This is a genomic window from Pseudomonas poae (genome assembly GCF_001439785.1).
In the GTDB taxonomy this organism is placed as follows: domain Bacteria; phylum Pseudomonadota; class Gammaproteobacteria; order Pseudomonadales; family Pseudomonadaceae; genus Aquipseudomonas; species Aquipseudomonas poae.
Genome location: NZ_JYLI01000013.1, coordinates 113,059 through 169,982, shown reverse-complemented (window position 1 = coordinate 169,982; position 56,924 = coordinate 113,059). Strand labels below are relative to the sequence as shown.

Sequence of the window (56,924 nt, the reverse complement as noted above, 5' to 3'; positions counted from 1 at the left end):
CGGCGGCGGCGGCACGTGGATGCACGCGCCGAAATACGGCACCAGCAAGAACTCGGTGGTGCGGCCTTCTTCGCTGACTTCCAGCGGCACGATATAGCCCGGCAGGCGAATGTGCTTGCCGTCCAGGCTCTGCACTACCGGCGCGTTGGGCAGGTCCTGTTTGGCGGCGGGCGCGGCCTCGACGGACAGGGCATCGGCCATGTTCGACAGGTCGTGCAGCGGTTTCATATTGGGGATTTCCGGCGGCGCGTCCGGCGGGATCATCTCCTGCCAGGACAGATCCCTGGGCTGATCTTGCGCCCAGGCGGGCACGATTATCAGCAGCAGGAACGCAAACAGGGCACGACGCATGGAGACTCCTCAGTGAATAGCTACTAGCCGCAAGCTACACGTAAAAGCCGACTCGCTTGCAGCTTAACGCTTGAAACTTGCAGCTGCGGTTCTACAGCCGTATGGACAGACCATCGGCCAAGGATTGTCGGTAGGCGCGCCAGGCCGGCACGCTGCCCATCAACAACGCTGCGGCGAGAATACCCGCCAGCAGTGTCCATTCATATTCGCTTGGCCATGACATCGGCAGATCCAGGCCATAGTTGGCCTGCAAATAACCGCGCGATGCGGCGATGCACACGTACAACAAGCCTACGCCGGCCACCACGCCGGCGAGCGCCAGGGCGAACGCTTCGAAAATCAGCAGGCTTGCGATATGCCACGGTCGTGCTCCCACCGAACGCAGAATTGCCATTTCGCGGCGGCGCTCGTTGAGACTGGTGAGAATCGCCGTGAGCATGCCGATCAAACCGGTCAGCACCACGAACAGCGAGATCACGAACAGCGCCTTCTCGGCGGTGCCCATCATGCTCCACAGCTCTTGCAGCGCCACGCCGGGCAGGATCGCCAGCATCGGCTCGCCACGGAACTCGTTGATTTCCCGCTGCAGGGCGAAAGTGGAAATCTTGTTGTTCAGGCCCAGCATGAACGCGGTGATCGCCTGCGGGGTGAGGTCCATATTGCGCGCCTGATCGGCGCTGATGCGGCCTTTGCCCTGGGCCGGCACGCCGTTGTGCCAGTCGATGTGGATCGCTTCCATGCCGCCCAGGCTGATGTGCAGCGTGCGGTCGACGGGCGTGGCGGTGCGCTTGAGAATGCCGACTACGGTGAACGGTTTGTCGTCGTGCTTGACCAGGCTGACCACTGCCACGCCGTGGGCCAGCACCAGTTTGTCGCCCAGCTTGTAATGCAGTGCGTCAGCCACTTCAGCGCCCAGCACCACTTCGAAAGGGTCAGTGGCGAAGGCGCGGCCGCTGGCCAGTTCGAGGTTTTGCTTGCGCCCGTACTGGTAGTGCTCGAAATAGGACTGGTTGGTGCCCATCACGCGGTAGCCACGATGGGAGTCGCCGAGGGAAATCGGGATCGCCCATTTCACCTGCGGGCTGGCGGCGAAGTGCTCGAAGCTGTCCCAGCGGATGTTGTTGGTGGCGTTGCCGATGCGAAACACCGAATACAGCAACAGGTTCACCGAACCCGAGCGGGCGCCGACGATCAGGTCGGTGCCACTGATGGTGCTGGCGAAGCTGTTGCGCGCCTCGACCCGCACGCGCTCCACGGCCAGCAGCAGGCACACGGAAAGCGCGATGGCGAAGGCGGTGAGCGTCGCGGTGAAGCGGCGGTTAGCCAGGCTGGCCATGGCTAGACGGAACAGATACATCTCAAACCTCTGCGGGCGTGGCGGCGCGATTGAGTTCGGCCAGCGACAGGTTGCGGTCGAACAGCGCTGCCAGGCTCTGGTCGTGGCTGACGAACAGCAGGCTGGCGCCGGCGTCGCGGCATTCGGCGAACAACAGCTGAAGGAAAGCCTCGCGGGCGTCGTAGTCCAGGGCCGAGGTGGGTTCGTCGGCGATCACCAGCTCCGGCTGGCCGATCAGCGCCCGGGCGGCGGCCACCCGTTGCTGCTGGCCGATGGACAGCGCGTCGGCGCGGCGTTCCAGCAGGTCTTTATCCTTGAGGCCCAGGTGCGCGAGCAGGGCGGCGGCGGCTTTGTCCACACTGCCGTGGCGCTGCCTGGCCCGCTGCGCGCGCACGTTGGAAAAGTGGCAGGGCAGTTCGACGTTTTCGCGCACCGACAAAAACGGCAGCAGGTTGAATTGCTGGAATATGTAGCCGGTGTGATCAACGCGAAAGCGGTCGCGGGCGCCGGCCGAGAGTTCGGTGAGTTCCTGGCCGAGCAGGCGAATGCTGCCCCGGCTGGGCTTGTGCACACCGCCCAGCAGCCCCAGTAGGGTGGTCTTGCCACTGCCGCTGGGGCCTTTGAGAAACAGGGTTTCGCCGCGTTCCAGACGGAACGCGGGAATGTCCAGCAACTGCGGGTGACCGGGCCAGTTGAAGCCCAGGTCAGACAGTTCGATCAAGGCTTGGGTCATGGGCAATCAGAACTTCAGGGTGGCAGCTGTGGCCGTTGCGTCGACACCTTGCTGGCCGCTCGGGCCAATCAGTTGTACCTGAATTTTCTTGGTGGCGGGGAAGGTCTTGAACACCTGGGTCAGGTCCAGGTTGCTCAGCGCAGTCGGCGTGGCGCAGGTGAACTGGTAATGCGCGTGGATTTCGCTGTGGTCGTGATGATGTTCGTGGGCCGCTGCGCCCTTGCCGTCGGTGGCATGGTCGTCAGCATCATCGTCATCGTCGTGATCGGCTTCAGGCTTGTCGCCAAACAACGGGCTGTTGAGTTCCTGGGTGCTCACCACGCAGCCGGCCGCCTTGGGCAGGTTGAACAGGGCCAATGGGTTTTCCAGTTGCTTGCGCGCGGCGGCGACCTTGGCCTTGTCAGCGGCGGTGGTGGCCAGGTGTTCGAAACCCACCAGGTTCATGGCCGGGCTTTCCAGCTCAAGCTCCAGGGTCTGACCATCGAGCACGGCGTTGAGGCGGCCTACGCCATGTTCGTGGGCTCCGAGGCTGCCGTGTTCGTGGTCGTGATCTTCATGGGCATGGGCCACAGCCAGTGGCAGCAGGGCAAACGGCAAAGCGAGCAGCAGACGGCGCATGGGAAGGCTCCAGAACATGAAAGGTTTGTTATGTGATCTTATAACAATAATGGCGAGAGTTTGACCGCGCGCTTGGCGTTGCGCAAGCCGCATGGGAGCATGCCCGTCAGAAAAAATGCAGGAGAAAAGACGATGTTGCGAATTCGTGGAACCGTCGGCGACCTGCCGGTGGACTTGACCCTGGAGCTGGACGACGGCGACTGGGCCAAGCTGGGCGCGCAGTTGCAGGCTGCTCCGGCGCCGAGTACACCAGCTGCTGCGCCGGTTAGGCAGGATGACGACCTGTGGCAGAACGCCCAGGCGCTGTTGCGCAACGCCGGGCAGTTAAGCGGCCTGGAGTTGCTTGATCAGTTGGAAGGGGTGGCCGGTGATGCGGCGACGGGCAAGCGCCTGCTGGTGCGCCTGCGCCATAGCGCCAAGGTCAAGGTGAGCAGCGGCGGGGATACGCCGCTGTACAGTTGGGTCGGCGATTAATACAACGCGGCGAACAACTTGCGGCGGTACACGGTCACCAGCGGGTGTTCATTGCCCAGCAACTCGAACACCTGCAGCAGGGTCTTGTGCGGCAGACCTTCGCTGTAGCTGCGGTTGCGGATGAACAGCTTGAGCAGGCCTTCGAGCGCCGCGTCGTATTGCTGGCGCGCCAGTTGCTGAATGCTCAACTGGTAGGCTGCTTCGTCGTCCTGCGGGTTCTGCGCCAGACGGCTTTTCAGGTCGGCGGCGTCCGGCAGGTCGGCGGCCTGGCGCAGGAAGGTGATCTGCGCCTTGGCGCCGGCGAGGGCGGCTTTGTGAGCGTCGCCGCTGACCGCGTCCAGCACGGCCTGGGCTTCGCCCAATTCACCGCGTTCGGCCAGGCAGCGCGCATACAGGATCAGCGCGGCGGCGTTGGTATTGTCTTCACCGAGCAGCGTCACCAGCAGCGCCTCGGCATCGCTGATTCGACCTTCGGCAAACAGCGTCTGGGCCTGCTCCAGCGGGTCGGCCGCCGCCGGTGGCGGCATCTGCACGTGGGGCTCGAGCATCGCGCGCACCGCCGATTCCGGCTGCGCGCCGGCAAATCCGTCCACCGGCTGGCCATCCTTGAACAGCACCACCGTCGGCAGGCTTTGAATGCCGAAACGCGCGACGATGTCCGATTCCGCTTCGCAGTCGACCTTGGCCAGCAACAACTCACCCTGATAACTCTCGGCAATTTGCGCCAGCATCGGCATCAACGCCTTGCACGGCGCACACCACTCGGCCCAGAAATCCACCAGCACGGGTTTTTCGAAAGAGTTCTGAATCACCGCCTGTTCGAAGTTGGCGGTGGTGACGTCGAAGATGTACGGCGTGGGTTCACTCATGGGGCGTCTCTAATAGAGCGGGAATGGGGGCAACTATAAGGGCTGGCGCCATTGGCTGAAAGCGCAGTGCAGGCAAGATCGCTATCGCAGGCAAGCCAGCTCCCACAAAAAAAACGCGGCCACATGTGGGCGCGGGCTTGCCCGCGATGCCCTCAAGCGCGCCGCGCATGGTACAGGCTCGCTTTGCGAAACTCCCAAGGCTCGGCCAGGTCCGGCAGCGTCAAGCCATCAAGGATCTCCAGGCGTCGATAATCGGCGTGCTGAAAATCCCGCACCCGCGAATCCGCCACCAATGCCTCGCGGCCTCGGGTGAGGAAGTGGTCCAGCAGCGGCAGGTTGGCGCGGTCGTACAGCACATCGGCGACGAGGATCAGATCGAAACGGTCGGCTTCGGCAAAAAAATCCGCCGAATAGCCCAACTGCACGCCATTGAGTTCGGCATTTGCCCGGCAGGCCGCCAGTGCCAGCGGGTCCAGGTCGCACGCCACCACTTCCAGCGCGCCTGCTTTGGCCGCCGCAATTGCGGCCACGCCGGAACCGGCGCCAAAGTCCAGCACCCGCTTGCCGGCCACCCACTGCGGGTTCGCCGCCAGATAGCGCGCTAGCGCCAGGCCGCTGGCCCAGCAGAAACTCCAATACGGCGGCTCATGGAGGATGCGCCGGGTTTCTTCCTGGCTGAATGCACGGTTCATGTTGTCGGCGTTCAGCAGCCACAGCGAAAGCGCAGTGCCCGGCAGCGCGCAAGGCAGCAATTGCGCGTCGCCGATCAGTTGGCTCAAGGCGCGTTGCAGGTCCAGCGGTGGCGTCATGGCGCCTTGACGAGCTGCAGGGGGCCGGTGGTTTGTGTGATCGCCTGGGTGATGCGCACGGCGGGCAGGTGCAGGATCAACTGGCCGGACTGGCTGGCGCGGCCACGCAATTCAACCCGTGCACCAGCCGGGAAGGCCTCGGGGTTGAAGCGCAGGCGAAACGCCAGGGGCTTGCCGTTGCCGGTCAGCACGCTGCTGGCGAGCAGTTGTTGTGGGCGCGAGCGTTCGTCGATCACCAACAGGGCCATCTCGACTTCGGCACCGGCCGGTACGTTGGTCAGGTTGCCGCTGATTTCACGCTGATAGGCGGGCAGGGGGCCGACCTCTTCAATGCCCGGCACTTTTTTCTCCTGCGCGGGGGCAGGCACCGGTGCGGCGGGCTTGGGGGCTTCGCTGCTGCAGGCGACCAGAAAACCGAGCAGAGTGAGCAAAACAAGTGGTCGTAACTGCATGTACAGCTCCAGGAAGGACTAAATCCGTGAAGTGAAAGGTAACAAACATATAAGCCTGCCTATATACCGTAAAGGCTATGGCTTGTCTTGCCACGGGGATGCGCTACCATGGCCCTCCCATTTTTTGTTGCCTGCCCACCATGCACTGTCCCTTCTGCGGTGCCAACGACACCAAGGTCATTGATTCGCGTCTGGTCGCCGAGGGCGATCAAGTGCGTCGTCGGCGCGAATGCCTGGCGTCTGGCTGCGGTGAACGTTTCACCACCTTCGAAACCGCCGAACTGGTATTGCCCCGTCTGATCAAGTCCGACGGCAGCCGCCAGCCTTTCGACGAAGACAAACTGCGCGCCGGTATGCAGCGCGCCCTGGAAAAACGCCCGGTGAGTGTCGAGCGCCTGGAAGCGGCGCTGGTGCACATCAAGCACAAGCTGCGCGCGACCGGCGAGCGCGAGGTCAAAAGCCTGGTGGTGGGCGAGCTGGTGATGGGCGAGCTGCAAAAGCTCGACGAAGTCGCCTATATCCGTTTCGCTTCCGTGTATCGACGCTTCCAGGACCTCAACGAGTTCCGCGAAGAGATCGACCGCCTGGCGCGTGAGCCGTCCAAGCAATGAGCCCTGAACAGGCGGTACTCGACGCCCACTACATGGCCCGCGCCCTGGAACTGGCGCGCAAGGGCCTGTACACCACCCATCCCAACCCGCGCGTGGGCTGCGTGATCGTGCGTGACGGGCAAATTGTCGGCGAAGGCTGGCATGAGCGCACCGGCGAACCCCATGCCGAGCCCAACGCCCTGCGCGCTGCAGGTAGCAAGGCGCGCGGCGCCACGGTGTACGTGACCCTCGAACCCTGCAGCCACCATGGCCGCACGCCGCCCTGCGCCGATGCGCTGGTGACGGCCGGTGTCGCGCGGGTGGTGGCCGGCATGCAGGATCCCAACCCGGAAGTGGCCGGGCGCGGTATGCAACGCCTGGCCCAGGCCGGTATCGAGGTGCGCAGCGGCGTGCTGGAAACCGAAGCGCGGGCGCTTAACCCCGGCTTTCTCAAGCGCATGGAACATGGCCTGCCGTTCGTGCGGGTCAAGTTGGCGATGAGCCTGGACGGGCGCACCGCGATGGCCAGCGGCGAAAGCCAATGGATCACCGGCCCCGCCGCCCGCGCCGCCGTGCAGCGCCTGCGTGCTCAAGCCAGCGTGGTATTGACTGGCGCCGACACCGTGCTGGCCGACGGTGCGCGCCTGACCGTGCGCGCCGCCGAACTCGGTCTCGATCCCGAAACCACCGCCCTGGCCATGTCGCGCCCGCCGCTGCGCGTGCTGATCGACGGCCGTCTGCGCGTGCCGCTCAACGCGCCATTTTTCAAGGCCGGTCCGGCGCTGGTGATCACCTGCGTCACCGCGCAAAACCAGTTCCCCCGTGGCCCCGAATGCCTGGTGGTGCCAGGCGTTGAGGGTCAGGTTGACCTGCGCGCGGCGCTGGTGGCGCTGGCAGCGCGTGGCGTCAACGAGGTGCTGGTGGAAGCCGGCCCGAGCCTGGCCGGTGCATTTGCCCAGCAGGGCCTGGTGGACGAATACGTGATTTTCGTCGCCGGCAAGTTTCTGGGCTCCGCCGCCCGGCCGTTGCTGGACTGGCCGCTTGAGAAGCTGGCCGATGCCCCCCAACTCAAGATCACTGACCTGCGCGCTGTGGGCGACGACTGGCGAGTCACTGCCATCCCTGTGCCAGCAGCGAGCGTATAATTCTGACCGGGCTCAGGCGCCCGTCCCCCGTTTTCAGGAGAACGACATGTTCACCGGCATCATCGAATCCATCGGCAGCATCCGGGCAATGACCCCCAAAGGCGGTGATATCCGCCTGCTGGTTGAAACCGGCAAGCTCGATCTGGGCGACGTCAAACTGGGCGACAGCATTGCGGTGAGTGGCGTATGCCTCACCGTCGTTGAATTACCGGGCAACGGTTTTGCCGCCGATGTGAGCCGCGAAACCCTGGACTGCACCGCGATGAGCGACCTCAAGGCCGGCAGTCCGGTCAACCTGGAAAAAGCCCTCACGCCGACCACGCGCCTGGGCGGCCACCTGGTCAGCGGCCACGTCGACGGTGTCGGCGAAGTGGTCGCGCGCAGCGAAAACGCCCGGGCCGTGGAGTTTCGCATCCGCGCACCCAAAGAGCTGGCCAAGTACATCGCCCACAAAGGTTCGGTCACCGTGGACGGCACCAGCCTGACCGTGAACGCCGTGAATGGCGCCGAATTCGAGCTGACCATCATTCCCCACACCCTCAGCGAAACCATCATGGCGTCCTACCAGCCGGGTCGCCGTGTGAATCTGGAAGTGGACTTGCTGGCCCGTTACCTGGAGCGCCTGTTGATGGGCGATAAGGCCGCAGAGCCAACATCCGGGAACATCACCGAAAGTTTTTTGGCCGCCAACGGCTACCTTAAATCCTGACCAAGGGGGTGCCGCGTGGCGCTCAACAGCATCGAAGAACTGGTTGAAGACATCCGCCAAGGCAAGATGGTCATCCTCATGGATGACGAAGACCGCGAGAACGAAGGCGACATCATCATGGCCGCCGAGGCCTGCAAGGCCGAGCACATCAACTTCATGGCCAAGCACGCCCGCGGGCTGATATGCATGCCCATGAGCCGCGAGCGCTGCGAACTGCTCAAGTTGCCGTTGATGGCGCCGCGCAACGGTTCGGGGTTCGGCACCAAGTTCACCGTGTCCATCGAAGCCTCCACCGGCGTCACCACCGGCATCTCCGCCGCTGACCGCGCGCGCACCGTGCAGGCTGCTGCCGCGCGTGATGCCAAGGCCGAAGACATCGTCAGCCCCGGCCATATCTTCCCGCTGATGGCCCAACCGGGCGGCACCCTGGCGCGTGCCGGCCACACCGAGGCAGCCTGCGACCTGGCGCGCATGGCCGGGTTCGAGCCCAGCGGCGTAATCTGCGAAGTGATGAACGACGACGGCACCATGGCCCGTCGCAGTGAACTCGAGACCTTTGCGGCCGAACACAACCTCAAGATCGGCACCATCGCCGACCTGATCCACTACCGCATGATCCACGAACGTACCGTTCAGCGGATTGCCGAGCAGCCGCTGGACAGCGAACTGGGCCAGTTCAATCTGGTGACCTACCGCGATTCGGTGGAAGGCGATGTGCACATGGCCCTCACCCTGGGCAGCATCAGCGCCGACGAACCGACCCTGGTGCGGGTGCACAACATGGATCCGCTGCGCGACCTGCTGATGGTCAAGCAACCGGGTCGCTGGAGCCTGCGCGCCGCCATGGCGGCGGTGTCCGAGGCCGGCAGCGGCGTGGTGCTGTTGCTCGGCAACCCGGTGGATGGTGATGTTCTGCTTGCGCATATTCGTGAAACCGCCGAGCACTCGCAGATCAAGACGCCGACCACCTACAGCATCGTTGGTGCCGGTTCGCAGATCCTGCGCGACCTGGGCGTGCGCAAAATGCGCCTGATGAGCGCGCCGATGAAATTTAATGCGATATCCGGATTCGACCTGGAAGTTGTAGAATACGTGCCCTCCGAATAAAGCCCGGCGATTTTTGCCCCTTGTTCGCGGTTAACACATCACTGAGGGACGCATTTTTCGCGTCCCTGCTCTTTAAGAGATTTGTCGAATGACCCTGAAGACCATCGAAGGTACCTTCATCGCCCCCAAAGGCCGCTACGCCCTGGTGGTTGGCCGCTTCAACAGCTTCGTGGTTGAAAGCCTGGTGAGCGGTGCCGTGGACGCCCTGGTTCGCCACGGTGTGAGCGAAAGCGATATCACCCTGATCCGTGCCCCTGGCGCCTTCGAAATTCCACTGGTTGCGCAAAAAGTTGCTCAGCAAGGTGAATACGCGGCGATCATCGCCCTGGGCGCTGTGATTCGTGGCGGTACTCCGCACTTCGAATACGTTGCCGGTGAATGCACCAAGGGCCTGGCCCAGGTGTCCATGGAGTTCGGCGTGCCCGTCGCGTTCGGCGTGCTGACCGTGGATTCCATCGAGCAGGCCATCGAGCGTTCCGGCACCAAAGCCGGTAACAAAGGCGCAGAAGCCGCCTTGTCCGCCCTGGAAATGGTCAGCCTGCTGTCGCAGTTGGAGGCCAAGTGATTTCCGACGACGGCGACAACTTCAACCCACGCGACCCGCGCCCCGCGGACGCCGGCAAGCCCTCGAAAAACGAAAAGCGCCGTGCTGCGCGCCAGCTGGCCACCCAGGCGCTGTACCAGCGTCAGATGGCAGGCACCTCGTTGACCGAAATCGAAGCGCAGTTTCGCGTCGATAACGACTTCACGTTCGCGGACCTGCCGTACTTCCACGACATTCTGCACGGTGTGCACGCCAACCTGAGCGAGATCGACGCGGCCCTGGCCCCGTGCCTGGACCTGACCATCGAAGAGCTCGATCCGGTTGAGCTGTGCGTCATGCGCCTGTCCGCCTGGGAACTGCTCAAGCGCGTCGACGTACCGTACCGTGTGGTGATCAACGAAGGCATCGAACTGGCGAAAGTCTATGGTTCGACCGACGGCCACAAGTTCGTCAACGGCGTGCTCGACAAGCTGGCCCCGCGCCTGCGTGAAGCCGAAGTAAAGGCCTACAAGCGCTGATGTGCGCTTGAGTCCGGCATGGGCGAGTTCGAGCTGATCCGCAATTACTTCGCCGCCGCGCCCTGTGCGCAGGGCGGCGAAGGCATCGCTCTTGGGATCGGCGATGACTGCGCCTTGCTGGCGTTGCCTCCCGGCGAACAACTGGCGGTTTCCACCGATACGCTGGTGGCCGGTGTACATTTTGCCGACCCCTGTGACCCGTTTCTGCTCGGCCAGCGCTCGTTGGCCGTGGCGGTGAGCGACCTGGCTGCCATGGGCGCCAATCCCCTTGCATTCACCCTTGCCCTGACTACTCCGACCGTCGATGCCAATTGGCTGCAACGCTATGCCCAGGGTTTGAACGCCATGGCGCAACGCTGCGGCGTAGGGTTAGTGGGAGGCGACACCACGCGCGGCCCGCTGAGCCTGACCCTGACTGTATTTGGTCGTGTACCGGCCGGCCAGGCGTTGACCCGCAGCGGCGCGCAGCCGGGTGATCTGCTCTGTGTGGGTGGCGAGCTGGGCAATGCCGCCGGCGCCTTGCCGTTGGTGTTGGGCCAGCGCACGGCGGATGCGACCATTGCCGAACCCTTGCTGGCCCATTACTGGTCGCCGCAACCGCAACTGGCCCTGGGGGTGGCGCTGCGCGGCAAGGCGACCTCGGCCATGGACATCTCCGACGGCCTGCTGGCCGACTGCGGGCATATCGCCAGAGCATCGGCGGTCAGCCTGCTGATCGAGCGACAGGCGCTGCCGTTGTCTGCAGCCTTGCTGGCGTTTGTCGGCGACAACGAGGCCCGCGTGGCCGCGTTGAGTGGCGGCGATGACTATGTGCTGGTGTTCACATTGCCGGCAGCCACGCTGGCGCCGTTGCTGGCCGGTGGCTGGCCGATCCATGTGATCGGCCGGGTCGCGGCGGGGCAGGGCGTGACGCTGCACGATGCCCATGGGCGCGACGTTACGCCGGTGGTTCGTGGCTATCAGCATTTTCACGACGCGCCCTAGTCCGGCGTCCTGCGCTACCCTTTAACCGATTATTACCCTGCGGGAGACCGTCACCATGGATGTGCGCCCCTGGCTGTTGATCCTCCTGTGCGTTGTCGCGTCCTGGGTGCAGGCGCACGAACCGCCAGTGCCGGGCAAGATCATGCTGGCCAGTGAGGAGTGGGACAACTACACCAACCGCGATGGCAGCGGTCTTGGCTGGGAAGTGTTGCGCCAGGTGTTCGAGCCCGCCGGCATCGCCCTGCAAACCCGCAGCGTGCCGTATACCCGTGCGGTCGGCCTGACCCGGCGTGGCGAAGTGGACGGTTGGGTCGGCTCCTATCGCGACGAGACCGAAGGCGTGTTGTACCCGGATTTGCCCTTTGACGCCGATCACGTCTACGCCCTGGGGCTTTCGACGACGCCTGCGCCAACCCCAGCAACGTTGGGGCATTACCGCCTGGCCTGGGTGCGCGGCTATAAATACGAGGATTACCTGACCAATGTGCACCGCTTCAACCAGATTCAGCGGCGCGACGGGATCCTGCCGATGCTGGAGCATGGTCGCGCCGACTTCTACATCGACTCGCTCAACGAAGCCCGATACGTCCTCGGCCAGGCGGCCGACCCCGGGAAATTCAGGCTCACCCCCATCATCGAATTGCCGCTCTACGTGGGCTTTGCCGATAACGAGCGGGGGCGTGCATTGATGGCGGTGTACGACCAGCGCATGGCTGCGCTGGTCAAAAGCGGGGAGCTGAAGCCGATCTTCCAGCGCTGGAAGCTGCCCTATCCGTTCTGACGTGCATAGAACCGCGGCGAAGGCCAATCGAACCGATTGATCTTGATCAGCGCTCATTGAGCTTAAGCGTCTACCGGAACCTGCTGTACAATGCCCGCCTCTGTGAAATCTGAAATCAGGAGCACACGGTGCCCGTCGTTTTCGTCGCCGCTTCCAAGCTGCCTACCCCTTTTGCCACGTTCACCATGAACGGCTTTCTTGAAGAAGCCACCGGGCGCGAGCACGTTGTGCTGAGCCTGGGCGATATCGCTGATGGCGAGCCGGTATTGGGCCGTGTGCATTCCGAGTGCCTTACCGGCGATGCCTTGTTCAGCCAGCGTTGCGACTGCGGTTCGCAACTGGAAGCGGCGCTGCAGGCCATCGCCCGCGAAGGCCGTGGCGTGTTGCTGTATCTGCGCCAGGAGGGCCGTGGTATTGGCCTGATGAACAAGATCCGCGCCTATGAGCTGCAAGATGGCGGCGCCGATACCGTTGAGGCCAACGAACGGCTGGGCTTTGCCGCCGACCAGCGTGACTATGGGATCTGCCTGCCGATGCTGGAGCACCTGGGCGTGAAATCCCTGCGCTTGATGACCAACAACCCGCGCAAGGTCAAGGCCCTCACCGAGATGGGCATCACCGTCGCCGAGCGCGTGCCGCTGCACACCGGGCACAATCCTCACAACAAGCTTTACCTGGCCACCAAGGCCAGCAAGCTCGACCACATGATGGGCAACGAGCACCAGGGCGAGGTCGACCGCGCGTGACTCGCGGCCAGGTGAAACGGCGACTGTCCGTCAACTGGTGGCAGTACCTGGCCCTGGCGTTGCTGCCTTTGTTCGTGATCAACCTGGTGTTCGGTCGCGCCCAATCCCTGCTTCCGATGCTGGCCATGCCGTTCTTCATTGCCGGCGTGGCCTCGATGTTTCTCAGCCTGCGCTATTTCAATGGCTATAAACACGCGCTGATCGCCACCTCCAAAGCCCTTGATACCCCCGAAGAACCCGCCGCCTGGATCACCCTCGCGGCTCGCCGCCGCACTGCTTTGATGGTGGCGGCGTTGCCTGCCTGGATCGGCGCATTGGCGGTATTCGTCGGCCTGGAGGCGGTGCCGTTGTTCCTGCTGGCGCTGTCGACGACGGTATTGTTCTATCTCTACCGCATCCCGCGTCAATTGGGATGAAACGCTATTGGCTGGCGCTGCTGCTGGCGTTCAGTGCCCAGGTATTGGCCGCCGAGCGGGTCGTCAGCCTGGCACCGTCACTCTCTGAAATCATGCTGGAAGTGGGCGCTGCTGATTTACTGGTGGGCTTGCTCGATGGCGGTGAGCGTCCGCCGGCGTTGGTGAACGTGCCCTCGGTCGGGCGTTACGGACAGCTGGACATGGAGCGCCTGCTGAGCCTGCAACCCGACCTGATCCTGCTGTGGCCCGGCAGCGTCGGCCCGGCCCAGCGTGAACAGCTGCAACGCCTGAAAATCCCCGTGTACGTCGCTGAACCCCACAGCCTTGAGCAACTGGCCAGTCAGGTGCAGGCCATTGCCGAGCAGGTGGGCCGGGCCGATGCAGGTCGTCAGCTCGCCACCCGGCTGCGCCAGCGCTTGCTTGAATTGCGCCAGCGCTACCAGCGCGCCGAACCGGTGCGGGTGTTTTATCAGGTGTGGAATCAGCCGCTGTATACCGTGGGCGGTGGGCAGATCATCAGTGACGCGCTGGCGGTATGCGGGGCCCGCAACGTGTTCGACGACCTCACGCTGCCGGCGCCGCAGGTCAGCGTCGAGTCGGTGCTGCAGCGCAACCCCGAGGTGATCCTGGCGGGAGATGAGCGTCAACTGGACGCCTGGAAGGCCTGGCCGCAGATCGCCGCAGTGGCGCAAGGGCGCTTGCTGCGGGTGCCCGACAAAGGCCTGGAGCGGCCCAGCGGGCAAATGGTCGACGCGGTGGCCAAACTCTGCGAGTTGATTGGGCAGCAACGTGAGCCGGCGCGGTAAACCTTTTCCTACCTCCTGTTGAGATTTGTCGGTCGGGTGATTTCGGCGGCGCGACGCTAGGCTGCTGCTGCGCGCGATGCGTACTGCATGGCGATTGTTCACTAACAGGAGGTGACCATGCGACGTTTGATCATGGGGAGTTGCGCTGCCGTTTTACTGGCCGGGTGCAGCACATTCGAAGGTATTTCTACGATCATGAATTTCAACGACCACGCTATTCCCACGAGGATCTACGCAGGGGGGGCCACGAAGCAGGACATGCTTGCGATCCAGCAGCCCAAGCGCGTTATCGCGGCGCGCACGGGTCTTTTAGAGTGCCTTGACTACCAATTGGAAAACAACGGCAAGAAACAGGACTTTTACGTCGGCATTACCGACGCGGGCCGGGTTGGTGCATATGGCTTCATAGGCTGTGAGCAGGCAATCAAGGAAGGTTACCTGGATGTCAGCAAGGCGTCTGTCCGGTAGCGGTTGCCGGGTCGCTACAGCTGAGGTGTCCAGCTCAGGCCCAGCCTCCAGGTGCGGCCTTCTTCGCGGTAGTCCTGATTATTGGAGAAGTCTGCCGCGTTGAAGCTGTAGCGGGCACGGGCGTATTGGCGGTCCAGCAGGTTGTCGACGTTGAGCGAAACACTGACTTCCCGCGTGACCGCCCACCTGCTGCGCAACCCGAGCAGCGCATAGCCGCCCAGGCGGTTCTGATTGTCTTGAGCGTCGTAGCTGTTGCTGATCGCCTGCCAACTGGCGCCCAAGCCCAATGTGTCAAATTGCCGGTCCAGATCCAGGCTCAACGTGCGGCGCGCACGTCGGGCCAGGGTGTGGCCGGTATCGCGATCACGCGGGTCGATGATTGAGACGCCCAGGTTGCCCTGCCAACCGAACAATTCCTGCTTGAGCGTCGCTTCAACGCCATTGATGCGGGCCGAAGCGACATTTTGCGGCTTGCTGGTGCTGTCCAGAATGATTGCATCGCTCAAGTCCGTGCGGTACAGCGACGCTTCCAGACGGGTCTGGTCAGTCAGTTGGCTGCGCCATTGCAGCTCGTAGCTCTTTGAGGTTTCGGGCAGCAGGTTGGGGTTGCTGTACTGCGTGTCTGGGTAGTAGAGGTCGTTGAAGGTCGGCGCGCGGAAGCCTTCGCTGTAGCTCAAGAGCAGCTCGTTGTCGGGATTGATCGGTAGGCTGAGGGTCCCGCTCCAGCTGTTCTGGCTGCCGAACTGCTGGTTCCGGTCGCGGCGCAGGCCCAGCTCGGTGGAAAACCACTCGCCGTGAAAACGATGCTGCACAAAGGCCGCGCGGTTCCAGCGGCTGTTTTCGCTGAAGGTGGTGGAGCCGTGGAAGCGGTCTTCGTACCAGTCGCCGCCGAGGATCAGGCTGTTGCGGTCGTCCAGCGTCAGGTCGTTCTGCCAGTTGACCGAGTCGCGGTAGGTGTTGAACACGCTGAAGTCATCACTGAGCGTATCGCGCTTGGTGTCGCGGTTTTCGCTGTGGCCCAGCTCCAGGCGTGATTGCCAGCCCTCGCTGAGCCTGGCATCCACGTAGCCGCTGGCGCTGCTCACGGTGTAATCGGTGTAGGGCTTTTGCCCGACGCTCTGGCTGGTGGCGACGTCATAGCGGCCGAAGCTGTTGTCGTATTCCGACTTGCCACGGTTGTCCAACAGGTTGAAACCCGCCGCCCATTCATCGCTGAACGAATGGCTTAGGTTCAGGCTGATGGACTGGTTGCGGTAGGCGTCGCGGTCGCCGTCGCTGGGGAACGACGCGTGAGTTGAGTCGATGCCGGCGGTGTCATCCAGGCTCGCGCCGAGGTTGAAGCGCGTACGCTCATCGCCACCGGACAGGCCGAGGCTGCGCTCCCAGGTCTGATGGCTGCCAACGCCCAGCGTCAGGCGCGGTTGCAACCCTTGTTCGGCATTACGCCGGGTAAACACCTGGATAACCCCACCCATCGCATCGCTGCCGTAGATCACCGAGCGTGAGCCGCGCAGCACTTCCACCCGTTCAATCTGGTCGACGTTCAGGTACTGCAGGCCACTGTCGCCCGACGTGGCGTTGGCAATGCGCTGACCGTCCACCAGCACCAGGCTTTGCGCGGACGTCGTGCCACGCAGATAGACCCCCGGCAAACTGCCACGGCCTCCAGTGGGAGCGATTTGCACGCCCGGAACGCGCTTGAGCAGATCGGTGAGACTGGTGGGTTGCAGGCGGTCGATGTCGTCGCGGGTGAATACGGTGTTGGCGGCGCTGCTGTCGTTGCGGGCCTGCACTTGGCGGTTGGCGCTGATCACCACGTCGGGAAGATTGAGGGCATCGTCATGGCTGGCGGCGAGCAGGTCCGAGGCAGGCAGCAGCAGCAGGGCAAGGCGAAGATGTTTCATGGCTGTCCGTAGCATTGAAAGTTGACCCAAAACCAATGTGGGAGGGGGCTTGCTCCCGATTGCGGTGGGTCAGTTACAGATACTGAGACTGACACACTGCAATCGGGGGCAAGCCCCCTCCCACATTTTTGATCCCTGTTTTTACAGGGAGAGCAGCGCCATGCGCGCGCGAACCGATGTCTCGATGCCAGCCTCATCCAGCCCGCATTCCGCCAGCATCTGCGCCGGCTTGGCATGTTCCACGTACACATCAGGCAAGCCCAGGTGCAGCACCGACTTGAGAATATTCTCCCGCGCCAGGAACTCGCTCACCGCCGCACCGGCACCGCCCATGATGGCGTTTTCTTCGACGGTCACCAGCAGCTCATGGCTGCCGGCAATCTCGCGCACCAAGGCTTCATCCAGGGGTTTGACGAAACGCATGTCGACCACGGTGGCGTCGATCTTCTCTGCCACTTTGAGCGCTTCGGCCAGTTGCACGCCGAATACTAGGAACGCGACGTTGCTGCCTTGGCGGCGCACGATGCCCTTGCCGATCTCGATGGGCTCCAGGTCTTTTTCGATCACTGCATTCGGGCCGGTGCCGCGCGGGTAGCGCACGGCGGCGGGGCCGTTGTACAGGTGGCCGGTGCTGAGCATCTTGCGCAGTTCGTTCTCGTCGCTCGGTGTCATCACCAGCATGCCGGGGATGCAGCGCAGGTAGGACAGGTCGAAACTGCCGGCGTGGGTCGGGCCGTCTTCGCCCACCAGGCCCGCGCGATCGATGGCAAACAGCACGTCGAGGTTCTGCACCGCCACGTCGTGAACCAACTGATCATAACCGCGCTGCAGGAACGTGGAGTAGATCGCCACAACCGGCTTGGCACCTTCACAGGCCATGCCGGCGGCAAAGGTCACCGCGTGTTGCTCGGCAATTGCCACGTCGAAGTAGCGCAGCGGGAAACGCTCGCTGAACGCCACCAGGTCGGAGCCTTCCTTCATCGCCGGGGTAACCCCTACCAGGCGTGGGTCGGCGGCGGCCATGTCGCACAGCCATTCGCCAAACACCCCGGAATACTTGGGCCCGCTGGCTTTTTTCGGCGCGGCGGCAGGGGCGTCCAGGGGGTCGAGCTTGGTGATGGCGTGATAGCCGATCGGGTCGACCTCCGCCGGCGCGAAGCCTTTGCCCTTCTTGGTGACGATATGCAGGAACTGTGGGCCCTTGAGGTCGCGCATGTTGCGCAACGTGGCAATCAGGGTCGGCAGGTCATGGCCGTCGATGGGGCCGATGTAGTTCCAGCCCAACTCTTCGAACAGCGTGCCGGGCACCAGCATGCCCTTGGCATATTCTTCGGTGCGGCGGGCAATTTCCCACGCGCCGGGCAGACGCGAGAGCACCTTCTTGCTGCCCTCGCGCATGCTGGCGTAGGTGCGGCTGGAGAGGATTTTTGCCAGGTAATTGGACAGGCCGCCGACGTTGCGCGAGATCGACATGTCGTTGTCGTTGAGGATCACCAACATGTTGGCGTCCACTTCCGGCGCATGGTTGAGCGCTTCGAACGCCATGCCGGCGGTCAGCGCGCCGTCACCGATCACCGCAATCGCCTTGCGCTCGCTGCCTTGCAGACGGGCGGCAATCGCCATGCCCAGCGCGGCACTGATGGAGGTGCTGGAGTGGCCGACCCCAAAGGTGTCGTACTCGCTCTCGGCGCGACGCGGGAAGGCGGCGATGCCGTCCTTCTGGCGCAGGCTGTTCATGCGCTCGCGGCGGCCGGTGAGGATTTTATGCGGGTACGCCTGGTGGCCCACGTCCCACACCAGCCGGTCATCCGGGGTGTCGAAGACGTAGTGCAGCGCGATAGTCAGCTCGATGACGCCCAAGCCGGCGCCGAAATGCCCACCGGTCTGGCCGACCGTGTAGAGCAATTCCAGGCGCAGTTCATCGGCCAGGGTTTCCAGCTCGGCTTCAGCCAGTCGACGCAGGCCGTCCGGCGTGGCGGCACGGTCGAGTAGCGGCGTGGACGGGCGTATGCGGGGAATCTCTTGAAACGTCGTGGGCATCAGGCGAATCGTTATAGGTATAGAAGAGGCGGCAGTTTACCTCAAGCATCGCAAACTGCCCACGCGGAGCGCCGAAGTTGGCCGATAGGCGGTGCAAATGGCCGCCGTTGATCAGTGGCGACGTTCGACGATATACCGCGCCAGGTCGCGCAAGGGCGCGGCTGCCGCGTCGAAAGGTTGCAGGGCTGCCAGGGCCTGATCGCGCAGCTCCAGGGCGTACGTCTTGGCCGCATCGAGCCCGAGCAGCGCAGGATAAGTCGGTTTGTCCCGTGCGATATCGGCGCCCTGGCGTTTGCCGAGGGTGGCGGTATCACTTTCCACGTCGAGAATGTCGTCCTGCACCTGGAAGGCCAGGCCGATGGCCCGCGAGTAGGTTTGCAACGCCGCCAGTTGTGCGGGCTCGGCGCGCCCGCTAGCCAGGGCGCCGAGGTGCACCGCCGCCTCGATCAGCGCGCCGGTCTTGTGGCGATGCATGTGTTCCAGCGCAGCCTGGTCCAGCTTGAGGCTGACCGAGCCCATATCGATGGCCTGCCCGCCGACCATCCCCGCCGGGCCTGCCGCCAGCGCCAGGGCGGTGACCATGCGCAGGCGCGTCGACGCATCGACGCAGCTCAGCGCCGGGTCCAGCAATGCGCTGAACGCCAGACTCTGCAGGCCGTCACCGGCGAGAATCGCATAGGCTTCATCAAAGGCTTTGTGGGTGGTCGGCTGGCCGCGACGCAGATCGTCGTCGTCCATCGCCGGCAAATCGTCGTGCACCAGGGAGTAGGCGTGAATCAGCTCCACCGCACAGGCCGCGCCGTTGGCCTGCTCGGCCGGCGCGCCCAGTGCCTCGCACGCGGCATAGGCCAGCAACGGACGCACACGCTTGCCGCCGTTCATCACGCTGTAGCGCATGGCGTCATAAAGACGGTTGAGCTCAGGGCCCGGCGCAACAAACAAGGGCGCAAGCGCCGCATTGACTCGGGCTTGGCTACTGGCCTGGTACGCATCGATCATTCGGGTTGTTCCGCATCGAAAGGTTCTTCGGCCAACTCCCCGTCACGTTCCAGCAACACCTGCACCTTCTGCTCAGCCTGCGCCAGCGCGCTCTGGCAATCACGGGTCAGGCCGATGCCTTGCTCAAACGCCGTCAACGAGTCCTCCAGCGACAACTCGCCGTTCTCCAGACGCTCGACCAGGGTTTGCAGGTCGGCGAGGGATTGTTCGAAATCGAGTGCAACTTTTTTGCGGGCCATGGCGGCTATTCCGGTAGACGGTAAACCGGCGCGACACTAGCAGACATGGGGGATGGGGGCAAATGAGAGGGGGCTGTCATTCGCCCTTGTTGCTGACTTGATAACGCGTGTTGCGCCCGCCGCCGGGGAGGCGGACCAGGCAGTTTTTTTCCAGCAGATCGGCCAGATGCCGCGTGGCTGTCGCCTTGGAAACCCTGGCGACTGCCTGGTATTGCGCGGCGCTGATGCCATGCTCGAAACCTTTTTCGCCGCCATCGAGTAGCCGGTTGAGAACCTTGAGCTGTTCGGCGGATAACGCTGTGTCATGGTGGCGTTGCCAGAATCGAGTCTTATCCAGCACCCGGTCAATCCGCGTTATTGCCTGTTGCATGCTTCGCAGCAGGGTCTGTAGGAACCACAGCAGCCAGTCAGTGATATCCAGCGTGGCCTTCTGGCTGGACTCCAGTGCATTGTAGTAACCAGCGCGGTCTTCGAGGATGCTGGCCGACATGGCGTAAAAACGGATGGACTGATGCTCACCTTGGGCCAGGGCCATGTCTGTGATGGCGCGTGTCAGGCGGCCATTGCCGTCATCGAAGGGATGCAGCGTGACAAACCAGAAATGCGCAATGCCGGCGCGCAGCAGCGGGTCCAGCTCAGGCTGATGGCGGCTGGTTTCGAACCATTTGAGAAATCCGTTCAGCGCCTGCTCAAGACCCAGGCGCGGTGGCGCCTCGAAGTGGACGGTCGGCCGGTCAAGCCGCCCCGACACCACCTGCATCGGCTCCTCGCCCCTCAAACTCGCGACCTTGACCGGACGCGTGGCAAGGCTTTCCTCCTCGAACGGGAACAACAAGTGGTGCCAATTAAATAAACGGGCGAGGGTGAATGGCTGGGCGAAGTGCTCGGTGGCATCCATCATCAGCTCTGCCAGCCCTTCACTGCGACGGCTGACATGGCCGTCCTCCATCGCCTGCAAGCCCATTCGGCGCGCGAGGGAGGAGCGTACCGAGCCGACATTCAACTGCTCGCCCTCAATAGCCGAAGAGGTCAGGATGTTTTGCAACAGCGTGTCCAGTTCGTTCTGCGCACTGACGGCCTGGGTGACGGAACCGAGCATGCCCAGCAGACGGCCTTGGGCCTGTGCGCACTCGCGAAGAAGCACCGCCAGGCGACCGGGTTGCCAGTGGAAGTGGGGCCAATCGGCGTGTTGCCAGATCCAGTGTGGGTGATCCATCGTGGAATGCCTGGGTACGTGAGCCGAATAGAAAGGTTATTCGGCTCATTTAGTGAGCCGATTGTGCGGTTTATTCAGCTCACCGTCCAGACCAATAGAGAAGAGCCTCACCGTATTCTGATGTGGCATGTTGAGTCATAGTTTCTGAGCTTCATAGCTTCCGGCAACTACCTGAAAAATTACTTCTCCACCATTGCTCGCTGTAAAACAGAAGGTTTTCCCTATTTCACTGGGCTCTGATTTGATGGCCTCTTGTAAGAGGGTTGAGTTTTCCTCTTCATACATATCGCATATATCGGCCCCAACGGCACCAATGCCTTGAAAGGCAACCAGTTCGTTGAACGTAATTTTCCAGGATCTTTCTTGCCAGTCTCTAAAATCCATGACCAACGCATTTCTTGTGCAAGTTACTTTTTCAATTGTTCCATCTGAAACGGGAAATTTCGTCATGTCAGATTCCTGGATGCTTTTCGCCTGGTAAAAAGCCGGTGCCGTGCCCCTCTTCATATTTTCCTGGCTGCACCTTGATGGTTAAGTTGTTTCTTTCCGTTTGCTTCCAACTCAGATTGCTTGGTTTTAGCTCTATATGGTAGTGCTCGCCATGATGTCTCGGTACGAATGGGCCCTCGTCGCCCGGATGGCTCTCAAACCTGATTCGGGTATCGCTGTTGGGCCTCCATTCCATTCGTCGAGTATCGTGTCTAGTCATAGATACTTTGGGGTTAACGCCTAAAACATCGGTTAAGTCATTTGGGTCTTTTGGGAAATGAGTGCGAGCATCGGGCTGCGTCGGGGCGCCCTCATTCTGTAGATGTCGTATGGCAGGCTCTTCAACACCATAAGATGGATTACATCCATCTCCACCTGGGCATGTGCTTAACCCCAGTGGATCGACCCACCTCGTAGGATTCGGCACGTACTGGTACGCATTGATCCCGCCCGCCAGCTTCACCGGGTCTGGCGTCAGATAGCGTCCAACATCCGGATTGTAGTAGCGATGACGGTTGTAGTGCAGGCCGCTTTCCTGATCGAAGTATTGACCTTGAAAGCGCAGCGGGTTGTCGATTTTGTCGACGTCGAGGCGGCTGATGTGGCCGTAGGCGCGGTAGTGGGCGGACCAGACGATTTCGCCATCTGGGGCGGTGAGTTCCTGTGGCGTGCCGAGGTGGTCGAGTTGGTAGTGGTAGGGTTTAGTGGCGTCGGGGCCGAAGCCTTCCAGCAGGGCTAAAGGGCGGAAGCTGTCGGGTTCGTAGACGTAGCTGCGGTGGCGGTCGGCGTGGTGTTCGGCGATCAGTTTGTCGCCTTGCCAGAAAAACTCCGTGGTTTTGTCATCCACGATTTTGCTGATGCGCCGGCCAAAGGGGTCGTAGCGATAGCGGGCGGTTTGGCCATTGGGTTTTTTGACGGCGATCAGTCGATGCTGGCAGTCGTAGCGGTATTCGGTGACCACTGCCTGGCCTTTTCCCCGGCGTTCGCGAATCAGGTTGCCGAAGGCGTCGTGGTCGTAATGCCGGTCGCCCTGGATCATCAGGCGATTGCCGGCGACGATGTCCGGGCCGGGGCGGTCATGCATCAGCAGGTTGCCGGCCGGGTTGTGGCCGAAGCGTTCCTGTAAGTCCTGCGAGTGATCGGCGCGGGTCAGGCGGTGGAGCGGGTCGTAGGCGTAGTGATGTTCGCCTTTGCGGGTATCGAGAATGCGGGCGAGGTTGCCGGATTTGTCGTAGTCGTATTGGCGGCGGTAGTGGCGGTTTTCCTGTTGCGTGATGGCGTGGGCGTGGAGGCGGTGTTGGTTGTCGTAGTGGTAATGGCTGAGCAGTTGGCCTTGCTGTCGTTGCTGCTCCTTGCCCGCTTTGAACAGGTGCGAAGTGAGCACTTCACCGTTGAGTTCGACGGTGCCGAGGTGGCCGCCTTTATCGTGGTTAAACGTGACGCGGTTGTTATCCGGCAGGCGCAGGCGCTGCAGTTGACCGCAAGCGTCATAGCCATAACGCAAGGTGCCCCAGCCTTGATGCTCGGCGGTGAGGCGGTTTTGTCGATCGTATTCGTAGGCCAGCGCCCAGTGGCCGTCTTCGACGCTGAGGAGGTTGCCCTGGCGGTCGTAGGCGTAATCCACCTTATTGCCGTCTGGCAGGGTTTTTCTGACAAGGCGTCCGGCGTGGTCACGCGCGTAGCGGGTAACCAACTGACTGCCATCGTCGCCATGTTCGGTCTTTTCCTGCAGATGGCCGTTGAGGTCATAAACGTAGGCGGTGCGCTGGCCGTCAAAGCCGATTTCCTGCTGGATCAACCCGTTGGGATGGTAGGCAAGCCGGTACGTCTCGCCCACCTCGTTTTCAATCTCAGTCAGCAATAACCGCGCGTTGTCGTAGCGATACTGGACCTGCGTGCCATCAGCATTGAGTCGCCGACTGATCAAGTGCAGCCCGTCGGCATACTCGTAGCGCGTAACGTTGCCCAGTTCATCGCGTTCAGCGGTGATTTTTCCGTAAGCGTTGTAGCTGTATTCCCTGCATGCACCGCCCGGCAATATCAGGCGAGTCAGGCGGCCCACGCTGTCCCATTGGTATTGGGTCAGCGCGCCATGCTCATCCTCAAGGGCAATCTGCCGCCCCAGGTCGTCATAGCGATAGCGCCTGATCCCGCCATTGGGCAACTGCTCCTCAACCCGTTGCCCGCGCTCATTCCACACCAACCGTTGGCAGCTGTGATCGGGATACCACACCCCAATCAGTTGCCCCTGTTTGTTGTAGCTGTAGTCGGTGACATGGCCGTCAGGATCGGTCTTGCGCGTTACGTCGCCTTGTTCATTACGCTCGTATTTCCAAACCGCCTCACCCCGGCGCACCACTCGTACGAACCCGTTGTCATGCTCGTAGGACGTCGGCTCATCGTCCCCGGGAAACAGCGCCACCAACCGCCCCGCGTTGTCGTACTGATACGCCGTCACCGCGCCCAACGGGTCCTGCTCAACCGTCAGCCGGCCTTGTTCATCGTAGGATTTGAAGTGTTGAGCGCCATCCGGATCCACCCGCTGCACCAGCCGTGCCCGCTGATCGTGGACGTACACTTCCTGGCTGCCATCGGCGTTATGCACGGTGACGCGCCCGTCATCGCCCCACACATAGCGCGTGTCCATCTGCGCAAAACTGGCCCAGTGCCGCACACAGCGCGCCGCCTTGCCGGACCGTTCCCACGCCCAGAAGAAACTCGCGCCACCGGCCAGCCCACGCTCCAGAATCACGTGCTGCTCGTCGTACCGGTAAACCTCGCATTCACCTACGGCATTGGTCGCCGACACCAGTCGGCCTGCGTCGTCGTAGGCGTAGGACACCACCGTCTGTTCAGTCACCCACTCGTAAGGCTCACGGTCCTTGGCGCGATGAACCTGGTAGTCCACCGCGCTAATCCGGCCCTGCGCATAACGCAACCACAGCGAGCGTCCGGCGCCATTGTCCAGCCGCTCAATGCGCCCCAGCACGTCGCGGGAAATGCGCAGCCGGTTGTCGTACGCATCGCTGATCGCCACCAGCACGCCATCGCGAAAGTGATAAAACCGCGACGCCTGGGCCAGCACCAGCTCATCCGGCAAGTCCCCCAAAAAGATCGCTGCTTCCGCCAGGCTGTTGGTGATTGCCGGTCGCGAAACGGTCGGCAAGGGCAGGGTGGTCGAACGATTTTCATGGTCCGTCCACATCACCGAATCGCCGGACATCTCCAGCCGCTGGGCCAGGGCATGGCTCCAGCCAAACCCCAGCCCGATATCGATTTCCACCGCACTGGTGCGATACACACGCGTCCACTCGAATGGCAAAATCCCATCCAGGATGCCGTCGGTGAGGGTGAGCAATTCCTCTCCGGTGACCATCGACACCGGGCAGCCATTGGTGACGGTTTTATCGGAAGAGGCGGCCGCATCCCCCGCCGGGTTCTTCGCCGAAACCGGCACGTCATTCACGGCCTCTTTCTGCCTCAACACGGCGTTCTGCTGCGCCCGCCAGCGCATCTGCAGCGTGCCTTGCCTTAACCCGCCAACCACACCGCGAATCGCCACCGCCTTGTAACGATCCACCGCCCGCATGAACGTGCTCAGAATCGCTAGTACGTGCTTAACAAAGCCAACCGCCGCATCAAGAATCTGCTCGCCGTACTTGACTAGCCGCCCACTCAAATACGCCACACCCGCCGCAGGCAAGGCGAGGGTCAGTACCGCGCCGATCACCAGGTCGATCAGCAACGACACCACAAACCCCGCCGCAACTTCGGCCATCTGGCCGGGCGGCAATGCGTCCAGCCACAGCATCGCCGTCCGCACCAACAGAAACAGCGCCGCCTCATCACTGGCCAGCAGCATTGCCTGTTCCATGACTTTGGGCGCATCGGTGGCGAGCTGCGCCAGGCGGGTCGCTTGCGCACCCAGCTGTTCGACGTACTTCAGCGGGTCTTCAAGAATGGCCTGCACCCGCTTGATGCCCTCCCATGCCTCGCGGATCGCCGCCCAACTACCGGCCAGCACACCGCTGCCAATCGCACTGGCCGTGGATTGCTGCCAATAAGGCTTGAGGCCTTCCCACTGCTTGCGCAGCCATTGCTCCAGGTCCGCCGTCAGCCCGGCGTAGGAAGCGAACAACGCATCCACCTGTTGCGCCGAAACACCGCCCTGCACCCGCACCTGATAACGCCCGCCCGCCGCGCAAACATGTGATCCCTTGCCGTGCTCATCCAGCTGAATCAACGTGGAACTGCCGTCATCCAGCCCGATCACTTCAACCGCAATGTCGCCAATCGGCACGTCATATACCGACTCGAACGTGCTCTCGATCTTCAGCACGCCGCCCGCAGGGCAGCGGGCCACGGTGGAAAAGTCGGCGTCGGAAATGCTTACGGAGCGTTGGGTGTCGCCCACCCGCACCACCCGGTCCATCCCCAGCAACGACGGCATGTCCAATCCATCGCTCATCGAATCCAGCGCGCGCGCGTACCAGGCGCCCATCTGCTGGCGATAAATCCCCAGGCTTTGATGAAAGCCATTGAGCTCATGTTCAATAAAGGCGATGTGGGCAGCGTGGGTCATCCGTGACGTCTCGGCAGGGGGCAAGGCGTCGGATTCTGCCCCGGCGAAATAGGGCTGGATGAACGGTTCGCAAAATCAGAATGGGCTTACGACAGCAGCGCAAAAGTCAGCGGTAACTCATGCTGAACGGCTACTTCAGATAGCGATCTTGCTCATTGACTGGCATCACCACCGCAGTGCCGAACGGGGGTCAAGGAACGATTGCCGGAGGGGTGCCTCTAACCACCGCAGCGCATGCCTGCGGGTATGCGCTGAGGCGTCAGGAAAACAGCGACCAGTCGCTGCTGCTACCAAGAGACAGACGGGCACAAGATTTCCTTTTGTTTACCTTGCCGGGCCGCAATGCCCCGCGCATCCTTTTCTTTCACGGACTGATCGCGACGTATGCAGATGCCTCATCTTCCTGCCCCGCCTCCTGCCAACGAGCATGAGCGCATCCAGTCCCTGGAGCACCTGGGCATTCTGGACAGCGTGCCTGAGCAAGGTTTCGACGACATTGTGTTGTTGGCGACGGGCCTGTGCGATGTGCCGATTGCACTGGTCTCGCTGGTGGATAACGAGCGTCAGTGGTTCAAGGCCTGCGTCGGCCTGGACGTGCGCGAGACCCATCGTGACCTGGCGTTCTGCGCCCATGCCATCCTGGCGCCCGATGAGGTGCTGGTGGTGGAAGATGCTCAGAGTGACCCGCGTTTCGAGCACAGCGCTCTGGTGCTGGGCCCACCGTATATCCGTTTTTACGCAGGCGCCCCGATCCGTGATGACCGAGGTTTTGCCCTGGGCACCGTCTGCGTCATCGATACGCGCCCGCGCACGCTGACCGTGGTGCAACACAACGCGCTGCAGGCCTTGGCCCGTCAAACAGCCTCGTTGCTGCAATTGCGCGTGCTCAGCGAACAACGCGAACAACGCGCGCGCAGCCTGGAGAGCGAACTCGCCCAGGCGCAAGCGCTGGGCCGCGAGGCCGAACAGTTTCTTCATCATGCCAAGCGCGTTTCGTCCCTGGGCATGGTGGCCGCCAGCATCGCCCATGACTTCAATAACTTGCTCCAGGCCCTGAGCGCCAGCCTGCAAATGATCCGCCTGCGTGCACGCAGGCCGGCGGATGTCGAACGCTTCAGCGATGCCGGCATGCAAGCGGTGGATCAAGGCCGATTGCTGGTCAACCACCTGCTGACCAGCGTGCGCCACGACAGCCCCAACCTGATGTGCATCGACGTGAACGAGCGTCTGGAGAGCATGCGCGACGGGCTGTTGCGCACCGCTTCGGACGGTGTCGAGTTTTCAATGGCATTGGCGGCGCCGGGCACCGGCGTATTGTGCGAAGAAGCGCAGTTGAGCGCGGCGGTTATCAACCTGCTGACCAACGCCCGGGACGCTTTGGGCGGCAAAGGCCGTATCCACATCACTTCGCGTCTGGTCAGCTTGACCCAGGACGAAGCACTGGCCGCGGGTAACTACCTGCTGCTCAGCGTCAGCGACAACGGCCCGGGCATCCCTGAAGCCCTCGCCGCGCAGATTTTTGAGCCCTTTTTCACCACCAAGTCCGCCGGCAAAGGCACCGGGCTGGGGCTGTCCCAAGTGATGGAATTCGCGCAGCGCGCGGGTGGCACGGTGAAAGTCCAGACGGGATTGGGCGAGGGCACCACCATGAACCTGTATATGCGGGCTCTGGGGCGTATCGATCCCAATTTGCTTGTCGATTGAGACGTGAAAAAACCTGCTTTTAAGGGCAGGCCTTGCGCAAGGCATACATCCGTCGGAAAAAGCCTTGGCTATAATTTCAAGGGTTTAATATCTTATATATAAATACCCTTATGGTTGTTTATTTGTTATGAAAATAAACCATCTGCTATCGGATTGGTCATCGGGCACCGTTGCCACGCAAGCGTGGCTTAGCGAACGTGGAGTTGGCCCAAGTCTTATTCAGAAATACCATCACACTGGCTGGGTAGAGCGTGTTGGCCATGGCGCATGGAAGCGCAATGGCGACACCGTTGACTGGCAGGGCGGGGTGTTGGCACTGCAACAGCACGACAGCCTTCAGGTTTGGCCGGGCGGCGCAATCGCGTTGAGCTTGGCTGGCTATGACCATTACATGGTATTGGGCAAGCAGACGGTTGACCTGTTCGGCGTAGCAGGTGCCGTCCTGCCAGCCTGGTTCCGCCAGTACGCCTGGGAGGTCGACATAGGCTTTTATCCCGGTGGGCTTTTCGCGCAGATGGAAGACGTCGCGTTACAAGTTTTTCAAGTGCCCTACCGGCAATTTGAGTTAAAAATCTCCACCCCGGAGCGTGCGATGCTCGAGCTTATCCACCAGAGCGCCGACGAGATGCTGTTCAGCGGTGTGGCCGATGTGCTTAACGGCCTGGCCACGCTGAGTCCCAGGCGGCTGCAGTCTCTGCTTGAAGCGTGTAAGTCCTTTCGTGTCAAACGCGTGTTCCTTTTGCTTGCACGCAATGCAAACCATGCGTGGTATGCGCGGCTGGATCTTTCCAAGATTGGTTTGGGAAAGGGCAAGCGACAGATCATCCGGGGCGGTCGACTCGATAAAGAGTTCCTCATTACCGTTCCGGAGAGTTTTCTCGGTGCCACTTGATTCGCGTTACGCTGCTCAAGTTCGTTTGTTGGTACAGGTCATTCCCCATGTTGCAGCCGAGCGATGCTTTGCACTGAAGGGTGGGACGGCTATCAACCTGTTTGTGCGCGACTTGCCGCGGTTATCTGTTGATATCGATCTTGCGTATCTGCCCAGCTCTGAACGTCAACAGGCCTTGAGCGATGCTCGCACTGCTCTGCAGCGAATCGCGAATGCCATAAGGAGAGCGAGCCCTCAAACGGTTGCGTCTGTTCAAGGCAATCGCGACGACGAGCTTCGGGTTCTGGTGAGGAACGCTCGGGCGCAGATCAAAATTGAGGTGTCGCCAGTATTGCGAGGTACTGTCCATCAGCCGCAGGCCCGTGATGTGGTACCGAGAGTTGAAGAGAACTTCGGGTTTGCCTCAATGGCAGTGGTTTCCTTGCCCGACCTGTACGGCGGAAAAGTCTGCGCCGCTTTGGATCGACAGCATCCCCGAGACCTTTTTGACGTGATGTTAATGCTCCGAGAAGAGGGGCTGACACGCGAGATATTTGAAGGTTTTCTGGTCTATCTCATCAGTCATCGTCGACCCATGGCTGAGCTGCTTGCTCCCCGATGGAAGCCACTGGCAGGCATATTTCAAGCGGAGTTCGCTGGCATGACTCGTGAGTCGGTCAAGCTCGAGCAATTAGAATCGGCCAGAGAGACATTGCTTGCTGCATTACGGCAACAATTCTGCGAGCGGGACGCAGGCTTTTTGCTCTCGCTCAAGCAAGGGGAGCCTGATTGGACGATGCTGAACCTGAGCGGCATTGAGCAATTACCTGCGGTGCAATGGAAGTTGCGCAATCTGCGGGATATGTCTGCGGCGAAGCGGGCGGAGGCAGTGACGAAACTCGAGATTGTCGTTGAGCAATTATTGGCGACCTATTAAGGCCGAAAGCCTGCTTTTCAGGGCAGGCCTTGCGGATCACTTACTTCTGCTGGGCTGTCAGCGCCGCGTAACCATTCATCAAGTTGCGATAGTTGGGAATGCGCTGGGACAACAGATTCCCCAGGCCTTCGATATCGTTGCGCCAGTCGCGGTGCAGCTCACACGCCACCGAGAACCAATTCATCAATTGCGCACCGGCCTGTGTCATCCGGCTCCAGGCCGCCTGCTGTACCGTGGTATTGAAAGTGCCCGACGCATCCGTCACCACAAACACCTCAAACCCTTCTGCCAGCGCCGACAGAGTCGGGAATGCCACGCACACATCCGTGACCACACCGGCAATGATGATCTGCTTGCGGCCGGTGGCTTTGATTGCCTTGACGAAGTCTTCGTTGTCCCACGCGTTGATCTGACCGGGGCGTGCGATGTACGGCGCATCCGGGAACATCTCTTTCAACTCCGGCACCAGCGGGCCGTTGGGGCCTTGCTCGAAGCTGGTGGTGAGGATGGTCGGCAGGTTGAAGAACTTGGCAAGGTCGGCCAGGGCCAGCACGTTGTTTTTGAACTCGTTGGGGGAGAAGTCCTGCACCAGCGAGATGAGGCCGGTCTGGTGGTCGACCAGCAGAACGATGGCGTCGTCTTTGTTCAAGCGGCTGTAGGTTGGAGTGCTCATGGTTGAAGTCCTTTTTGGTTGGTTGGATGTTTTGTTCAACATGGGCATAGGTTAAAGCGTGGGGGGGTGGGGGATAAATCGGGTGGCGGGAGTCTTACTGTCAACTTGAAGGAGACAGTAGGGGGGGCAGCTTCTTCGCGTATTGAATAGCCGGCAGGTCCGATTCTTTTCATTTGCAGGACGTTTTCTAGAGAATCCCAGCGGCTTGCGCCAGTGAAATCCCGCGACTAGGCTGCGGTCCGTCACTGCATATTCAGTGATCGGGTTTAGTCGCCCGGATTCGATTGGCGCATAAGCAACTCATGAGTCAGGCACCCCTTCGCCTGCATCTTATGGCAGCTGTGCGCAGGGCACCCTCGGGTGCGCCGGGTTCCCAATCGACCGGTCGACTAACCTGCGTACAGCTGCCGCCTTTCGTTTAGTCGCGCGAAGTGGCAGCTCCACATTATCGATTGGCGTTTTGCTATGGATAACGTTCGTTCGGATTCGCTGCCATCGATTTCAACTAACCCATTCACTGTCAATGAAGAACTGAGCTTTGAAGATGCCTGGGTGCGGGTAGCCGAGCTGCTGCACTGTGCGGTGGCGACTTCGCAGGTGCTCGCAGAGCCGGTAGCTGCGCCGCAGAGGGCGGTGATGCATCTGGTGGGCATGGCGAAGATGGTGGCGGAGCGGGCTGTGGAGTGCATGCGGCCGGCTTGACGCAACGGTTGGAGCGAGACTTTTACAGGCATTAAAAAGCCGGCTTGTGGCCGGCTTCTCGCTGACTGCTTCGGCTTGCTTCTGACAAACCTCACCAGCCTTCAAATCGCTCAGCCCACATCACGTCGGGCTGAATAGTAGGGGCATCCGCGGGAACTCCTCCGCATCGCCTGGCAGGATGGATAGCTCAAAGCCACCCCCTGCCAAATGTGCCGCGGATGATACCCACATTCACCTCAATTGCCCACCTCCGGATCCGATTTAGAACCTTCCCAGCCCAATAAGTGATCGTCCAGCGGTACCGGCGGGCGGCGGTTATTCAAGGTGGACCACCAGAACACCCACCCCACGATCAGGAAGTTTTGTTCGAAGCGCTCATCGTAGGTGAGGTATTCATCGGGATGTTCGGTGGCGTTGTGACTACGCATCCGCAATCCGCCACCGGGACGGTTGTAGAGGTATTTGATGCGCAGCATGCCGTCATGCTCGACGGCGTAGATTTCGCCGTCGATGATTTGTGTACGGCCTCGGTCGATGGCGAGGGTGGCGCCTTGCTGGATGATGTCGATCATGCTGTTGTCGACCATGTAGGCGCCTACCGCGCGGTCGGGGCTTACGTTGAGGGTATCAAGGGTGTGCAGGGAGACGCGGATTCGCTCGGTGGAGGTGAGCGTGGGGTGGAGAGGGAGCTCCACGTCGAGCTTTTCCGGGAGGCAGGCTGGGCCTGTGAGGTATTTGCCGCTTTCCTCGCGGACGTAGGTGAGTCCTTTCGTGGCTCCCGGGCCTTCGAGCAGGAAGTTGGCCGGTGGGTGTTTGGGGCCCAGGCCAGTGCGCAGCCAACGGCTGGAGACGCATAACAGCTCTGCGATCTCGTTGAGCCGGCCCATGGGTACGCCGCGTTTGAACCAGTTGTTCACGTGCTGGGGCGTGACACCACGGTTCTTGGCGAAGTCTGAGGCGGAAAGATGAACTTCCCTTAATAGTGCTTTTAAACGATCACCTGATGTATTCATAAACGCAGAGTTTACTGGCCGGGAAAACTAATCAAATAAACCATGCGTTGATTTGCGCGTGTAGGCTTTTGCTTAGTTGTGGCCTGATTTTTCAACTTCAGCGAACTTCTAAACTCTGATTGTTGTTAGTTGAACTTGGCGTTTAGTTACGCCCATAAAAAAGCCCCGAGTGATCGGGGCTTTTTATGTTCGAGGCAAGCAAGCGGGGATCAGCCTTTGTAGGCAGCCACCGACTTCATGATCTCTGCGCGGGCGGCATCTGCATTGCCCCAGCCTTCGATCTTCACCCATTTGCCTTTTTCGAGGTCTTTGTAGTTCTCGAAGAAGTGTTTGATCTGCTCCAGCAACAGAGGCGGCAGGTCGGTGTATTCCTTCACGTCCACGTACAGCTGGGACAGCTTGTCGTGTGGCACTGCGATGACTTTGGCATCGCCGCCGCCGTCATCGGTCATGTTCAGGATGCCGACCGGACGGGCGCGGATAACCGAGCCTGGGGTCACCGGGTAAGGGGTCACGACCAGCACGTCGAGGGGGTCACCGTCGTCGGCCAGGGTGTTGGGGATGAAACCGTAGTTGGCCGGGTAGAACATCGGGGTGGCCATGAAACGGTCAACGAACAGGCAATCGCTGTCTTTGTCGATTTCGTATTTGATCGGCGCGTGGTTGGCCGGAATTTCGATGGCGACGTAGATGTCGTTCGGCAGGTCTTTGCCAGCCGGAATCTTGCTGTAGCTCATTGGGCGTTGCCCCCGTAGTTGGCCATTGAACATGGCCGGATTGGCCTAAAAGTGGCGGCGATTATAGGCATATTCTGACGACGATGCCATGCGCCAGACGTCGTACGGTCATTCAGCCGGCGGCTGGTAGCGCGGGTCGTGGGCTTGCAGCTGGTGCAGGCGGGCCAGGGGATCCTGGCGATAAAAGCGGCTGAGTTGGGCGTACACCTGTGGATAACTGTCGACCAGCAAATCCGGGGCACTGAAAAAATATTCGCTGGTGACGGCAAAAAATTCCGCCGGGTTTTCTGCCGCGTAGGGGTCGATGAGCGTCTCGACGTCGGGGTCGGCATCCAGTTGGCGATTGAGGTCATCGAAGGCGTCTTGCATCACGCTCGCCCATTCCTGCACGCGCATGTCGCTGTGCAGTGGCGGCAGGCCGTTGACATCGCCGGTGAGCATATCCAGCTTGTGGGCGAGCTCGTGGATCACCAGGTTGTAGCCTTCCCAATTGCCGCTGGCCAGCACCCCGGGCCAGGCGAGAATCACCGGGCCCTGTTGCCAGGCTTCGCCGCTGTGTTCGCCGTCCCACTCGTGCTCCACGCCGCTGGCATCGCGATGGCGCTGGGGGCTGAGGAAGTCGTCGGGGTACAGCACGATTTCATGAAAGCCTTGATACCAGTCCAGATCGCCCAGGTTCATCAGCGGTAATTGCGCTTGGGCGGCGAGCAGCAGGCGTTGTTCCTGGTGCAGGTCGACGCCGGGCAGGGCGGTGAGGTGTTTGTCGGCAAGAAAGATGATGCAGGCTTCGCGCAGCCACTGATCCTGCTCGGGCGTGAGGCCGTCGAGGAAGGTCAGGTGGCTGCGTACCCGCTGCCAGGTGTCATCGGCAATCGGGTGCCGGGCCAGCAGGCGCCGGCGACGCCAGGCGCTGAGGGACCACATACTCGGTTACTGCGGCTTGGCTTCGGAGGACGCGCGACCGAAACGGCTGCGGAATACGCCAATGATCATCGGCACCAGCGACAGCAGGATAATGAACACCACCAGCAGCGACAGGTTCTTCTTGATAAACGGCACGTTGCCGAAGAAGTAGCCCAGGGTGACCAGGCCACCGACCCAGAGGATGGTGCCCAGCACGCTGAAGCCGAAGAAGCGCGGGTAGGGCATTTTGGCGATGCCGGCCACGAACGGCGCAAAGGTGCGCAGGATGGGCAGGAAGCGCGCCAGCGTCACGGTCTTGCCGCCGTGCTTGTCGTAGAAGTCATGGGTTTTTTGCAGGTAGTCGCGGCGGAAAATCTTCGAATTCGGGTTGCTGAACAAGCGTTCTCCGGCGGTTCGTCCGATGACATAGTTGGTGCTGTCGCCGAGGATCGCGGCCAGCATCAACAGGCCACCGAGCAGTACCGGGTCCATGCCGCCACCTGCGGCGACGGCGCCGGCGATAAACAGCAGGGAATCACCCGGCAGGAAGGGCATGACCACCAGGCCCGTTTCGCAAAAAATGACCAGGAACAGAATGGCGTAGATCCACGGACCGTAGTTGGTTACCAGCATGTCGAGGTAAACGTCGAGATGCAGGATCAGGTCAAGCGGGTTGAAATCCATGGATGGCACCTGTGTGAACGGCCCGACTCGGCAGGCCTGTGCGGAGGCTCGGGCAATAAGGCTACAAGTGACTGTCGCATTTCTTACAACCCTGGAAAGGTCCGCATTATACGGATTGAACGCTGAAAAGCGTGCGGCTTTTGTAGCGGGGCGTGTCGTGGTTGCCAATGTGGGATAGGCACCCACATTGGAGCTGCGAGAGGCTTTGGCGTCAGTCTACGTTGATCGGCAGAACGTAATTCTTGAATTCAGTGTCTTCGCGAAAGCCGATCGACTCATAGGTCTTCTGCGCCACTTCATTGTCGATGCTGGTCGACACCCGCAGCCGCACCGCGTGGGTTTCCCTGGCCATTTTCTTTGCGGTGCGCATCAGGTTGTCGGCCACCAGTTGCCGACGCGCATCTTCGGCTACATAGATATCGTTGAGGATCCACACCCGCTTGAGCGACAACGAGGAATAGCTCGGGTAAAGCTGGCAGAACCCCAGCAGCCGCTTGTCGTCGTCATCGGCCAGTGCCAGGTAAATCACCGACTCTTTACGGCGCAGGCGTTTTTCCAGAAAGGCCCGCGACGAATCCGGAAACGGCAACGCGCCGTAGAATTCGCGGTATTTGACGAACAGCGGGGTCAACAAATCCAGATGTTCCAGGGTCGCTTGAGTAATCCGCATGCCAGGCCTCAACTTCCAAAGGATATGACCACAGCAGCGGCCGTGACCTGATGCTGCCTAAAGACGCGAAAAAGCGCAATCGTGCCGCGATCAGCCCGTGGGCGGGCTGAGCAGGAAGTTTCCTTTGATCAGGTCGGGATCGTCGGATTCGAGGGTTTGCACCTGCGCTTCGTCCTTGAGGTTGACCCCCGACAGCTGTCGGCGGCACGCCTCCCGCATCAAGTACAGCAGGCGATGGGCCGCCATGCCATAGCTCAGGCCTTCGAGGCGCACATTGGAAATGCAGTTGCGATTGGCATCGTTGAGTCCAACCCTGGGGTTGTAGGTGAAATACAGCCCCAGGCTGTCCGGCGAACTGAGCCCCGGCCGCTCGCCGATCAGAATCACCGTCATCCTGGCGCCGAGCAGTTCGCCGATCTCATCCGCCACGGCCACGCGGCCCTGTTCCACCAGGATAACGGGCGACAGGGACCACCCCTCGGCCTGGGTCTGTTCTTCCATGCGTGTCAGAAACGGCAACGTATGTTTATGCACCGCCAGCGCCGACAAGCCATCGGCCACCACCACCGCCAGGTCCACGCCGCCGGGGTTGGCCGCAGCGTAGTCGCGCAGATGTTGGGCCGACTCGTCACTTAAGCGTCGGCCCAGGTCCGGCCGTTGCAGGTAGCTGTGGCGGTCGCTGGCGGCGCTGTGCAGCAGCAGGCTGTCGCGGCCGCGCTCGGCCAGCTGACTGCTCAAGCCTGCGTGATCGAACGGCAGATGCACCGCATCCCGCGCTTGGGCATGGGCGAATTGAAAGTCCAGCTGCGCTTGGGTGGGCAGGCTGGTGCCGGTGCGGCCCAGGGCGATGCGCGCCGGGGTGAGGCGGCGCAATTGCAGCCACGGGTTTTCAGGGAGATCGAGTGACACCGGCGGCTCCTTCATCCGAGTTGCGCCAAGGCGTGGCGAAACGCCGGTGGCAGGCTGTTACCAAACTGCACCTTGCCATCGGCCTGGGTAAAGATGCCCATTTTGGCCAGCCATTGCTCGAATTCCGGGGCTGGCTTTAAACCTAATGTTTGGCGCGCGTACAAGGCATCGTGGAACGAGGTGGTCTGGTAGTTGAGCATAATGTCGTCGGAGCCGGGGATGCCCATGATGAAGTTGATCCCGGCCACGCCCAGCAGGGTCAACAGGGTGTCCATGTCGTCCTGATCGGCTTCGGCGTGGTTGGTGTAGCAGATGTCGCAGCCCATGGGCACGCCGAGCAACTTGCCGCAGAAGTGGTCTTCAAGGCCGGCGCGGATGATCTGTTTGCCGTTGTACAGGTATTCGGGGCCGATAAAGCCGACCACGGTGTTGACCAGAAACGGCTTGAAATGCCGTGCCACCGCATAAGCGCGGGTTTCGCAGGTTTGCTGGTCGACGCCAAAGTGCGCATTGGCGGACAAGGCGCTGCCCTGGCCGGTTTCGAAATACATCAGGTTCTGCCCCAAGTTGCCGCGCTTGAGGCTCAAGCCCGCGTCATAGCCTTCCTGCAGCACGCTCAGGCTGATGCCGAAGCTGGCATTGGCTGCCTCGGTGCCGGCAATCGACTGAAACACAAGATCCAGTGGCACGCCCCGGTTGATTGCCTCGATGGAGGTGGTGACGTGGGTCAGCACGCAGGCCTGGGTGGGAATTTCGTAGCGCTGGATGATGGCGTCGAGCATTTCCAGCATGGCGCAGATCGAGGCGGTGCTGTCGGTGGCCGGGTTGATGCCGATCATGGCGTCGCCGTTTCCGTAGAGCAGGCCATCGAGGATGCTTGCGGCAATGCCCGCCGGTTCGTCGGTAGGGTGGTTGGGCTGCAGACGCGTCGACAGGCGCCCGCGCAGGCCCATGGTGCCGCGAAAGCGGGTGACCACGCGGATCTTCTGCGCCACCAGCACCAGGTCCTGCACACGCATGATCTTGGACACGGCGGCGGCCATTTCGGGTGTCAGCCCGGGCGCCAGGGCGCGCAGGGAGTGTTCATCGGCGGCATCGCTGAGCAGCCAGTCACGCAGGCCGCCCACGGTCAGATGGCTGACGATGGCGAAAGCCTGTTTGTCATGGGTGTCGATGATCAGCCGCGTGACTTCGTCGCTTTCATAGGGGATCAGCGCTTCTTCGAGGAAGTGCTTGAGCGGGATGTTCGCCAGCGCCATTTGCGCCGCGACCCGTTCACCGTCGTTCTGCGCGGCGACCCCGGCGAGCAAGTCACCGGAACGGGCCGGGCTGGCCTTGGCCATTACATCCTTGAGGCTGTCGAAGCGGTAGGTGTGCGCACCCACCGCGTGGGAAAAGCTTGCCATACAGTGTCTCCTTGGCGACGCAGGCAGTGCCCGCGTCGAGGTTTACGGCAGTTCAGTGCAAGGCGGCCTCTGCGGCCTGGATCGCCGCGAATTCTTCTTCGGGCGTGCCTGCTACCAAGTGATGCCGGCTGTAGAAAGCAAAGTAAGCAATTAATACTCCATAGATGATCGCGGCGCCAATGACCACTCGTGGATCCACCAGAAAGCCCGCCACCACGGCCACGCAGGCCAGTACCAGCGCCACGCCCGAGGTGAAGATGCCGCCCGGCGTGCGATACGGACGGTCCATTTTGGGGCGGCGAATGCGCAGGGTGATGTGTGCGGCCATCATCAGCACGTAGGAAATGGTCGCACCGAACACCGCCACCAGGATCAGCAAGTCGCCCTGGCCGGTCAGCGACAGACCAAAGCCGATGATGCCGGGGATCACCAGGGCCAGCACCGGCGCCTTGCTTTTGTTGGTCTCGGACAACTTGCGTGGCAGGTAGCCGGCACGTGACAAGGCAAAAATCTGTCGGGAATAGGCATAAATGATCGAGAAAAAGCTCGCGATCAGCCCCGCCAGGCCCACCAGGTTGACGAAGCTGCCCATCCACGTCGAACCGCCGTACGCCGATGCCAGCGCCTCAACCAGCGGGTTGCCGGACTTGACCAGCGCATAGGTGCCGGCACCGCCCGGTGCAATTACCAGGATCAGCAGGGCAAAGCTGGTGAGCACCACAATGGCGCCGATCAGCCCGCGCGGCAGGTCGCGCTTGGGATTGCGGGTTTCCTCGGCGGCCAGCGGCACGCCTTCCACTGCAAGGAAAAACCAGATGGCATAAGGGATGGCGGCCCACACGCCGACGTAGCCGAAGGGCAGGAAGGCGCTGGCGCCTCGTGCTTCGGTTACCGGCATGTCCAGCAGGTTGGCGACGCTGAAGTGCGGCACCATCGACACCAGAAACACGCCCAGAGCAATGGCGGCGACGGCGGTGATTACAAACATCAGTTTCAGGGCTTCGCCGACGCCAAAAATGTGGATACCAATAAAGAGGATGTAGAACGCCAGATAGATCATCCAGCCGCCAATGCCGAACAGCGACTCGCAATAAGCGCCGATAAACACCGCGATGGCGGCGGGGGCGATAGCGTATTCGATGAGGATGGCGGTGCCGGTAAGGAATCCGCCCCAAGGACCGAAAGCGCTGCGGGCAAAGCCGTAGCCGCCGCCGGCGGTAGGAATCATGGAGGACAGTTCGGCCAGGGAAAAACACATGCACAGGTACATGGTGGCCATCAGCAATGTGGCGAGGAACATGCCGCCCCAGCCACCTTGGGCCAGGCCGAAATTCCAGCCGGCGTAGTCGCCGGAAATCACGTAGGCAACGCCCAGGCCGACCAGCAGCACCCAGCCGGCGGCGCCTTTTTTCAGTTCGCGTTGTTGGAAGTAGTCGCTGTCGACGTTTTCGAAGTCGACAGAAGAGCCAGTGGGTTCGCTAGGCATGGGGAAGTACCTTCCATTCTTATTGTTTTTAACTCGCCCTATATAGGCCGAATACACATAGCAAGTACCTGTGGAGATCCAAGTGTGGGAGGAGGCTTGCTCCCGATAGCGGTGGGTCAGTGGCATACATATTGGCTGACACGCTGCAATCAGGAGCGAGCCCCTCCCACAGGGGCTTGCACTGCAGTCAGAAAATCAGAAGAACCCCAACGGATTGATGTCGTAGCTCACCAGCAAGTTTTTGGTCTGCTGGTAGTGATCCAACATCATCTTGTGCGTCTCACGCCCCACGCCGGACTTTTTGTAACCACCGAACGCCGCATGCGCCGGGTACAGGTGGTAGCAGTTGGTCCACACGCGGCCCGCCTTGATCGCGCGGCCCATGCGATACGCGCGGTTGATATCGCGGGTCCACAGGCCGGCGCCCAGGCCGAACTCGGTGTCGTTGGCAATCGCCAGGGCTTCGGCTTCATCCTTGAAGGTGGTGATGCTCACCACCGGGCCGAAGATTTCTTCCTGGAACACACGCATCTTGTTGGTGCCCTTGAGCAGCGTCGGCTGGATGTAATAGCCGCCGGCCATGTCACCTGCCAGTTTCTCCACCTTGCCACCGGTCAGCAGCTCGGCGCCTTCGCCCTTGGCGATTTCCAGATAGGAGAGAATCTTGTCGAACTGTTGCTCGGACGCCTGGGCGCCAACCATGGTGTCAGTGTCCAGCGGGTCGCCACGTTTGATCGACTCGACCTTTTTCATCACCACTTTCATGAAGTCGTCGTAGATCGACTCTTCCACCAGCGCGCGCGATGGGCAGGTGCACACTTCGCCCTGGTTGAAGAACGCCAGTACCAGGCCTTCAGCGGCTTTCTCGATGAACTGCGGCTCGGCCTTCATGATGTCGGCAAAGAAGATGTTCGGCGACTTGCCGCCCAGCTCGACGGTAGACGGAATGATGTTCTCGGCCGCCGCATGCATGATGTGCGAGCCCACCGGCGTGGAGCCGGTAAAGGCGATCTTGGCGATGCGCTTGCTGGTGGCCAGGGCTTCGCCGGCTTCCTTGCCGAATCCGTGCACCACGTTCAGCACGCCCGGTGGCAGCAGGTCGCCGATCAGCTCCATCAGCACGTTGATGCCCAGCGGCGTCTGCTCGGCGGGCTTGAGCACCACGCAGTTACCGGCGGCCAGGGCCGGCGCGAGTTTCCAGGCGGCCATCAGCAGCGGGAAGTTCCACGGGATGATCTGCCCGACCACGCCCAATGGCTCATGGAAGTGGTAGGCGGCGGTGTGCTCGTTGATTTCGGCGCTGCTACCTTCCTGGGCGCGGATGCAGCCGGCGAAGTAGCGGAAGTGGTCGGCGGCCAGCGGGATGTCGGCGTTGAGGGTTTCACGCACGGCTTTGCCGTTGTCCCAGGTTTCGGTGACGGCCAGCAATTCGAGGTTCTGTTCGATGCGGTCGGCGATTTTCAGCAGCACCAGCGAGCGGTCCTGGGCCGAGGTCTTGCCCCAGGCGTCAGCGGCGGCGTGGGCGGCGTCCAGCGCCTTGTCGATGTCTTTGCCGGTGGAGCGCGGGAAATCGGCGATTGGCTTGCCGTTGACCGGCGAGGTGGTAGTGAAATAGTTGCCATCGACCGGCGCGACGAATTCGCCGCCGATGTAGTTGCCGTACTTGGCCTTGAACGAAACGATAGCGCCTTCAGTGCCGGGGTGTGCGTAACGCATGGTGGGTATCTCCTGACTTTTATGTTTATTGGAGTACAGCGATGTTGCGCGTGATAAAGCGTAGAGCAAAGGCCGGGCCAGCGCGTGCTGGGTCAGGTAAATCAAGGGGTTGATGGTTGTTGCAATCCGTTGTTGTCACGCGCTCGGTACAGTCCGGGTGACAGTTTGTGCCATGGGTGGTACAGCGCGGTCGGACGGGATTGCATTGGTGGGAGGGCTGGGGGATGCTGGCCGTTCTCACGCAGGGAGAATAATAAGAAATGCACAACGACCATTTCAGTCGCCATGCCCGGCAAGTCCTCACTGTGGCGCGTGGCCAGGACCCGTCCAGTGATCCCTCCATCGCGCGCTCCTGGCTGCGCTGCCTGGAGGATTACCACCTCGACCCTGCGCAGACCATCGCCCCCACCGTGCTTGAACACGGCCGGCTGCAGGAAAGTCGCGAGCGCCTGCAGCACGTATTGCACATCGCTGGCAGCGAGATGCACAGCCTGCATCAGCAGCTCTCGGGCGCCGGTCATGCGGTGCTGCTGACTGACGCCCGCGGGGTGATCCTCAATTGTGTCACCGCGCCGTCCGAGCGCAGGATTTTCGAGCGCGCCGGGCTGTGGCTGGGTGCCGATTGGAGCGAGGCATGCGAAGGCACCAATGGCATCGGCACTTGCCTGGTGGAGCGTCAGTCCGTGACCATTCACCGCGATGAGCATTTTCGCGGCCGCCACACCGGGCTGACCTGCTCGGCGAGCCCGGTGTTCGACCCTCATGGCGAGTTGCTCGCCGTGCTGGACGTGTCCTCGGCGCGTGAAGCGGTGTCGCGCCAGAGCCAGTTTCACACGATGGCGCTGGTGAACCTGTCGGCCAAGATGATCGAGAGCTGTTACTTCCTGCGTCATTTTGAACATCACTGGCTGCTGCGTTTTCACCTGCAGGCCGAATCGGTGGGCTTGTTCAGCGAAGGGCTGCTGGCGTTCGACGGCGATGGGCGTATCTGCGCGGCCAATCAAAGCGCCTTGAACCTGCTGGGGCGAGCGCGCGGCGGTTTGCTCGGGCAGCCGGTAGAAGCGCTGTTCGACTGCACGCTTGATCAATTGCTCGGCCGCGCAAGCGCCAATGCCACGGCCAGTTGGCCGCTGCATACCCGTGACGGCCGGCGGTTATTTGCCGCATTGCGCGGCCAGGCCCGCATCCAGCCGGTTGCGCTGGCCGAGCCCGAGGCGCCCCGCCTGCCAGGTATCTGCCTGGGCGACCCTGCGCTACAGAGCGATTTTCGTAAGGCATTGCGAGTGTTCGAGCGTGATCTGCCGCTGCTGATCAACGGCGAAACAGGCTCCGGCAAAGAGGCCTTCGCCAAGGCGGTACACCACGCCAGCCAGCGCGCCGACAAGGCTTTCGTTGCCCTGAACTGTGCCGCCATCCCGGAAAGCCTGATCGAAAGCGAATTGTTCGGCTATCGCGGCGGCAGCTTTACCGGCGCGCGCAAGGAAGGTATGCAGGGCAAGTTGCAGCAGGCTGACGGCGGCACGCTGTTCCTCGACGAAATCGGCGACATGCCGCTGGCGCTGCAAACCCGTCTGTTAAGAGTGCTGGACGATCGCATGGTGGTGCCCATCGGCGGCGAGCCGCAGGCGGTCGATGTGCGTATCATCAGTGCGACCCATCGGGATTTGCTGGCTCGAATTGCCAATGGCACCTTCCGTGAAGATCTCTACTATCGCCTCAATGGCCTTGAGATCGCCTTGCCGCCGTTGCGCGAGCGCAAGGACAAACCACAGCTGCTGGACTTTCTGCTGGCTCGGGAGGCGGCGCAACAAGAAGTCATGTTGGATATTGCAGCCCGCGAAGCGCTATTGGCATACACCTGGCCGGGCAATGTACGGCAGTTAAGTACGGTGTTACGCGCGTTGGTGGCACTCTGCGACGGCGGGCGAGTGGGATTGGAAGATTTGCCCGTGGCTATTCGCCAGCTCGCGCCGCACTCGGTATCACCTGATAACACAGCGTATCCGCCTCTATGCGATGCCGAGCGTCTTACGCTGCTTAATGCCCTGGAGCTACAGCGGTGGCACATAAGTCACACGGCGAAATATCTGGGCATAAGTCGTAATACATTGTATCGAAAACTGCATAAGTATGGATTGGCAAGGCATGTGCTAGCCTGAGTTTTAAAGGCTTGCGTTTGATTTTAAATCAGCTGTTTGGTTTAACTAATTATGTGATTTTCCTGGTGTGTAGTCATTGTTTGGGACGGGTTGCTATGCGGTTGGCGAAAGCGTTCTTAACCCTCGTGGGAAATAGGCTAAAAGCTGGAAGTCTCATGGAACTCTATGCTGGTCAGTGTCCACTCAATAGTCGAGAACAGGGAGATCTCTTAATGAAAACTTGAATTTTATATAGAGGTGGTTTTAATGGCTAGAGTCAATGCGTCTGTACCCATGATTATCCCGGCATATGTTCCGCGACCTGCTGCCGCTCCGGCTGCACCTACGAGGAGCGTTAGTTTTTCGGGTCAGCCCACTGTTGGCAGACCTGTAACTAAATCACGCAGTATGAGTGTCAACCAGGGGCATTCAAGGCCGGCGGTTAAAAAAAATTCGCTCGGGCAAACACTTAACGCGCAGGGCAAGCCGATTAATGCCTCGGGGCATTTGATTAATGAGTTTAATCAGCGCATTAATCCCCAGGGTTATGCTATCAATGATCAGCATCACTTGATCGACAAGCAAAACAGGCTGGTTAACAAAGACCAGTATCTCGTAGATTCCGTGGGTCGGCCTCTCGACAAGAAGGGCAACGTTGCCAGGAGTATGGAAACTGCGGTGAAGGGTGATGTCGCTCTTCCAGTGGGTCGGGTGGTTGCTTCAGCCAATCATGCGTTCGCCAAGTGGAACAAAAAAGCTGCAGTCGGCAAAACGTCTGAGAAGTCGGAAGTGCCTCCGATTAAGAACTTAGCCGAATTAACCCAGCGCATGATGGACGCGGAAAAATTGATCAAGGCCGGCGTGATTCCCAAGTCGCCTGGCATAAAGAATGTTGCAGCGGAAGCAGCCACCAACGCTGCGATCAGCGGCTTGGTTTCGGCGCCTATCAGCGTCGGTGCCTATGGTGCTTCTACCTCGTGGGGCGAGAGTATCAAAGCGTCCTACCTGCCTCTTCCGCTTTTGCCACAAGCGCCAGGGACCAAGTCGATCGTTGACCCTTCCTTGGCCAAGACCCAGAAGGAGGCATCAACCACCAAAGAGTTGGGTGCAGAAACCAAAGAGCTGGATGCAGAAACCAAAGCGCTGTACAGCAAAATGGACGGCTTGCAAGTCTCAGCATTTACTTCGACGAATACGGCAATGGCTTTGCAACTCGGGACCTTTGAAAAGGGCTGGCTTCCTTCTCCTGACTGGTCAGCCGACCCTCTCAAACGAATGACCCAGCTTGAGGAGTTGCTGGATCGCAATGAGGCCTTGACCTGTGAGTTGGCCGAAAATTGCGAAGTTTTCTTTAAAGCGTACTTGCCGTTGAAGGATGCACCCAAGGGGGTCGCGGGGCTCTCTCAGCGAGTCGACACGGCCCAGCGAAGAATGCATGTAATCGATAGATCCCAATCGAGTATTGTGGATGCTTTCAGGGCTCGCTCCGAAGGACAGTAAGCGGCGTTGCTTTTGCTTATCTAATACTTAAGTGTCGTGCTTGGCGCAGGAGGCGTTTTATGCCCGACGTTGGGTGCTCTGCTGAGCGATACCTTAGTATTTGATTAGCAACTAAGCGTTTTCTGGTGGGGCAAGTTGCGCTGCCAGAAAACGCTTTTCCGTTGATGGGTTAGATCAGCTATAACAACCGAAGGAAATATTCCGTATGAACAATCACTCAAGTCTTGCTGATGGGCGAGCCGTGGCGTCGTCAATACAGGTGAACCCTTCAGTTGTTGATTGGCAGGCTTCTCAATTGGCGGGTGATGCACAGTTGGCTAAAGCACTTGGGCGCCAGTTGGCAACAGGCGGAAGAGTTCAAGTGCCTGCGCACTCTACGCTGGGCCGTTGGATCAACGTATTGAAGTCAGCTGTCCATTCTTCTGCCGCGCGGCGGTTGGAAGCAATAGCAGGTGGTTCCGTTGATGAAATTCGAATCAATACTCGAACCGGTGAAGTCACCTATTATTTTAACGCTCGAATTAAAAGACCGAGTGTGCTGCTGACAGATCTTTTAGGTGGCCGTGAGATAGAGAATGCCTTGTTGCATATCGCCAATGTGCTCGCCCCCAATGACGAGTTGCGTATTCCGGCGTTTTATCAGGGCGGTACGGTAGCGTTGAGCGATGTGCAGAATTTTTACGGTGAGCATCAGCATGCGTTGCCCCACCCGTCGTTAATGGAGCCGGTGCAGCAAGCGGTAGGTGAAGCGGATACCCTCTATAACATGCTCGCCGCGATGAGGGCTGTCCTTGCCAAACCAGGCCCTGCTTTCGACCTCGCGCTGCGGCAGGTAGAAGTGGCCCCTTATTCTCAACACTGGAGTCAAGAGCAGCACCAACCTGTGATGGTCAGTCTCAAGCAGTTGATTCTTGACAATGGCTGGCTCGTCCCAGAGAACAAGGATGAACTATTCAATCTCCTTCTGGCACTGGGGGCGCAAACCTATAGCAGCGAGAGCAAAAACAGCGCAGGCGGACTGCTCACCAAGGATGTGTCAATGAGTGCGCCGGATCAGTCCGCAGTCACCCGCGTTGTTGAAACATGGATTGCCCAACAGAAAAAACAGCAACCTGAGGGGCGGCGTAGCGCTGAGAGTTTGATCGAATACTTGAGCCGCTCAATTCCCGAATCTAATAGTCCGCAAGCCTTTCTAAAGAACCTCGTCAACGCTCCAGAAGCACAGACACTGGGTAAGCGAATACAAATGGCGATAGGTGCATTGCCTACCGCCACCAGCAGCGAAGAAGCCTTGATGACCGCGTTGTTATTGGATGCCGATATCAACGCAGGGCAACAGCGCAACAATCTGGCTGGCTATAACCTGCGCCAACGAGCCAACTGGGGGTGCTCACCGGCTGAAGTGGTCAGCCGTTTTGAAAAGCATCTCGACATTCGCTTTGGTGCGTCGCTGGCAAAAGTGGTGGCGTTTCAATTGTTATCCGTCTGCGCACCTGAATTTCTTGTAAAAGACATTCCGCCCTCCCTTGTATACGGTTCCCATTCATGGGCGCTGTTTAGTGCCGCGGTATCTCGAAGGGAGCTGAGTGCGGCAGGGTCAACCATCGGCGAAACTTACCAGGCAATTATGGAGCAGGACAGTGTTGCGCCTATCACCGAACATGCGCAGCACCAGGCACAACTTGCCCTGATGAGGTCAGTGATTGACTGGGCTATCGTGCGGGGCGTTATTCAAGAAAACGTTGACGACGAGTATACGGTCGAGCAAGTCGAACGCTCAGTCGAGGCAATGAATATCCAAGTAAACAGCATGACCGAGGCCGTAGAGCTGTTGAGCACGCCGATACCGACACGGAAAAGGTTGGCGCTTGCGGAATTACGGCACGTTTACGGCTCTGAAAACACACGTTTTTTTGAGCAGAAACTGTTTAGTACAGTCGCGTCGGGTAACAGATTGATTTATTCCCTGATGGACATTTATATGTCCGGCGATCTGCATGCACAACGCTGGTACTCTGACAGCGCGGAGTTTTCGGCTGAAAAAGTAGTTCCGCAGTTCTCGCAACTGAAGGATATAAACAAAGCGTTCGATGAGTCGTTTGAGGTCTATACGGCTCAGTTAAAGAAAATGTTCGAGAACGTGTTCAGCTATCAAGTTTCATTGTTGCCGCTGGAGGACAGGCGTTTGCTTGCGCGGGGCAAGATTACAACCTTTAGTCTCGATGCGCCCAATGACAGGACAGGTCTAAATGCTGATCACAAGATCGCTCAATATATTGCCACGGGCGCCATGCTCATTCGCGCGGAGCTGGATGGCAGGGTCGTACATTATTTGTATTCGCCTGCGCAGGGAAAGATTGTCAAGGATGCCGACCCTTCTCGGCCCGGTTTGCAGTTCCCGCAGACGCATCTGTATTTCACGATGCCTCGGCCCGGTTCGCCCGGCGAAACTGAAAGCACCGTCGATATACATTGGCAATTGGCCGACGAACCCTCTTTGGGCGTTACCGCGCGTCGCATCTACCCCTCGGCATCTTTGGCGGCGGCCATGCCCAGGTCGTTTGTGGGGCCGGTTCCGGGGGTTATTTCTCCCAAGCTCAGTGAATTGTCGACCATTGTCGGCGCTTACTTTACCCGTGGTCTGGAGTCGGTCAAAAAAAACGCCAAGGGGCAGACACCTCAAGAACGGTCGATTGCGTTTCATGCGGCGGTTCGTGAGTTTTTCTTGAACCTTGTGCCTTTTTATTCGGCAATCAAAAGCTTTATGGAGGGCAGGATTGGCGAGGGTTTTATAAACCTTGTATTGGACGTGTTCGGTTTTGTTGTCCCCTCCGCGAGAGGCGGCGTTCAAGCCCTCAGGGCCGGCACCAAAGGGCTGGGCTCGCTATTGAGTTTCACCAAAGGCTTTGCCGCGGCGGGCGTGCAGGCAGCCAACCCCCTGAGTAATGTGTTTGATGTGGGCCGTGGCGTGTTTAAGCTGAGTGGGAAAGGCATCAAGCAATTGGGCCGGTTGCAAGCGTCATCGCTCGACAAGTTGCGCAGTATCCATGGCCCGCGTAGTGGCAGCTTCACTCCTTCAAAATTGGGTAATGGTAATAAAGAGAGCATCGGTCAAGGTACCTATCGAAAAGTAGAGGGACATTCAGAATGGGGGGCTGCCCATGCCTCTACTGTAAACGGCGCGCCATTGAAAGAACTCGACCCCGATTCGCTATCCAATGTTGCCCGGCAGTTGGTGGCCCCGGCAGTGGGCGTCGTCATAGACTCAGGACTTTCGGCGGCCAGCACAGCGCTGAACAAGCACCTCTATCACCGCACGCTTCCCTCTGTGATTCACCATGGCAGCTTGCCCGAAGACGAACCTATGGCGCCTGCTCCGTCAGACGGCGTATCTGAAGGTATAGCGCCCGCTGTCGAGGTACGCATTGACTCTGCTCTGCGCCTTCGGTTCGAAGCCGCAAAGTCGAATGCCGTCAATATAGAAAAACACTCACTGGAGTACTCGGCGGGGGGCACGGTGCTCAATCACGTTCCGAGGCAAGTCTGGTCGGACGACCCACAACGGCTTCTGGACCAGTTGGAAGCGGAGTTGTGTTTGATCGAGGAACGCGCAGAAATCGACGCGCACATGCACGAAGTGTTTTTTGAACCCTACCACTTCTATGGTGACCTTGATCAAGGCCCCGACGGTTTGGAAAAGCGCCTGGAGGTGATTGAGAAAAAGATAGTCGCAGTGAGAAAGGTCCAGGCGAAACTGTACAAGCTGCTGAACCCGGACGCGGCCTGATCCGTGGCATTGACCTAAAGAGTGCGATTTCCTTCGCCCTGCGCTAACCTGCGCCGATGTTTTACGAGGTCAATTATGCACATTCATATTTTGGGTATCTGCGGTACGTTCATGGGCTCTATGGCCGTGCTGGCCAAGGAGTTGGGCCATCACGTCACCGGCTCCGACGCCAACGTTTACCCGCCGATGAGCACGCAACTTGAGGCTCAAGGCATTGCGCTGACCCAAGGCTACGACCCTTCGCAATTCGAACCGGTGCCGGACCTGGTGGTGATCGGCAATGCCATGTCCCGTGGCAACCCGGCGGTCGAGTACGTACTTAACAAGGGGTTGCCGTATGTTTCCGGCCCGCAATGGCTGGCCGACCACGTACTGCAAGGTCGCTGGGTGCTGGCGGTTGCGGGCACTCACGGCAAGACCACCACCAGCAGCATGCTCGCCTGGGTGCTGGAGCATGCCGGCATGAGCCCGGGCTTTTTGATCGGCGGTGTGCCGCAGAATTTTTCGGTGTCTGCCCGTTTGGGTGAGACGCCGTTTTTTGTGATCGAAGCCGACGAATACGACAGCGCCTTCTTCGACAAGCGCTCCAAGTTCGTCCACTACCGTCCGCGTACGGCCATTCTCAATAACCTTGAATTCGATCACGCCGACATCTTCCCCGACCTGCCGGCCATTGAGCGGCAATTCCACCACCTGGTGCGCACTATTCCCAGCGAAGGTCTGGTCATCCACCCCAGCACCGAGCCTGCGCTGCAGCGTGTGATCGACATGGGCTGCTGGACTCCGGTGCAAACCACCGGCGCCGGCGGGCAGTGGCAGGTCAAGCTGCTGAGCGAAGACGGCTCGCGCTTCGAAGTGCTGTTTGAAGGCCAGGCCCAGGGCATCGTCGAGTGGGGCATGACCGGCCAGCATAACGTCGCCAATGCCTTGGTCACTCTGGCTGCCGCGCGGCATGTGGGCGTGGTGCCCGCCATGGGTATCGCTGCGTTGAGCGCGTTCAAAAGCGTGAAGCGTCGCATGGAGAAAGTCGCTGAGGTGAATGGCGTTACCATCTACGACGATTTCGCTCACCACCCCACGGCGATTGCCACCACCCTGGATGGCTTGCGCAAGCAGGTAGGTGATGCCCGAGTCATCGCGATTGTCGAGCCGCGCTCCAATTCCATGAAGCTCGGCGCGCACCGCGATGGTTTGCCGCAAAGCGTCAACGATGCCGACGAGGTGATCTGGTATGCGCCCGCCAATCTCGGCTGGGACCTGCCGGCGATTGCAGCGCTGTGCAGCGTGCCGTCGACGGTCTGCGATTGCATCGAAGGCATCATCGAACACGTCAAGCAGCAGGCCACGCCGGGTACTCACGTGGTGGTCATGAGCAACGGCGGCTTCGGCGGCTTGCATGGCAAGCTGGCCGAGGCGCTGAAATGAGCGGCCCGGAACGCGTCACCCTGGCAATGACCGGCGCATCCGGTGCGCCTTATGGCCTGCGCCTGCTTGATTGCCTGGTGCGCGAAGAGCGCGAAGTGCTTTTTTTGATCTCCAAGGCCGCGCAATTGGTAATGGCCACCGAGACCGATGTGTCACTGCCTTCCAAGACGCAGACCATGCAGGCGTTCCTCACCGAATACACCGGTGCGGCGGCGGGGCAGATCAAGGTCTACGGCAAGGAAGACTGGATGTCGCCGGTGGCCTCGGGGTCCGGCGCACCTGCAGCGATGGTGGTGGTGCCGTGCTCCACCGGCACGCTGTCGGCAATTGCCACCGGTGCCTGCAACAACCTGATCGAGCGGGCGGCGGATGTGACGCTCAAGGAGCGTCGTCAGTTGATCCTGGTGCCGCGTGAAGCGCCGTATTCGAGCATTCATCTGGAGCACATGCTCAAGTTGTCGAACATGGGCGTGACCATTTTGCCCGCGTCGCCGGGCTTCTATCACCAGCCGCAGACCATCGATGACCTGGTGGATTTCGTGGTGGCGCGCATTCTCAATCTGCTCAACATCCCCCAGGACATGCTGCCGCGCTGGGGCGAGCACCATTTGAGCAGTGATGAATAAGGCGCTGCTGCTGGTGATGGCGCTGCAACTGGCCGGCTGCGCCACGGCGCGTACGCTGGACGCCGCGCAGCCCGGCGCACCGGTGGTGTATGCCGGCACACGCCTGGACCTGTATGCGATTGACGGCGGCTGTTGTGCCAGGGACAAGTTCGGGGCGGAGGCGCCGCGCTACCCTCACGCGGACCTGCCAGCCAGTGCGCTGCTCGATACGCTGCTGTTGCCGCTGTCGGTGTTAACGGTGTTGGGCGTGGGGTTTAACGCAACAGGCGGCCTCTGACGCAAGGCCAAATGTGGGAGAGGGCTTGCTCCCTCCCACAGGTTCAGGTTACTTGCCGAGCTTGCGCAACTCATCCGACTCCACCACCCGCACGCCATTCTGTTCTTCCAGGGCCAGGCGCCACATGGCCCGGGCGAGGTCGCACACTTCGATGCCGTGGTACTTGCCTGGAATCAAACGCGACAACGGCCCGGCCAGTTGTTCGGCCAGGCGCGGTTCAAGTCTATCCCCCAGCAACAGCGAAGGCCGTACGAGGGTCAGTTGCGGCCAGTCCTGCGCCCGCACTGCCTGTTCCATTTCGCCTTTGACCCGGTTGTAGAACACTGAGGATTTCGGATCGGCGCCAATCGCGCTGATCACGATCAGGTGCCGCGCGCCCAGTTCCCGCGCGCGTTTGGCGAAGGCGACGACCATGTCCAGATCGACGGCGCGGAAGGCCGCTTCGGAGCCGGCTTTCTTGATAGTGGTGCCCAGGCAGCAGAAGGCGATATCCACCTGGCCGCTCAGCTGTGGCAACACCTGCGCCGGCTCGCCCACCGGGTTTTCCAGGTGCGGGTGCTCGGCAAGTGGCTTGCGGCTCGGCGCCAGTACGCGGCTGACGGTGGGTTCGTTGAGCAGGCGGTCCAACAAGTGTTCGCCGGTAAGGCCCGAGGCGCCTGCGAGCAGGATATGCTGAGGTGTCAGGTACATGATGTTTCCCCCTTATTACACATTACAGCTTAGTTGCCTTTGGCTTCCTTGCTATTCATTGAGACGCTTTCGAGCGCCTTTCGTGCCTGCTGTTTGCGTAAGAGTTGCCAGTGGGCGATCACTCCCTTGGGCGCCCAGATCTGCGGTTCGGACGCTTCGAAGTTGTCCGCCTGCTCGCGCTCGGTCACGTGCAGTTGCGCCAGTTTGAAGGCTTGCTGCAAATCGTCGGTCTGGTTAAACGCCTGTGCGAAGAGGGCGTCGCCAAAGTAGGTGAAGTCGGCTTCCTCGGAACAGCCGAACGACACGCGATCAGCCCTTGAGGCGGTCATGATCAACGTGTGTTCATCTTTCAACGCTGGAATGAAGCCGCCGGAATAGCAGGCGGAAATCACGATGATCTTGTCGCGGTTTTGCAACGGCGTGAGCACGGCGGCCAGCTCGTCGGCGGGCAGGTCGGCCAGCTCCATGCGCGGCTGGTCGAGCACCAGTTCATGCTCGTGGGTGCCGTGGCTGGTCAGGTAGATAAACACCAGGTCTTCCGGCCCGCTGCGTTCGGCCAGGGTCTGTACTGCGCGGCGCAGGCTTTCACGGGTGGCCAGGGGACGGTCGGTGATGTGGTCGCGGTGGTTGACCAGGCGAATCTGCCCACGGGCGCCGAAGCGCGTGGCGAGCATGTTGCTGACGTAATCGGCTTCGCGCAGGAACACGCTTTGCTTGCCGTCGCCGGCCACGGCCAGGGTGTACAGCTCCACGGCGGGGGTGGAGGCGGGTACTGCGGCGAGCGCCTCGTTGAGCAAACGGCCCTGGGCGAACACGCCGATTTCCAGTGGGTCGGGCAGCAGCTTGCCGTCGGCGTCTCGCACGCGCAGGCCATTGGCCCAGGTACCTGCCTGCACGGTACCGTCGGTGAGCACCAGCGTGCCGCGACCCTGATAGCTGTCGCCATCGAAACCGCCGATATAGAAGCTGCCGTCCGTGAGGTTCAGGCGACCTTCGCCGGTAAAACGCCAATCGCTGAACTGGCCCACGTAGTGGCTGCCGTCCACGCCGATCAACTCGCCCTTACCGCTCAATGCACCTTCCTTGAACTCGCCGATCCACACGTCACCGTCGGCGTTTTCGTAGCGGCCCTTGCCGTTGAGCTGGTTCTGTTTGAACTGGCCGACATAGATGTCGCCGTCGGCGCTGTTGAACGTGCCGTTGCCTTCCAGCTGACCATCGACGAAACGGCCGCTGAACTGGTTGCCACTGTCGTCGTTGCGTTGGCCTTCGCCGTTCGGCTTGCCGTGGGCGAACTGGCCCTGGTACTGGCTGCCGTCGGCCAGCTCCAGGCGACCGAGGCCTGAGTACTGGTCGTCGAGAAATTCGCCACGGTAGGTCATCTGCCCCTCTTTGAGGGTGCCTTCGCCGTTGCGGCGGCCCTTCTTGAAGCCGCCCACGTATTGGCTGCCGGCGGTGGTCAGGCTGCCCTGGCCATCGAACAGGCCCTGCTGGAACTCGCCTTTATAGACTTCGCCGTTGCTGCCATGCCATTCGCCCAGGCCGTGCCACTGGCCCTTGTCGAACGCACCGGCGTACCAACTGCCGTTGGGATAGTCGACACGGCCCTGGCCCTGCAGCAGGCCATTGACCACATCACCCCGGTAGCGGCCCCCATCGGGCAGGCGCGCATCGGGCGGCAACAGCGATTCGCCGTCTCCGCAGGCGGTGAGCAACAGGGCAAGGGCAAGGGGGGCGAGTGGGCGCATAGCGGGATCCGGATAATTGAGCGCCGAGTATGCCGCAGCCGCGCGTTTGATACATAAATTTACATACGTTGTGGCGAGGTTTAGCGCCTCACCACAGACAGGGCCCTACACAAAGCAGAGGGACAGCGACTCGGCAATGTAGGCAGGTTTTTCCTGGCCGTCGATTTCCAGGGTGCAGGTGGCCTTGAGCAACCACTGGCCGGGCTTCTTCTCGGTGACATCGGTCAGGGTGACCGCCAGGCGCACCCTGGAGTCGACTTTCACCGGCTGGATGAAGCGCACGCTGTCCAGGCCATAATTGACCGCCATTTTCAGGCCTTCGGGCACGACCAGGATGTCTTCGATCAACTTGGGAATCAGCGACAGCGACAGAAAACCGTGGGCGATGGTGCTGCCGAACGGGGTCTGCGCGGCTTTGACCGGGTCGACATGGATGAACTGATGATCGCCTGTGGCCTCTGCGAACAGGTTGATACGCGCCTGGTCGATGGTGAGCCAGTCGGAACGTCCCAGTTCCTTGCCGACATGATCTTTGAGCTGCGCTACAGGTACATAGGGCATTGCATCTCTCCTTGGTTCATCGGTTTTTATCTGCCCGATCGTCGGGGCATTTTCTGGATTGCAGAGAACCACTGTAGATCATCACGGCCCTTGCGCCCGGTCAATCCACCATGCTTATGGCGAATGCCGGTGCATAGACCTGACATGCTTATAATGCGGGCGAGTTTTGACGGGGGAGAACGCGGATGTTGTTAAGGGGCCTGACTTGGCTGGTGCTATTTCAATTGATCGGCACGGCGCTCAATCATTTGCTGGTGCCGGTACTGCCGGGGCCGATCATTGGCCTGTTGCTGATGCTGGGGTTCCTCATCTGGCGCGGCGAAGTCGGTGAGCCCCTGAACCTGGCGGCCAGCAGCCTGTTGCGATACCTGCCGCTGCTGCTGGTGCCGCCCGCCGTGGGCGTGATGGTTTACGCCCGCGAGATTGCCGCCGACTTCTGGGCCATCATCGGTGCGCTGGTGTTATCGCTGGTGATCGCCATGGGTTTCGTCGGTGTGCTGATGCAGCAGTGGGTCAAGCGCAAGGAGAAGAATCAATGATCGGCGACTGGCAAGGCGCCTGGACCTCCGTTATCCATCACCCGCTGTTCGGCATCGGCATTACCCTGGGGGCTTACCAACTGGTGCTGGCCGGGTTCGAGAAAACCCGCTGGATCTTTCTGCAACCCGTTCTCGTCTCGATGCTGCTGGTGATCGGCGTACTGCTCACCTGTGGCCTCAGCTACGCCGAATACCGCAAGAGCACCGAGATCATGGGCGTCCTGCTGGGCCCGGCAACGGTGGCCCTGGCTGTGCCGCTCTACCTGAACCTGCGACGGATTCGCCAATTGTTCTGGCCGATTTTTACCACGCTGGTATTGGGCGGAGTGTTGGTCACCGGGCTGTGTCTGTTGCTGGGCCAGTGGTTCGGCGCCGAGCACCGGATGCTGATGACCATGGCGCCCAAGTCGGTGACCTCGCCGATTGCCATGCTGGTGGCCGAGCAAATCGGCGGCGTGGCCGCATTGGCCGCCGTGTTTGTGCTGATCACCGGCGTGGTCGGCGCCATGATCGGCCCGGCCTACCTGACGCGCCTCGGCGTGCACAGCCCCGAGGCACGCGGCATGGCGCTGGGCATGACCGCCCATGCCGTCGGCACCTCGGTGGCCTTGCAGGAAAGCGAAGAATGCGGCGCCTTTGCCGCGCTGGCCATGAGCCTGATGGGCGTGGCCACGGCGGTGTTCCTGCCGTTGGCCGTGTCGATGATTGCCTGAGCCAGGTTCAGGCAAGCCGTTGAGGCCACACAATATCGTCTGCGAACGCATTCTCTTTGATTTGCAGAATCGGTTTGCCCGCGGCAGCCACTTGGTCGATCAGGGTGTCGTATTCGTCCTTATTGTTGCGGCCAGCATGGGTTCGCGCTTCGATATCCCTCCTGAAGGAGCCGGCTTGGGCAGCGAGATCCTCAATGTTCGCAGCCCTGGTCAGGCTAGAATGCATAAGCCAGATACGGTCGCTGGGGATGCCTTCGCCCTTGGGGACTGACAGGTGGGCCTCCAGGTCGTCGTCAGGAAGCCAGGCGTCTTCGTTCGCGCCTTTGGTATTGAAAAACAGGTTGTCGCCTTTGAGTACGACCTCCATGCCGCGGGTGTCTATGACATAGATGAAGCCAAAGCGCTGATTGCGACGAATCATCTCGCTGTTGTCGTCAGAGCCGGACGATTGGGACGATTGGGATGAGTCCGAGGTATCGCCGTCGGAAGACTCTGAATCGGTGTAAGTCCTGTTCGGGTTTCGTGGAGGGCGTGAGTCGGTCTGGTAGTTGTATTTCAGGTATGCGCTGGGCGGCGAACCCTTGTTGTAAGTCTGCACCTCTTGCAGGCTCACACTGGCGCTGATGGGCGTGCCGGTTGTCGAACCTGCCCGATGTTTCATGCGCGGCAGCATTTCGTTGTCGTTCGTCAGCTCAACCAGCGTTCGGTCATCAGCCCTGAACAAACCGGGGATGTCGGTGCGGTATAGCTGGCCGTTGAGGTTTCGCTTGTAGCCCAATGTTTCAAGAAAACCGTTCAGGAATTCTTGGCTGATGCTGTCTTCAAAATCTTCCGGGTGATTTACAGAATAGTCTTCACTTCTGATCGCCCGGATCAACGGCTGGATTTCCTGGCGCAATTGATCGAAACGCAATGGGTTGTTTGGGTCTTCTGTCTGCTGTTTGTGCAGTGTTGCCCATTCCGGGATCTTTGCGTGCTTGCGAAGATCTGCCAGCAACTGTGCGTGTTGCGTGGGCGACAGGTTGTAGTTGCGCAGCAATTGGGCGTGCTCTTCAGGGGTTTTGTCGGGAAAAAGCGATTTGAAGGGGCCACTTAGCAACTCGCTCCTCGCAGTACTGGCATCGGGCACGCTGGGGCGCTGTGCCCCGTGAACTTTCGATAGCGAGCTGGCGCCCGAGAAAAAATCGAGGGGCAACGGCCGCTTGAGTGGGTTGGCTTGCTCTGCCATGAGGGACGTTCTCCAGGTAGGTTCCCCCTCGTTTTTGAACAGCACCGGACCTGGCGGCAGGCGCTTGTACAGATCGGTGGCGCGGTAGGCGTTAGCGCTCGGATCGAATTCGATGTGTACCGTGCCGATGCCTTTCACGTCAGCGAAGGTGCGCCCGACAATATAGCGAAAGCCTTGCGTGTTCGCAGGTTGTATGCCGCGCAGCATAGGGGGCTTGAGCAGGTAATCGGCCAGGGATGGCGCGGTTGCACTCGCATTGGCGATGTGGGTAATGAGGGGGGAGTCCGTCACTGCGGGCACTGTGGATGTACCGGGGCCGCGGTCTTGTGCCGGGGGCGTTCCGACACGCGTTGTACGTGTGTCGAGGCTAAGGGCAGGCAGGCCCGATGAAAGCTGCGGCAGGCGAAACACCGGTAGCTGAATGTCCGGAGTCCGGTGGGTAGGTGCGTCAGTCCTGGGGGGCAGGGAAGTGTGGGGTGGTTTTGGCATTGGGTCCGTCCGTGACGTTGTTAAAGGATGACGAATAACAGGCCGTGCTCAGCTGTTTTCTGTGCTCGATGGCTTTTCGATTGTCAGGTCGTCAATGTTGATCGCGCGCGCGCGGTCGCTGTCGAGCTCCCAGGTATCGGTATCGGCGACGTAGTAGATCGCGCCGGCGCTGGCATCGATGAGTTGCAGGTTGTGGATAAGTATTCGGGTGCCCGCGAATACCTGGTTCAACTCGTACTGTCTGTGCCGGTGGATTTCTTCAACGATGGCTGGAATCGAAGCGCATGCCGCGGCGTCGATCGCATAGAGTTCAATCCAGTTGAAAAGGGCGTGGACTTTGTAGGTGATGCCGCACGTCAGAAACACGTAGACGGTTTCAAGCAAAGCGTTGGGATTCTCACTGGGGGCAAGCTGTACATGAACAGTCCCGATCTCCAGCAGGTTGTTTTCAAGGGTCAGTGCCTTGCGGTTGATTCGATCATCGACGTTATCGGTGTAAATGTTCCAAACGGAACCCTGGCTGCCTTCAACGGTTGAGAGTTGCAGCGACATGTTTCTGCTGGGGTAAAGCGCGTAATAGCTCGATTGGCCGTCAAGGTGATAAATGCAGCGATAGTCCAGCGCCGGGAAACTGATTTTTTGCGGCGTCGCTTTTAACGCATATCGGTTAGTCGTGGGGTTGACGCAGGTATATCGGCCTGCCCGTTCGCGTAACGAGGTGCGGCTTTCGATGCTTCTTGAGCCGGGTTTCTGCGCATCTTCAGAGTGGTTGTTTCGAGGCGCATCCAGGGCGTAAGACACGCCGTCGCGCATCACCAGCGTGATTTCGCTGATGGCTTTCCATGATGAGCTGAAGATGCCGCCACC

At 60.6% G+C, this 56,924-nt stretch carries 54 protein-coding genes (2 of these 54 only partly in view); 25 read left to right on the top strand and 29 right to left on the bottom strand.

Annotation, left to right across the window (positions count from 1 at the left end; all coding sequences use genetic code 11):
- The 4 genes from TU75_RS17060 to TU75_RS17045 all read right to left on the bottom strand — a co-directional run.
- Positions 1-351, bottom strand: the 5' portion of a protein-coding gene (locus TU75_RS17060) for a DUF3299 domain-containing protein (RefSeq protein ID WP_003232474.1). The gene continues 171 nt to the left of window position 1, outside the view; only the first 351 of its 522 coding nucleotides appear in the window; it begins with the start codon at positions 349-351; its stop codon lies off the left edge, out of view.
- A 91-nt stretch (positions 352-442) separates the two neighbouring features.
- Positions 443-1,708, bottom strand: coding sequence for an ABC transporter permease (locus TU75_RS17055; protein WP_060549572.1), 1,266 nt, complete (start codon positions 1,706-1,708; stop codon positions 443-445).
- Position 1,709: 1 nt separating this feature from the next.
- Entirely contained in the window at positions 1,710-2,420 is a 711-nt protein-coding gene (locus TU75_RS17050) for an ABC transporter ATP-binding protein (protein ID WP_003232478.1), read from the bottom strand.
- 6 nt (positions 2,421-2,426) lie between these two features.
- On the bottom strand, positions 2,427-3,038 hold the full coding sequence (locus TU75_RS17045; protein ID WP_003232482.1) for a DUF2796 domain-containing protein: 612 nt from the start codon (positions 3,036-3,038) through the stop codon (positions 2,427-2,429).
- 132 nt (positions 3,039-3,170) lie between these two features.
- Between TU75_RS17045 and TU75_RS17040 the strand changes: the two genes are divergently transcribed.
- Entirely contained in the window at positions 3,171-3,512 is a 342-nt protein-coding gene (locus TU75_RS17040) for a hypothetical protein (RefSeq protein ID WP_003232484.1), read from the top strand.
- Here TU75_RS17040 and trxA read toward each other — a convergent pair.
- The 3 genes from trxA to TU75_RS17025 all read right to left on the bottom strand — a co-directional run bounded on the left by trxA (position 3,509) and on the right by TU75_RS17025 (position 5,642).
- Entirely contained in the window at positions 3,509-4,381 is an 873-nt protein-coding gene (trxA, locus tag TU75_RS17035) for a thioredoxin (protein ID WP_015373059.1), read from the bottom strand. The two genes, TU75_RS17040 and trxA, sit on opposite strands and share 4 nt — an antisense overlap.
- 152 nt (positions 4,382-4,533) lie before the next feature.
- Positions 4,534-5,190, bottom strand: a complete 657-nt coding sequence (locus TU75_RS17030) for a class I SAM-dependent methyltransferase (protein WP_060549571.1) — start codon at positions 5,188-5,190, stop codon at positions 4,534-4,536.
- Positions 5,187-5,642, bottom strand: coding sequence for a YbaY family lipoprotein (locus tag TU75_RS17025; RefSeq protein ID WP_003232489.1), 456 nt, complete (start codon positions 5,640-5,642; stop codon positions 5,187-5,189). The genes TU75_RS17030 and TU75_RS17025 overlap by 4 nt, the downstream gene beginning before the upstream one ends.
- 140 nt (positions 5,643-5,782) lie before the next feature.
- Between TU75_RS17025 and nrdR the strand changes: the two genes are divergently transcribed.
- The 12 genes from nrdR (at position 5,783) to TU75_RS16965 (ending at position 14,456) form a co-directional block, all read left to right on the top strand.
- Positions 5,783-6,253 carry a transcriptional regulator NrdR gene (gene nrdR / locus TU75_RS17020; RefSeq protein ID WP_003232491.1) on the top strand — a complete coding sequence of 157 codons (471 nt, stop codon included), beginning with the start codon at positions 5,783-5,785 and terminating at the stop codon, positions 6,251-6,253.
- The gene (gene ribD, locus TU75_RS17015) at positions 6,250-7,377 is read left to right on the top strand and encodes a bifunctional diaminohydroxyphosphoribosylaminopyrimidine deaminase/5-amino-6-(5-phosphoribosylamino)uracil reductase RibD (protein WP_003232492.1); all 1,128 of its coding nucleotides are present in this window, start codon (positions 6,250-6,252) and stop codon (positions 7,375-7,377) included. The genes nrdR and ribD overlap by 4 nt, the downstream gene beginning before the upstream one ends.
- Positions 7,378-7,423: 46 nt before the next feature.
- A complete protein-coding gene (locus TU75_RS17010; RefSeq protein WP_003232494.1) occupies positions 7,424-8,086 on the top strand; it encodes a riboflavin synthase in 663 nt (220 codons plus the stop codon).
- Positions 8,087-8,101: 15 nt separating this feature from the next.
- Positions 8,102-9,193: a bifunctional 3,4-dihydroxy-2-butanone-4-phosphate synthase/GTP cyclohydrolase II gene (gene ribBA / locus TU75_RS17005; protein WP_060549570.1), complete on the top strand. Its 1,092-nt coding sequence runs from the start codon at positions 8,102-8,104 to the stop codon at positions 9,191-9,193.
- An 88-nt stretch (positions 9,194-9,281) separates the two neighbouring features.
- On the top strand, positions 9,282-9,758 hold the full coding sequence (ribH, locus tag TU75_RS17000) for a 6,7-dimethyl-8-ribityllumazine synthase (RefSeq protein WP_003194576.1): 477 nt from the start codon (positions 9,282-9,284) through the stop codon (positions 9,756-9,758).
- Positions 9,755-10,255, top strand: a complete 501-nt coding sequence (gene nusB / locus TU75_RS16995; RefSeq protein WP_003232499.1) for a transcription antitermination factor NusB — start codon at positions 9,755-9,757, stop codon at positions 10,253-10,255. Before ribH ends, nusB begins: the two co-directional genes overlap by 4 nt.
- Positions 10,256-10,273: 18 nt before the next feature.
- Entirely contained in the window at positions 10,274-11,239 is a 966-nt protein-coding gene (thiL, locus tag TU75_RS16990; RefSeq protein ID WP_060549569.1) for a thiamine-phosphate kinase, read from the top strand.
- Positions 11,240-11,294: 55 nt separating this feature from the next.
- A complete protein-coding gene (locus tag TU75_RS16985) occupies positions 11,295-12,020 on the top strand; it encodes a substrate-binding periplasmic protein (protein ID WP_060549568.1) in 726 nt (241 codons plus the stop codon).
- 128 nt (positions 12,021-12,148) lie between these two features.
- Positions 12,149-12,766 carry a GTP cyclohydrolase II gene (gene ribA / locus TU75_RS16980; RefSeq protein WP_003232505.1) on the top strand — a complete coding sequence of 206 codons (618 nt, stop codon included), beginning with the start codon at positions 12,149-12,151 and terminating at the stop codon, positions 12,764-12,766.
- Positions 12,763-13,182 carry a nuclear FMR1 interacting 1 family protein gene (locus TU75_RS16975; RefSeq protein ID WP_015373054.1) on the top strand — a complete coding sequence of 140 codons (420 nt, stop codon included), beginning with the start codon at positions 12,763-12,765 and terminating at the stop codon, positions 13,180-13,182. The genes ribA and TU75_RS16975 overlap by 4 nt, the downstream gene beginning before the upstream one ends.
- Positions 13,179-13,988 carry a cobalamin-binding protein gene (locus tag TU75_RS16970; protein ID WP_060549567.1) on the top strand — a complete coding sequence of 270 codons (810 nt, stop codon included), beginning with the start codon at positions 13,179-13,181 and terminating at the stop codon, positions 13,986-13,988. The genes TU75_RS16975 and TU75_RS16970 overlap by 4 nt, the downstream gene beginning before the upstream one ends.
- 117 nt (positions 13,989-14,105) lie before the next feature.
- On the top strand, positions 14,106-14,456 hold the full coding sequence (locus tag TU75_RS16965; protein WP_015373052.1) for a DNA-binding transcriptional activator OsmE: 351 nt from the start codon (positions 14,106-14,108) through the stop codon (positions 14,454-14,456).
- A 14-nt stretch (positions 14,457-14,470) separates the two neighbouring features.
- On the opposite strand, the gene TU75_RS16960 is transcribed toward TU75_RS16965, so the two are convergent.
- From TU75_RS16960 to TU75_RS16930, 7 genes are all read right to left on the bottom strand, one after another.
- Positions 14,471-16,360 carry a TonB-dependent receptor domain-containing protein gene (locus tag TU75_RS16960; RefSeq protein WP_060549566.1) on the bottom strand — a complete coding sequence of 630 codons (1,890 nt, stop codon included), beginning with the start codon at positions 16,358-16,360 and terminating at the stop codon, positions 14,471-14,473.
- Between the two features lie 141 nt (positions 16,361-16,501).
- Positions 16,502-18,400 carry a 1-deoxy-D-xylulose-5-phosphate synthase gene (gene dxs, locus TU75_RS16955; RefSeq protein WP_015373050.1) on the bottom strand — a complete coding sequence of 633 codons (1,899 nt, stop codon included), beginning with the start codon at positions 18,398-18,400 and terminating at the stop codon, positions 16,502-16,504.
- A gap of 111 nt (positions 18,401-18,511) precedes the next feature.
- Positions 18,512-19,399, bottom strand: a complete 888-nt coding sequence (locus tag TU75_RS16950) for a polyprenyl synthetase family protein (RefSeq protein WP_003232518.1) — start codon at positions 19,397-19,399, stop codon at positions 18,512-18,514.
- The gene (locus tag TU75_RS16945) at positions 19,396-19,638 is read right to left on the bottom strand and encodes an exodeoxyribonuclease VII small subunit (RefSeq protein WP_003176346.1); all 243 of its coding nucleotides are present in this window, start codon (positions 19,636-19,638) and stop codon (positions 19,396-19,398) included. The genes TU75_RS16950 and TU75_RS16945 overlap by 4 nt, the downstream gene beginning before the upstream one ends.
- 76 nt (positions 19,639-19,714) lie before the next feature.
- Positions 19,715-20,854 (bottom strand): Fic family protein, encoded by a 1,140-nt coding sequence (locus tag TU75_RS16940; protein WP_060549565.1) that lies wholly within the window; start codon positions 20,852-20,854, stop codon positions 19,715-19,717.
- A 135-nt stretch (positions 20,855-20,989) separates the two neighbouring features.
- Positions 20,990-21,304 (bottom strand): hypothetical protein, encoded by a 315-nt coding sequence (locus TU75_RS16935; protein ID WP_032870159.1) that lies wholly within the window; start codon positions 21,302-21,304, stop codon positions 20,990-20,992.
- Between the two features lies 1 nt (position 21,305).
- The gene (locus TU75_RS16930) at positions 21,306-25,925 is read right to left on the bottom strand and encodes an RHS repeat-associated core domain-containing protein (protein WP_082630447.1); all 4,620 of its coding nucleotides are present in this window, start codon (positions 25,923-25,925) and stop codon (positions 21,306-21,308) included.
- A 390-nt stretch (positions 25,926-26,315) separates the two neighbouring features.
- Between TU75_RS16930 and TU75_RS16925 the strand changes: the two genes are divergently transcribed.
- The 3 genes from TU75_RS16925 (at position 26,316) to TU75_RS16915 (ending at position 29,437) form a co-directional block, all read left to right on the top strand.
- Entirely contained in the window at positions 26,316-27,629 is a 1,314-nt protein-coding gene (locus TU75_RS16925) for a sensor histidine kinase (protein ID WP_060549587.1), read from the top strand.
- Between the two features lie 127 nt (positions 27,630-27,756).
- Entirely contained in the window at positions 27,757-28,521 is a 765-nt protein-coding gene (locus TU75_RS16920; protein WP_060549564.1) for a type IV toxin-antitoxin system AbiEi family antitoxin, read from the top strand.
- The gene (locus TU75_RS16915) at positions 28,511-29,437 is read left to right on the top strand and encodes a nucleotidyl transferase AbiEii/AbiGii toxin family protein (protein ID WP_060549563.1); all 927 of its coding nucleotides are present in this window, start codon (positions 28,511-28,513) and stop codon (positions 29,435-29,437) included. The genes TU75_RS16920 and TU75_RS16915 overlap by 11 nt, the downstream gene beginning before the upstream one ends.
- 40 nt (positions 29,438-29,477) lie before the next feature.
- Here TU75_RS16915 and ycaC read toward each other — a convergent pair whose 3' ends face one another.
- Positions 29,478-30,110 carry an isochorismate family cysteine hydrolase YcaC gene (ycaC, locus tag TU75_RS16910; RefSeq protein WP_003239464.1) on the bottom strand — a complete coding sequence of 211 codons (633 nt, stop codon included), beginning with the start codon at positions 30,108-30,110 and terminating at the stop codon, positions 29,478-29,480.
- Positions 30,111-30,575: 465 nt separating this feature from the next.
- Between ycaC and TU75_RS16905 the strand changes: the two genes are divergently transcribed.
- Positions 30,576-30,812 (top strand): hypothetical protein, encoded by a 237-nt coding sequence (locus tag TU75_RS16905; RefSeq protein WP_060549562.1) that lies wholly within the window; start codon positions 30,576-30,578, stop codon positions 30,810-30,812.
- 236 nt (positions 30,813-31,048) lie between these two features.
- Here the strand turns inward: TU75_RS16905 and TU75_RS16900 are convergent, their stop codons facing one another.
- The 9 genes from TU75_RS16900 to exaC form a co-directional block, all read right to left on the bottom strand.
- On the bottom strand, positions 31,049-31,825 hold the full coding sequence (locus tag TU75_RS16900) for a LexA family transcriptional regulator (protein WP_060549561.1): 777 nt from the start codon (positions 31,823-31,825) through the stop codon (positions 31,049-31,051).
- Between the two features lie 209 nt (positions 31,826-32,034).
- Positions 32,035-32,562: an inorganic diphosphatase gene (gene ppa, locus TU75_RS16895; protein ID WP_003237090.1), complete on the bottom strand. Its 528-nt coding sequence runs from the start codon at positions 32,560-32,562 to the stop codon at positions 32,035-32,037.
- Between the two features lie 108 nt (positions 32,563-32,670).
- Complete coding sequence (locus tag TU75_RS16890; protein WP_060549560.1) at positions 32,671-33,486, bottom strand: M90 family metallopeptidase; 816 nt, start codon at positions 33,484-33,486, stop codon at positions 32,671-32,673.
- A 6-nt stretch (positions 33,487-33,492) separates the two neighbouring features.
- Positions 33,493-34,149 carry a DedA family protein gene (locus TU75_RS16885; protein ID WP_003237086.1) on the bottom strand — a complete coding sequence of 219 codons (657 nt, stop codon included), beginning with the start codon at positions 34,147-34,149 and terminating at the stop codon, positions 33,493-33,495.
- Positions 34,150-34,360: 211 nt separating this feature from the next.
- Complete coding sequence (locus TU75_RS16880) at positions 34,361-34,819, bottom strand: GNAT family N-acetyltransferase (RefSeq protein WP_060549559.1); 459 nt, start codon at positions 34,817-34,819, stop codon at positions 34,361-34,363.
- Positions 34,820-34,909: 90 nt separating this feature from the next.
- Positions 34,910-35,743: an ethanolamine ammonia-lyase subunit EutC gene (gene eutC, locus TU75_RS16875; RefSeq protein ID WP_060549558.1), complete on the bottom strand. Its 834-nt coding sequence runs from the start codon at positions 35,741-35,743 to the stop codon at positions 34,910-34,912.
- Positions 35,740-37,134, bottom strand: a complete 1,395-nt coding sequence (locus TU75_RS16870; protein WP_003237079.1) for an ethanolamine ammonia-lyase subunit EutB — start codon at positions 37,132-37,134, stop codon at positions 35,740-35,742. Before TU75_RS16870 ends, eutC begins: the two co-directional genes overlap by 4 nt.
- Before the next feature lie 52 nt (positions 37,135-37,186).
- Positions 37,187-38,620, bottom strand: coding sequence for an ethanolamine permease (gene eat, locus TU75_RS16865; RefSeq protein ID WP_060549557.1), 1,434 nt, complete (start codon positions 38,618-38,620; stop codon positions 37,187-37,189).
- A gap of 195 nt (positions 38,621-38,815) precedes the next feature.
- Positions 38,816-40,336, bottom strand: a complete 1,521-nt coding sequence (gene exaC / locus TU75_RS16860) for an acetaldehyde dehydrogenase ExaC (RefSeq protein WP_003237075.1) — start codon at positions 40,334-40,336, stop codon at positions 38,816-38,818.
- A 260-nt stretch (positions 40,337-40,596) separates the two neighbouring features.
- Between exaC and TU75_RS16855 the strand changes: the two genes are divergently transcribed.
- The 6 genes from TU75_RS16855 to TU75_RS16830 all read left to right on the top strand — a co-directional run bounded on the left by TU75_RS16855 (position 40,597) and on the right by TU75_RS16830 (position 50,089).
- A complete protein-coding gene (locus TU75_RS16855; RefSeq protein WP_060549556.1) occupies positions 40,597-42,495 on the top strand; it encodes a sigma-54-dependent Fis family transcriptional regulator in 1,899 nt (632 codons plus the stop codon).
- A gap of 387 nt (positions 42,496-42,882) precedes the next feature.
- Positions 42,883-43,974, top strand: a complete 1,092-nt coding sequence (locus tag TU75_RS16850) for a hypothetical protein (protein WP_060549555.1) — start codon at positions 42,883-42,885, stop codon at positions 43,972-43,974.
- 205 nt (positions 43,975-44,179) lie between these two features.
- Positions 44,180-47,761 (top strand): hypothetical protein, encoded by a 3,582-nt coding sequence (locus tag TU75_RS16845; protein WP_231981894.1) that lies wholly within the window; start codon positions 44,180-44,182, stop codon positions 47,759-47,761.
- Positions 47,762-47,836: 75 nt separating this feature from the next.
- Complete coding sequence (gene mpl / locus TU75_RS16840) at positions 47,837-49,186, top strand: UDP-N-acetylmuramate:L-alanyl-gamma-D-glutamyl-meso-diaminopimelate ligase (protein WP_060549553.1); 1,350 nt, start codon at positions 47,837-47,839, stop codon at positions 49,184-49,186.
- A complete protein-coding gene (gene ubiX / locus TU75_RS16835; protein ID WP_060549552.1) occupies positions 49,183-49,812 on the top strand; it encodes a flavin prenyltransferase UbiX in 630 nt (209 codons plus the stop codon). The genes mpl and ubiX overlap by 4 nt, the downstream gene beginning before the upstream one ends.
- Positions 49,805-50,089 (top strand): YceK/YidQ family lipoprotein, encoded by a 285-nt coding sequence (locus TU75_RS16830; RefSeq protein ID WP_003237064.1) that lies wholly within the window; start codon positions 49,805-49,807, stop codon positions 50,087-50,089. Before ubiX ends, TU75_RS16830 begins: the two co-directional genes overlap by 8 nt.
- Before the next feature lie 48 nt (positions 50,090-50,137).
- On the opposite strand, the gene TU75_RS16825 is transcribed toward TU75_RS16830, so the two are convergent.
- The 3 genes from TU75_RS16825 to TU75_RS16815 form a co-directional block, all read right to left on the bottom strand.
- Entirely contained in the window at positions 50,138-50,779 is a 642-nt protein-coding gene (locus tag TU75_RS16825) for an oxidoreductase (RefSeq protein WP_015373036.1), read from the bottom strand.
- 29 nt (positions 50,780-50,808) lie between these two features.
- Entirely contained in the window at positions 50,809-52,527 is a 1,719-nt protein-coding gene (locus TU75_RS16820) for a C13 family peptidase (RefSeq protein ID WP_003237061.1), read from the bottom strand.
- Between the two features lie 105 nt (positions 52,528-52,632).
- On the bottom strand, positions 52,633-53,088 hold the full coding sequence (locus TU75_RS16815) for a MaoC family dehydratase (RefSeq protein WP_060549551.1): 456 nt from the start codon (positions 53,086-53,088) through the stop codon (positions 52,633-52,635).
- A 185-nt stretch (positions 53,089-53,273) separates the two neighbouring features.
- Here TU75_RS16815 and TU75_RS16810 point away from each other — a divergent pair, with 185 nt between their 5' ends.
- Both TU75_RS16810 and TU75_RS16805 read left to right on the top strand, forming a co-directional pair.
- Positions 53,274-53,627: a CidA/LrgA family protein gene (locus TU75_RS16810; protein WP_060549550.1), complete on the top strand. Its 354-nt coding sequence runs from the start codon at positions 53,274-53,276 to the stop codon at positions 53,625-53,627.
- The gene (locus TU75_RS16805) at positions 53,624-54,340 is read left to right on the top strand and encodes an LrgB family protein (RefSeq protein ID WP_060549549.1); all 717 of its coding nucleotides are present in this window, start codon (positions 53,624-53,626) and stop codon (positions 54,338-54,340) included. Before TU75_RS16810 ends, TU75_RS16805 begins: the two co-directional genes overlap by 4 nt.
- Positions 54,341-54,347: 7 nt before the next feature.
- On the opposite strand, the gene TU75_RS16800 is transcribed toward TU75_RS16805, so the two are convergent.
- The gene (locus TU75_RS16800) at positions 54,348-55,859 is read right to left on the bottom strand and encodes a hypothetical protein (RefSeq protein ID WP_060549548.1); all 1,512 of its coding nucleotides are present in this window, start codon (positions 55,857-55,859) and stop codon (positions 54,348-54,350) included.
- 246 nt (positions 55,860-56,105) lie between these two features.
- Positions 56,106-56,924 carry the final stretch of a hypothetical protein gene (locus tag TU75_RS16795; RefSeq protein ID WP_083362200.1) on the bottom strand. 2,751 nt of this gene lie beyond the right edge of the window, so the window shows 819 of its 3,570 coding nt (coding positions 2,752-3,570); its start codon lies off the right edge, out of view; it ends in the stop codon at positions 56,106-56,108.

Coding starts and splice junctions, on each gene's coding strand:
- TU75_RS16880 (WP_060549559.1), bottom strand. CDS start 34,819: ATGCGGATTACTCAAGCGACCCTGGAACATCTGGATTTGTTGACCCCG.
- TU75_RS16970 (WP_060549567.1), top strand. CDS start 13,179: ATGAAACGCTATTGGCTGGCGCTGCTGCTGGCGTTCAGTGCCCAGGTA.
- TU75_RS17040 (WP_003232484.1), top strand. CDS start 3,171: ATGTTGCGAATTCGTGGAACCGTCGGCGACCTGCCGGTGGACTTGACC.
- TU75_RS16940 (WP_060549565.1), bottom strand. CDS start 20,854: ATGGATCACCCACACTGGATCTGGCAACACGCCGATTGGCCCCACTTC.
- TU75_RS16885 (WP_003237086.1), bottom strand. CDS start 34,149: ATGGATTTCAACCCGCTTGACCTGATCCTGCATCTCGACGTTTACCTC.
- TU75_RS16805 (WP_060549549.1), top strand. CDS start 53,624: ATGATCGGCGACTGGCAAGGCGCCTGGACCTCCGTTATCCATCACCCG.
- TU75_RS16930 (WP_082630447.1), bottom strand. CDS start 25,925: ATGACCCACGCTGCCCACATCGCCTTTATTGAACATGAGCTCAATGGC.
- TU75_RS16830 (WP_003237064.1), top strand. CDS start 49,805: ATGAATAAGGCGCTGCTGCTGGTGATGGCGCTGCAACTGGCCGGCTGC.
- TU75_RS16965 (WP_015373052.1), top strand. CDS start 14,106: ATGCGACGTTTGATCATGGGGAGTTGCGCTGCCGTTTTACTGGCCGGG.
- TU75_RS16925 (WP_060549587.1), top strand. CDS start 26,316: ATGCCTCATCTTCCTGCCCCGCCTCCTGCCAACGAGCATGAGCGCATC.
- TU75_RS16945 (WP_003176346.1), bottom strand. CDS start 19,638: ATGGCCCGCAAAAAAGTTGCACTCGATTTCGAACAATCCCTCGCCGAC.
- TU75_RS16905 (WP_060549562.1), top strand. CDS start 30,576: ATGGATAACGTTCGTTCGGATTCGCTGCCATCGATTTCAACTAACCCA.
- eat (WP_060549557.1), bottom strand. CDS start 38,620: ATGCCTAGCGAACCCACTGGCTCTTCTGTCGACTTCGAAAACGTCGAC.
- ribD (WP_003232492.1), top strand. CDS start 6,250: ATGAGCCCTGAACAGGCGGTACTCGACGCCCACTACATGGCCCGCGCC.
- TU75_RS16845 (WP_231981894.1), top strand. CDS start 44,180: ATGAACAATCACTCAAGTCTTGCTGATGGGCGAGCCGTGGCGTCGTCA.
- ubiX (WP_060549552.1), top strand. CDS start 49,183: ATGAGCGGCCCGGAACGCGTCACCCTGGCAATGACCGGCGCATCCGGT.
- exaC (WP_003237075.1), bottom strand. CDS start 40,336: ATGCGTTACGCACACCCCGGCACTGAAGGCGCTATCGTTTCGTTCAAG.
- TU75_RS16950 (WP_003232518.1), bottom strand. CDS start 19,399: ATGATCGATGCGTACCAGGCCAGTAGCCAAGCCCGAGTCAATGCGGCG.
- TU75_RS16820 (WP_003237061.1), bottom strand. CDS start 52,527: ATGCGCCCACTCGCCCCCCTTGCCCTTGCCCTGTTGCTCACCGCCTGC.
- TU75_RS16855 (WP_060549556.1), top strand. CDS start 40,597: ATGCACAACGACCATTTCAGTCGCCATGCCCGGCAAGTCCTCACTGTG.
- TU75_RS16890 (WP_060549560.1), bottom strand. CDS start 33,486: ATGTGGTCCCTCAGCGCCTGGCGTCGCCGGCGCCTGCTGGCCCGGCAC.
- TU75_RS17010 (WP_003232494.1), top strand. CDS start 7,424: ATGTTCACCGGCATCATCGAATCCATCGGCAGCATCCGGGCAATGACC.
- TU75_RS16810 (WP_060549550.1), top strand. CDS start 53,274: ATGTTGTTAAGGGGCCTGACTTGGCTGGTGCTATTTCAATTGATCGGC.
- TU75_RS17030 (WP_060549571.1), bottom strand. CDS start 5,190: ATGACGCCACCGCTGGACCTGCAACGCGCCTTGAGCCAACTGATCGGC.
- TU75_RS16935 (WP_032870159.1), bottom strand. CDS start 21,304: ATGACGAAATTTCCCGTTTCAGATGGAACAATTGAAAAAGTAACTTGC.
- TU75_RS16920 (WP_060549564.1), top strand. CDS start 27,757: ATGAAAATAAACCATCTGCTATCGGATTGGTCATCGGGCACCGTTGCC.
- ycaC (WP_003239464.1), bottom strand. CDS start 30,110: ATGAGCACTCCAACCTACAGCCGCTTGAACAAAGACGACGCCATCGTT.
- ribH (WP_003194576.1), top strand. CDS start 9,282: ATGACCCTGAAGACCATCGAAGGTACCTTCATCGCCCCCAAAGGCCGC.
- trxA (WP_015373059.1), bottom strand. CDS start 4,381: ATGAGTGAACCCACGCCGTACATCTTCGACGTCACCACCGCCAACTTC.
- dxs (WP_015373050.1), bottom strand. CDS start 18,400: ATGCCCACGACGTTTCAAGAGATTCCCCGCATACGCCCGTCCACGCCG.
- TU75_RS16825 (WP_015373036.1), bottom strand. CDS start 50,779: ATGTACCTGACACCTCAGCATATCCTGCTCGCAGGCGCCTCGGGCCTT.
- TU75_RS17025 (WP_003232489.1), bottom strand. CDS start 5,642: ATGCAGTTACGACCACTTGTTTTGCTCACTCTGCTCGGTTTTCTGGTC.
- thiL (WP_060549569.1), top strand. CDS start 10,274: ATGGGCGAGTTCGAGCTGATCCGCAATTACTTCGCCGCCGCGCCCTGT.
- TU75_RS17050 (WP_003232478.1), bottom strand. CDS start 2,420: ATGACCCAAGCCTTGATCGAACTGTCTGACCTGGGCTTCAACTGGCCC.
- TU75_RS16815 (WP_060549551.1), bottom strand. CDS start 53,088: ATGCCCTATGTACCTGTAGCGCAGCTCAAAGATCATGTCGGCAAGGAA.
- mpl (WP_060549553.1), top strand. CDS start 47,837: ATGCACATTCATATTTTGGGTATCTGCGGTACGTTCATGGGCTCTATG.
- TU75_RS16960 (WP_060549566.1), bottom strand. CDS start 16,360: ATGAAACATCTTCGCCTTGCCCTGCTGCTGCTGCCTGCCTCGGACCTG.
- TU75_RS17055 (WP_060549572.1), bottom strand. CDS start 1,708: ATGTATCTGTTCCGTCTAGCCATGGCCAGCCTGGCTAACCGCCGCTTC.
- TU75_RS16870 (WP_003237079.1), bottom strand. CDS start 37,134: ATGGCAAGCTTTTCCCACGCGGTGGGTGCGCACACCTACCGCTTCGAC.
- eutC (WP_060549558.1), bottom strand. CDS start 35,743: ATGAAGGAGCCGCCGGTGTCACTCGATCTCCCTGAAAACCCGTGGCTG.
- TU75_RS17045 (WP_003232482.1), bottom strand. CDS start 3,038: ATGCGCCGTCTGCTGCTCGCTTTGCCGTTTGCCCTGCTGCCACTGGCT.
- TU75_RS16985 (WP_060549568.1), top strand. CDS start 11,295: ATGGATGTGCGCCCCTGGCTGTTGATCCTCCTGTGCGTTGTCGCGTCC.
- nrdR (WP_003232491.1), top strand. CDS start 5,783: ATGCACTGTCCCTTCTGCGGTGCCAACGACACCAAGGTCATTGATTCG.
- TU75_RS16850 (WP_060549555.1), top strand. CDS start 42,883: ATGAGTGTCAACCAGGGGCATTCAAGGCCGGCGGTTAAAAAAAATTCG.
- TU75_RS16900 (WP_060549561.1), bottom strand. CDS start 31,825: ATGAATACATCAGGTGATCGTTTAAAAGCACTATTAAGGGAAGTTCAT.
- ppa (WP_003237090.1), bottom strand. CDS start 32,562: ATGAGCTACAGCAAGATTCCGGCTGGCAAAGACCTGCCGAACGACATC.